The following is a 53,166-nucleotide window of genomic DNA, read 5'->3' on the forward strand; positions in this document are numbered from 1 at the left end:
GCAAAAATAAGGTGTAGATGTCTAGATTGCATTGTGCTGTCGAGGGTTTAGTAATTTCTCTCATTCTCCCATACCCATTACTAGACGACCCTTATTTATCAATGCACTATTTTGTTATTCTGTCAATGCGTAAGTCCTAAATTCATTAAATTATTGTGGAAACTATGAGCATTTTCTGAGCCAATATTCCCCTCAATCCCCCGGATAGCTAAATTCATTTTGCACAGCTTCCAGGTAGTGGGGTTAGACTCTTGGCCATAAATAGAAATATCCCCAACTTTACCCCCGTGAGACTCGACAAACTTCTCAGATTGAACAAACATTCCCCCGGAACCACAACAAGGATCATAAACTCGTCCTTTATAGGGTTCGAGCATTTCTACTAATAACTGCACCACACATCGCGGGGTGTAGAACTGTCCCCCATTCTTCTTTTCCGCACTAGCAAACTGTCCTAAGAAATACTCGTAAACTCTCCCTAAAATATCCTGAGAGCGACTTTCCGCATCGCCTAAACCAATGGAATGGTGCTAATTAAATCTATTAATTCCCCTAGTAATCGTTTATCTAGGGAGGGTTTACCATATTCTTTGGGTCTCAGCAGCATCTAAGTGACCCCGCAATTTATCCGCAGCTTGCCATAATTTCTCTTCAAAGCCCAAGTTAGTGCTACCAGCTTTAGATTTAGTTTGTTTCTTGGCCACTTAGTCCCTCACCCTTTACCTGCTGTTGTCCTGGTTCTGATTAATTAAATCATACCATCAACTTAGTCAGTGATTTTACGTTGATTTTAGTAATACTTATGATTGTAAATCAATCAAGTAACAAACTCAGGGGGGAGTGTCAACAAAAATCTTTGCTCAACTCGCCATAAAACTGGGACGCTCTCACCCCAAATTTTCGGTAGGATGATTCAAGATGCAAAAGAGGCTAGGTAAAAACTAGATATTAGTATTCTCCCTCTTTGTTAGAGATACCTTAATTCCGTCTCTACAGCACTCGACAATATTTCAACAAGTAAGCACACTCCATGCGTATTTCTCTAAATTGGCTGCGGGAACTGGTAGAAATTAAACTGAGTCCAGAAGAATTAGCACAAACCCTAACAATGGCTGGGTTTGAAGTCGAAGAGATCGAAGATCGCCAAACTTGGGCTAATGGCGTGGTTGTGGGTAAAGTGCTTGAGCGTCAACCCCACCCCAACGCTGATAAATTAAGTGTTTGTCAAGTGGATATCGGCGCATCTGAGACTTTAAATATTGTCTGTGGTGCGCCTAATGTCAAGGCGGGTATTTACGTACCAGTGGCTACTACTGGTACTTATTTACCAAATATCGATTTAAAAATTAAGCCGGCAAAGTTGCGCGGTGTCCCTTCTCAAGGTATGATTTGTTCTTTAAAAGAACTCGGTTTACCTAGTGATGTGGATGGAATCCATATTTTCCCCCAGGAAAATCTACCTTTGGGTAGTGATGTGCGTCCGTTATTAGGTCTAGATGATGTAATTTTAGACGTTACTGCTACTGCTAACCGTGCTGATGCTCTGTGTATGGTAGGGATAGCCAGGGAAGTGGCGGCTTTGACTGGCGGTAAGTTGAGTATACCTCAACCTGAGACTACATCAGTATCCAGGGGTACTAGTAATTTAAAATTAAAAGTTGCTGATACCCAGGCTTGCCCTGCTTATATTGGTACTGTAGTTGCACAACTGAAAATAGCCCCTTCTCCTGATTGGTTGCAACAGCGTTTACGGGCGGCTGGGGTAAGACCTATAAATAATGTTGTGGATATTACTAACTATGTTTTATGGGAATGGGGACAACCACTACACGCCTTTGACAAAGACCGTTTACAATCTGTTGGGGGCGGTGAGGGTCTGACTGTTGGTGTTCGCTTTGCTACTGCTGGGGAATCTTTGAAAACCCTGGATGGGGTAACGCGCAAATTGTCAAGCCAAAATTTGTTAATTACTGTTAACAATACACCGGTTGCGCTGGCGGGTGTGATGGGTGGAGAGGAAACAGAAGTTTATGACGGTACTCACAGTATTGTTTTAGAAGCTGCTTTGTTTGATTCTGTGGCTATTCGTCGTTCCGCTCGGAGTGTGGGGTTAAGAAGTGAGGCTTCGGGAAGATATGAACGGGGTGTTAATAGAGCTGAGTTAGAAATAGCCTGTAACCGTGCTTTATCTCTGATGAGTGAGTTAGCTGGTGGGGTGATTGTCCAACAAGAAATGGCTGACACTCGCCCAGACCCATCTACTTGGAGTCGTTCTATATCTCTACGTCTTGACCGGGTGAATGAGGTGCTCGGTCCTGTGGATTTGGGAGAGGATACCGGGGAAATTACCGCCGCTGATGTGGAACGCATTCTGTCTGCTTTGGGATGTAACCTAACTTCTACGAGTGAACAAACTTGGACGGTGACAGTACCGCCCTATCGTTACCGTGATTTAGAACGGGAAATTGATTTGATTGAGGAGTTAGCCCGTCTCTATGGCTATGACAATTTTTGTGATACTCTGCCAGAAAAGTCAGAGGCTGGTTATTTACCCGTAGATCAAGAATTAATTCGCAACTTAAGGGCTTTTCTCAGGGCGGAAGGATTAACTGAAGTGCTCCATTATTCTTTGGTCAAACCGGGGGATGATAGACAAATTGTTTTGAGTAATCCCTTGTTTGGGGAATATTCCGCACTGCGAACTGATTTGATATCGGGTTTGATTGATGCTTTTCAATACAATTTAGAGCAAGGAAATGGTTCTCTGAATGGTTTTGACATGGGGCGCATTTTCTGGCAAGAAGAAGAAGGTTTGCAAGAAACCGACGCGATCGCTGGTATTATGGGAGGGGACAGGTTTTTGGGTAAGTGGTCAAAAGGCGGTCGTGAACAAGCTATGACCTGGTTTGATGCCAAAGGTATTTTGGAAAGTGTTTTTAATGCACTCAATTTAAAGATAGAGTATCAACCAGATTGTCGCGATCAGCGTTTACACCCAGGACGCACCGCTTCTTTATGGGTGGGTGGTAACAGACTGGGTATATTTGGGCAACTTCATCCCCAATTACGACAGGACCGGGGTTTACCTGATTCTGTCTATGTGTTCCAGCTAGATGTTAATGTGTTGTTGGATGCCATTGATCAAGATGAAATTCTCATTCCCACTTTTGTGGCTTATTCTACCTATCCAGCGAGCGATCGCGATATTGCATTCTACGCACCTGTAAACGTCTCGGTGGCAGAAATTGAAAAATCTATTCACAAAGCCGCAAAGGGACTGCTGGAATCTGTAGAATTGTTTGATGAATATCGTGGTGAAAATGTCCCCCCAGGACAACGGAGTTTAGCTTTTCGTCTAGTATATCGAGGGAGCGATCGCACTCTTACTGATACTGAAGTTGAGCCTGTACATAATAAGGTTCGTGAAGCTTTAGTGGAGAAATTTGGCGTTAGTCTCAGAAGTTAATTAACAGTGATTGGAGGTTTTGACCATCAAAATCTCCAATCTTGAAATTCAAGAATTGCCCATCTTAACTGTCTCAGATATATAGTAGAATCTTGGGAAAGAAGTATATTTTCAAGATAAAAAAACAGTAATTATGCCGAAATACATCATGTGGGGAACTTACTGCGAAAACGTTTTGGAAAAACGGGATCCCTATCGTCAAGACCACTTAGATGGGTTAGCAAAACAAAAAGCATCAGGTTTACTGATTACTCTCGGTCCGACCAAGGATACTACTAAAGTGTTTGGAATTTACGAAGCTGAAGACGAAGCAACTGTGCGCCAATTAGTGGAAAATGACCCCTACTGGAAAAATGGCATCTGGACTGAATATTTTGTGAAAGAGTGGATTCAAGCCTTTTGAATAATTATAAGGTGCGTTGACGAACGCGTAACGCACCGAGAAATTTTCTGTTACGGCTAGTCTAATTCACTCCCTCTAACTCTCACAGCTTCGGATACCTATTGAACATTTACCTCAACTGGACTGGCTTCATTAGTGAGTTTATTAGCCTTTTAAAGCTTTTCTAAAATTGCGCCGATATGACTTATTGGCAATAAATAAAGCTGGCCATAACAATGATAAACTCAGGCGATTAGATAAAGTTTGACTGAAATTAGTTCGTTCAAAGCCATTCCATAACTTCCAAACACCACCCACATAAACCACTATTAAGCCAAAAATAATTAACTTGATCATTGTCATCGACTCCGTTATTGACACTTAAAATCTGTAATCTATGATACTTACTCTCCGCAAGTTCATATTTTACAGCTAGTTAACATTGAGCAAAATGAAGTACCTAATGCCACCATAAAACATAGAGACAAGAAAAACCAATTGAAAGTCAAAAGATCCCAAATTTTCCTTGTTCCTTGTTGTGTCATGGCTTCCTGATGAAGAGATCATAAATCTGCCTATTTCTCACTAGATGCTTCTTAGGTAAGTTACTTAAATACCAATATCCATAGGAGACTAAAGAAAGAACATACAATATACTCTCACGGGTGTGTAAGCAGCAAAAACTGCAAATAACTAAGGAGAATTTATGCGTGCAGTACTGATGGCAGGCGGTTCGGGTACTCGGCTTCGCCCGTTAACTTGTGATCTGCCTAAACCAATGGTGCCTATTCTGAATCGGCCCATTGCCGAACATATCATCAATCTACTAAAGCGACATCAAATCACAGAAGTTATTGCTACATTGCATTATCTACCAGATGTCTTGCGAGACTACTTTCAAGATGGCAGTGATTTTGGCGTGCAGATGACCTATGCTGTGGAAGAAGACCAACCCCTAGGAACCGCAGGCTGTGTCAAGAATATTGCCGAACTGCTGGATGAAACATTTTTAGTGATTAGCGGTGATAGTATCACAGATTTTGACTTAACAGCGGCGATCGCATTCCACAAGCAAAAACAATCAAAAGCCACCTTAGTTTTAACCCGAGTTCCCAACCCCGCAGAATTTGGAGTGGTAATTACGGACGAGGAAAGTAAAATTAGGCGCTTTTTAGAAAAACCTTCTAGCAGTGAGATTTTTTCTGATACGGTCAACACAGGTATTTACATTCTGGAACCAGAAGTATTAGATTATCTACCATCTCATACAGAATGCGACTTTTCCAAAGACTTATTTCCCTTAATGCTGGAAAAAGGTCAAGCCCTGTATGGTTACATTGCTAAAGGTTACTGGTGCGACGTGGGTCATTTAGATGCCTATCGTCAAGCTCAATATGACGCCTTAGATCGTAAAGTAAAACTTGACTTTGCTTATCCAGAAATTTTACCAAACTTGTGGGTAGGGCAAAATACCTTTATCCCCTCCACAGCCATAATTGAAACTCCCGCCCTAATTGGTGATAATTGCCGCATTGGGGCCAGAGTGCAAATTGAAGCAGGAACCATCATCGGAGATAATGTCACCATTGGCGCTGATGCCAATCTGAAACGACCGATTTTATGGAATGGGTCAATTATCGGAGATGAAGCACATCTGAGCGCTTGCGTGATTTCTCGCGGTACCCGTGTTGATCGGCGCGCTCATGTCTTAGAAGCGGCTGTAGTGGGTTCCCTGTCTACTATAGGGGAAGAAGCACAAATCAGCCCTAATGTCAGGGTTTGGCCCAGCAAAAAGATTGAATCAGGTGCAGTGCTCAATATTAACTTGATTTGGGGGAACACTGCTCAAAGAAACTTATTTGGGCAGCGTGGTGTACAAGGATTAGCTAATATTGACATCACCCCAGAATTTGCTGTGAAGTTGGGATCTGCTTACGGTTCTACCCTGAAACCCGGTTCTAAGGTGACAGTTTCCCGTGATCAACGCAACATTTCTCGCATGGTTACCCGGTCATTAATTGCTGGTTTGATGTCTGTAGGTATTGATATTCAAAATCTCGATGCTACAGCTATTCCCATAGCACGGACAGTTATACCCACAATGTCCGTCGCCGGTGGGGTTCATGTACGGGTACACCCAGATCGCCCTGATTATATCCTGATTGAATTTATGGATGCTAAGGGGATTAATATTACCAAAGCTCTGGAGAAGAAAGTTGAAGGAGCTTATTTTAAGGAAGATATGCGGCGATCGCAAATTCATGAAGTTGGGGATGTAGCCTATACCAGTCAAGTAATTGAACGCTATTGCACAGCCTTTGAGAAGCTGTTAAACGTTGATACCCTGCGCAACAGTCGAGCAAAAGTAGTAATTGACTATGTTTATGCTGTATCTGGGGCGGTTTTACCACTCATGTTAGATAAATTTGGCGCTGATGCAGTGGTACTGAATGCGAGTGTGAATAAATCGGCCATGTCAGTTACCGACCGCGAAACACTGCTGACTCAGCTGGGTCATGTAGTGGAGGCGCTCAAAGCCAACTTTGGTGTGCAAGTTTCAGCTAATGGGGAACAGTTGATTTTAGTTGATGAATCAGGCTTTCCCATCCGGGGGGAAATTTTAACAGCACTGATGGTAGACATGATATTAACATCTAACCCCAGAGGCACGGTAGTTGTACCTGTTCATGCTTCTAGTGCTGTGGAACAAGTCGCCCGTCGTCACGATGGCAGGGTAATTCGCACTAAGGCTAATCCTACAGCTTTGATGGAGGCTTGTCAAAAAAATTCTCATGTCGTCTTAGGCGGTAGTGGCGAAACTGGTTTTATTTTCCCCCATTTACATCCGGGTTTTGATTCCATGTTCTGCATCGCTAAGTTAATTGAGATGCTGACTATTCAAGAGCGATCGCTGGCTACTGCGCGTTCAGAATTACCCCGTGTAGTTCATAAAGCTTATACAGTCCGTTGTCCTTGGAGTGCTAAAGGAGCGCTGATGCGTTATTTAGTGGAAACACACCCAGCCCAAAACCTAGAGTTAATTGATGGGGTGAAAATTTGCCAACCCTACGATGATAGTTGGCTATTAGTTTTACCAGACGCCAGCGAGCCTTTAGTACATTTGTATGCCAACAGTAATGATCGCGATTGGGTAGATGAAACACTCAGAAACTACCGCACCCGTGTTCAGACCTTCGTGGAAAGACAACAAGAATACCAACCAGCAGAGGTGTAAATATTGATAGGATAGCGTGGCGATAGCCATACAATAGTGGTTATTTAGAAGTCATTCTTAGACCACTGGGAAGCTCGGAAGTTAAGTGTAGACTTGGTTGGTTTTGAGTAGGTTTAACAAAGCGGATTAGCCGGGGTAACCTATCGCTAACTCAGTTTGAGGATCAAAAAAGTGCAGTTTTTCTGGATTTAACGAGAACCATAATTCCTCACCAACCTTGACTAACCTATCCGGTGGAACTCGCACCTGTAGATAGTTATCTGTATACTCAATTTGAGATTCAGGTGGGGAAATTCTCACAGACACAAAAGAATCATTGCCCAGATTTTCTACCAAGTCTACTTTGACGGGTAAATTTTTGGTCGCTGGTACACTCAAAATTAAGTGTTCCGGGCGAATACCTAAAATGATGGTTTGCTGATCATATTTCCGCAGGGGTGTCGCCCAAACGTCTGGGAGAGTGAGGCGAAAATGGTTATGGGTAATTAATAACGGAGCATGGAACCTCACCGGAATAAAATTCATGGGCGGGGAACCAATGAATTCAGCCACAAAGCGGTTAGCAGGATGGTTATAAAGTTCTAATGGGGATGCGACTTGCTGAATTTGACCTTGATTCATAATGGCAATGCGATCGCCCATAGTCATAGCCTCGGTTTGGTCATGGGTGACGTAAATGGTGGTGGTTCCTAGTTGGCGTTGCAATTTGACAATTTGGGCGCGGGTTTGGGCCCGCAATTTAGCATCCAAGTTAGAAAGGGGTTCATCCATTAAAAACACTTGGGGGTCACGGGCGATGGCTCTTCCTAAAGCTACCCGTTGTCTTTGACCCCCCGATAGCTGTTTGGGTAAACGATTCAGCAAGGTTTCCATTTGTAATAATTGGGCAACATTTAGCACCTGCTGATCTACCTGCCTTTCTTGAGCAGAAATGTAACGTAGTCCTTTAGGTAACTTTCTGGTGATTCCTACAAGGATATTTGTCGCCCATGTTGGGAGTGAGGAGTTTTGACTTTCCCCATTGCCTAATGGGCGGCGACGGAGTCCAAAAGCAATGTTGTCATAGACAGTCATGTGGGGGTAGAGGGCGTAATTTTGAAACACCATGGCAATGTCTCTTTCTTTGGGTGGTAGGTGATTAATTAAGCGATCGCCCACCCAAATATTCCCTGCTGTCATCGCTTCTAACCCGGCAATTAACCGGAGTAGAGTGCTTTTACCACAACCTGAAGGACCCACCAGCACCATAAATTCACCATCGGCGATGGTCAAATTAATTCGCCGTAAGACATTGATAACTTCTGCCGGTTCTGGGGTAGCATTTTTTTTATTCCTATGACTAGGAAAGGTTTGGGATGCTACACTTTCCCCTTTCCGCTGGGGAAACGTTTTATAAATATTTTCTAAAACAACTTGCGCCACGAGTATCTGAAGTAACGGTAATTATATGGCTGACTCCGCACAGGGGAAGGTATGGCTTACCCCACGCTACGCTATCAGCACCCATGATATATGTTACCTGTGACTAGGAAAAGTAAAAAAACTGTAACCAACAAAGCAGACTACCCTAGATTTATGAGAGTATTTTTTGCCCATGAAGTGGTATGATTGTACTACTCATGCAGAATTTAATGCTCGTTGTAGTCAGGCGAAGGTAGGGAATGGTATCGCAAGTACTATTCAAAGCGATCGCTTGGCTTTTATGCTAGAAAAGACTCAAAGCTCAAAGTGTATGTCAGGAATTCATTTAGGCAAATTAAATATAGTTAGCTAATTAAAATCTTATTGCTTGATCAAAAACTTGTCCAATTAGGAGGATTCAATGAATAGCTGCGTTTTAATGGCGGAAATCATTCAAGAACCACAATTACGCTATACAGCCGATAACTTAGCCATCACAGAAATGCTGGTACAGTTCCCCAATTCTCAGCGTGCGGAAGACCAGTTAGTTACCCTAAAGGTAGTGGGCTGGGGGAATATGGCTACAGAAATTCAGCAAAACTACCACCAAGGCGATCGCGTGATTTTAGCAGGACGCTTAGGGATGCACACTGTTGAGCGTCAAGAAGGGTTTAAAGAAAAACGGGCTGAATTAACAGTACAACAGATTCAACCTCTAGGAAGTAATTTTACATCATCCACAACGCTAAATTCGTCCGTCACCTCAACACCCCTACAAACAGCATCCCCTGTTGTTACACCTTCACGCAACGAAGTTGAATTACCTCCAGTCAGCGCCCCGACTCCCGTTGGCGCTGCACCTCAGCGGAACAACTTCCCATCCACACAGCCAGTCCAAAATTTTGAACGCACTGCTTATACCCCTGTGAACGAGCAAGAACAAGATCCCGATGACATTCCTTTCTAAGTCGGGGATGGGAACTGGGTCACAAGAACCGTTGAGTAATGAGCAAGGGGAAACATGAAGTGCGATCGCTGATTATTGATAACTACGACTCCTATACATTTAATCTCTATCAGATGCTCGCTCAGGTGAATGGAGAACTTCCCCTGGTAATTCGCAATGATCAGATTGATTGGAAGGATGTAATCAAACTCACATTTGACAATGTTGTGATTTCCCCAGGTCCGGGTCGTCCAGAAAATGTCTCGGACTTTGGTATCTGCGGCCAAGTGATTCAAAATCTCCAAAATCTTGATGTACCCCTGCTGGGTGTTTGTCTTGGTCACCAGGGACTAGCTCATGTATACGGCGGTACTGTAACTCATGCACCGGAGGTTATGCATGGGCAATCTAGTAAAATATATCACAATTCTTCTGCTCTATTTGAGGGAATTCCCCAGGGCTTCTCTGTGGTACGCTACCATTCCTTAATGGTTGCCCAAGACTTACCCAACTGTTTAGAAAGAGTCGCTTGGACAGAAGCCGGATTGATCATGGGGCTGCGTCATCGGTATTTACCATTTTGGGGTGTGCAATTTCATCCCGAATCAATCTGCACTGAATACGGCTGGAAGATTTTAGAAAACTTCCGTAATTTTACTAAGAACTTATCCCCGAACCGAGAGAGAGAAACTAAGTATCAAGACAGTGCCAAAAAATTGACTCGACAAAATCCTATTCTTCCTTGCCAGTACCAAGTTTATAGTCAAAAACTGGATATCTATCCAGATCCAGAACAGGTGTTTGTACATCTGTATGGCCAGGCCACACAAGCGATCGGTAAAGATACTCACGCCTTTTGGCTTGATAGTAGCTTAGTTGAGCCTGGTCTTTCTCGCTTCTCTTTTATGGGAGGAAGTGGCGGTTTAAATAGCTTGTTGGTTGAATACCGCACGGAAACTAGAGAATTAACTATTACCCAATCTGGTCAAAAGACACAGATAAATGCCAGTATTTTTGACTATCTTCAAAGTCAAATTAATGAGCGTAGTTATCAGTCTGATGAGCTACCCTTTGACTTCAATTGTGGGTTTGTGGGCTACTTTGGTTATGAAATCAAGGCAGAATGTGGTTCTGAGTTAGTTCATTGTGGACCCCTTCCCGATGCTATGTTTCTGTTAGCTGATCAAATCATTGTGTTTGACCACCAAGAACAAACTACCTATCTGGTATGTCTGGCCAAACAGCATCAAACTACAGCAGCAAAGGAGTGGTTAGAGTCAACAGAAAAACAACTGCGCACACTCCCAGACCTTCCACCTATTGTACCGCCCCTTAGTCATACCCCCATCAATTTTCGTCTGAGTCGTTCTCACCAGACCTACATAAATGATATTTACCAATGTCTGCACAAAATTAAGGACGGGGAAAGCTATCAAATTTGTTTGACTAATAAACTTTACACAGATGCTGCTCCCGATCCATTATGCTTTTATCGTACCTTACGCCGAGTTAATCCGGCTCCTTACTCGGCATTTATGCGCTTTGGTGAAGTTGCTATTGCTTGTTCATCCCCAGAACGATTTTTACGTATTGACCGCGCTGGGTGGGTAGAAACTAAGCCGATTAAAGGAACTTTAGGCCGTGGTCAGACTCCAGAGGAAGATAAAATACTGCGGGAAAAACTGCTCAGTAGTGAAAAAGACCGCGCCGAAAACTTAATGATTGTGGATTTGTTACGCAATGATTTAGGTTTGGTATGTGAAGTGGGTAGTATCCAGGTGACAAAGTTGATGGATGTGGAAACTTACGCCACAGTACATCAACTTGTGAGTACGATTCGGGGTTATTTACGCGCGGATATGACTGCTACTGATTGTATTAGAATGGCGTTTCCCGGTGGTTCGATGACGGGTGCGCCGAAAATTAGAACTATGAAGATTATCGATGAGTTAGAATCTGAAGCTCGTGGAGTTTATTCCGGTGCTATTGGGTTTTTAGCTCTCAATGGTGCAGCAGATTTAAATATTGTCATTCGTACCGCAGTTTTAACTCCTAGTGGAACTTCTATTGGGATTGGCGGTGGTATTGTGGCTTTATCTGAACCGGAAGCTGAGTTTGAGGAGGCTTTTCTCAAAGGTAAGGCGTTAATTCAGGCTTTATCGTAATTAGGACTTACGCATTGATGTCCCCAGCGAGTGGGGACACCTCCATTCTAAACACATACCCTGTAAGAAGTCTAGAGGCACTTTCCAATAGCGATAGCGTGGCGTTAGCCAGGTTCAATAAACTTAACCTCCCAAATGGACTTAAGCATACTAACAAAACTCCTGAAACCCTTATATAGCAAGCGACTGAGGTTAATCTGCACTCGCTAGATTGACGATGTCAATACATCAGAATCACTATTTCAGCTTTTTTGATTGAACTTCGGTAATAGTTAACTAGTGCATTACAACAGCATTTAGGCGATCGCGCTACTGTAAGCCATTCCATATACTCCCATCCCTTTGTAAGGGGAGGGGTTGGGGGTGGGGTCAAACCTCATCAAACTATTTGCAAAGGGCGAAGCGCTACTGTAAGGCGATCGCCATTTCATAGTTGGTTTAGTAGCCTTCAGCCCGGATGTTAAAACCTTAGCTTCTTCTGAGAGGAGGGATACAACCATCAAACTGTGGGATGTAGCAACCCGGCGGTCAATTGCCACTTTCAGGGGACATTCAGATTGGGCACTTCCATGGGGTTCGTTCAATAGCATTCAGCCCAGATGGTAAAACCATGCTCTCTGGAAGTAAAGACGGTACTATCAAGATTTGGCAAAGGCGTAATTAATTCACAGCTGAGTAAGTCGGTGGGGAAATTTGTAAGAGCAAAAATTGTTAAATATAACACATTCTATACTATAGTTTCTTCTTTCTTTGTTACGGGGAAACTAGATCCTCAGTTTAGTTAGTGTCACAGTAAAAGCATCTGTTGTAAGCAGATTGTGCAATATACAGGAAACTTACCCAGCTATCATAAACATTGAACACAGTACCACGCAAATAATTTTGTATTCTGAAAAATCCATCTTTAGGCAGATGACAAAATTACGTCAATGTACATCTGGGATCCAGGTATAAATAAAATATTTATTTACATATGCTGTAAAAGCAAATGTGATATTATCAGTCTAATTTGATTCAATATATACTTTGTGAGCTTTCTCACAACAGCCTCCTACTTTTAAAACATCCTCTAACAGGGAGATCACAAACTATCTGGTAGTTGCTGTTCTATTGAGTACGGTTGCGGCAAAACTTAGCTATAGAGTCACCCTATGGAAGACACAATTTATGTCGTTTACCCTTAATATTGATAACGCTGCGACACCAAGAGCTAGCCAAATTACTAGAATTATTCAAAAGCGTCGCCCACTATCTCAAAAAATTGAAACTGTAGAGACTAATCTCAAGACTCTTTCTACTACCTTACGCCAACTTGAAAGGCAACGTGACCAGTTGCTCGGTAGAGTTGGTGATATTGGTACAGTTGGAAGCCTTAGAAAAATTGATTTTTCTGCGATTCAAAAAAGTATTGATATCGAGCTAACGACTCTCAACAGTCTTAAATCTCGATTTTCGCGTAATACTCTCAACATAGGAGTTGTAGGACGAGCCAGACAGGGTAAGAGCCGTCTTCTCCAAAGTTTGACAGGGCTATCAACGGCTGAAATACCAGACGGTGATGATCAACACTGTACAGGAGTTCGTAGTAATGTCCATCATAATTCAGAGATCAAAGAAACTTATGCCCAAGTTTGGTTTCACACTGAGCGTTCTTTCTTAGATGAAGTGATTGCTCCTTATTATGAACAACTTCACTTAGGTTCTAGACCACGTTCAATTCAAGATTTTGCTGATATTCCTTTACCAGAGCTTCCTAAAGAATTGGCGGAAAAAAGACAGGCTGCGGCTAAGTATGACCATCTTTGTAGGTATCATCAAAACATTGACAAATATCGTAATGCTTTATCAGAATCTTCTCCGCGTCGCATTTCACGGCATGAAATTAGGGAATATGTTGCTCAAGACACGCTAGAAAGAAAACGAATTTACTTTAATTACCTTGCAGTTAGGGAGGTTAAAATTGTTTGTTCTTTTCCCAATGTAGATGTTGGTCAAATCGCTTTAATTGATATGCCGGGGTTAGGAGACACTGGGATTGGTGATGAAGAGCGTATGATCAAAACATTAGGACAAGATATTGATTTAGTTCTGTTTGTCCGTATGCCTAAATCCACTGGAGATTTTTGGTCTAAAGAGGATGTTGAACTCTATGACATGGCTAATAGTGCTTTGATTGACCTTCCTATCAAAGAATGGTCTTTCATGGTACTTAACCACATTGGAGGAAGTGCTGACAATCGAAGAAATTGTGAAAGCCTAGCTGCTACAATTACGGAAAAGCACATTGATGTTCAAGATATTATAATTGCAGACTGTGCTAATTCTGAAGAAGCGCAAATTGAAATTTTAGATCGAGTTTTGCATTATCTAGGGCAAAAAATAGAGATATTAGATCGGCAATATGCTTCTGCTTGTCAGGACAGACTAATTCAGCTTCAGAAAACTGTTGTTATCGAACTGGACAAAGCTAAGGATGCTTGGAGGCAAGCATCAAAAGATGACTGGTTTCCTAAATTTCTCGAACTTTTTGGCAAGTTTTGGAACGATTTGACAAGAGAACTTGAACGTTTGAGTTCATCCATGATCTCCGAACGAGATAGTGATGATAAAAATTTTCAATCAGCTGTCGATGCTGCTATTGCTGCTTGTCGTTCTGAGCCAGGTATTCCCACATCTAACGAAATTGAACAAAAATGCTATGCTGCTGGGGCATATATGACTGCCTATGCTGAATCTTTGCATGAAGTCCGTACTCATCTTTCAAAACAATTCTTGTCTCTAGATATCGCGTTAAAGGAATCTCTGGAGGAAGCAAAATTTCGTGTAGTGGAAGTTTTAGTCAATCACGGTAGATTAGGGAAAATAGCAGAGGGACGCGGAAGCGACTTTTTAAAGCAATTAGCCGAAAAAATTCCCGAAAATTTAACTGGATTAAAGCTTGGTTTTCAAACACTTGCAACATTTGACCTCCAGTATCGCGGACTCGTTCAACATAGAATTAGAAGGCATTTAGATGTCTTAACTCCTAATAGAACTACCTACAGGCTGGACGGAGGTTTTTGGGATAAATGGATGGATGTAAAAACAGGACGAGTGAACTCAACTCCTCCCGCAGAAAAAATTGTATATAATCTGTGTAAGGCTCAAGCTGAAGCAGTTAACAATTGTGAGAAAGAACTTAAAAGCCTTTTAAAAGAGCCAAGCCAAGCAGGTTTCGCCATTGTTGAAGAATTTATTGACCGAGTATTGCGTGCTGAAAACGTTCGTACTGAATGGCAAATTTTTTTACAGGAAGTCGCTGCTGATGTTTGGATCGATGAGTTTGGTACAACATTGGAGCGCACTCAACTCAGACGAGATTGGATACAGAAAATAGGAGAGGTCGAAAACGCAAAACAGCTAGATGCCTTAAACTTTTTGCGATAGGCTATTGCGTTGTTTATATGAACAAGCAAGAAGCATCTGACTATCTGGGTGTAAGTGTCCGGGCGCTGGAGCGTTATGTGCAGCAGGGACGAATCAGCGTTAAATACGAGAAGGGTAAGACTTGCCCCACAGCTAACTTTGAACAAGCTGAACTGGAAGCTTTTCGAGAGGAGTTAAACCAGCCCACTGTTAAGCCAGCTTTTGAATCTCGCCAAACTGCGACAGACCAACAGGAGGAAACAGGTATTGCAGTCCAATTATCCTGTTTTGGGATTATCCGAAAATAGGTTTATTGTACTGACATACATATAGTGCTAAAGCCAAAGCCCTATGAAATCTATCTCCAGCCATGAGTATGAAATATTCCGGCGCTGTATGATTGCGGCACGCAAGGAAGCACAACTTACTCAGGAATCTCTCGCTAAATCTCTTCAAAAACCCCAATCTTTTGTTGCTAAATATGAGAATGGGGAGCGGCGCTTGGATGTCGTCGAGTTTATCATAGTTACTCGGGTAATTGGCGTGGATCCTTGTGCCATTCTGAGGAAGGTTGAACAACAAATATCTAAAGCATCTTGTGAAGAAAAATGATGAACACACAAGATGTAATCAAACTTGCTGCTGAGTATTTAGCTAATTTATCGGGGCATACATTTGATGTTTTAAACATATCTAAACCTATGACAGTTAATGCAGCAGTCAATTTAGCTAAAGTGATCTCGAAGCTTTCACCATTACTAGGAAATCTAATCGAATTTAACACTGTTGAGTTTTTAAATAAGCAGGATGATTTTGCTGAATTTGGAACATGGCAGAGACAAGATCCGGGATTCCCTGATGCTATCTTTGTGGGAAACATTCAACCAATACCAGGATTAGAGATTAAAGCATGGTTTCCATTGGCAACAGAGATAACAGCGCGATTCAAAGATAGCCAGAATCACTTTCAATTTGATCAAACTCACGTTGCGATATTGGCATGGCTACCTGAGAAGATTATTTACGGAAAACCTCGTATTTTAGATGTGTGTGTTGTATCTGGCTTGTCAGTAGCTCTCGCTAGAGACACTCATTACCATAATCCGCCAGACTATCTTGTTTTGGAGCCAGAGGATACAACCCAAAGGACGGCAAATTTACAGCAAACGAACACTAATGGCTATAAATTTCAAGGTTCTGACAGTGAATTTTTAGAGGCTCAGAAAATAGTTGACTCATGGGGATCTGAAGCCAAAATTTACAAGCCGACTAAGGAATATCAGCACCTTCTACGGGAATTACTAATACGATATAAATACAGGCTAGACACTAACTTTGCTAAAATAGACAGAATTATGCACCCCGGCATTGAGGAATTCAAGAAACGTGTTTACAGGGTTGAAGTTTGTGGTATGCCAGTTAAACAATGGAACAGGATTTTATCAAGCCACCAAGAAGTCACTATAAAAAAATCATTGCAGGAGTATCTAGGGATTAAAGAAGAGAGCATTGATGAACTTCTGGATTAAATCGCTCGACTCCATAATAGAAATAATCTGGATCAATTTCACACGAGTAGGCTTTGCGCCTGAGTTTGCGGGCTGCTAAAGACGCACTAAACAGTCCCCCGAAGGGTTCCCAGACTACATCATATTCATCACTTGATGATTCAATAATCATGGTCATCAAATCGAGAGGCTTTTGGTTAAGATGCAATGCCTTTCCAGATGTTGTTTTAACTCTTTCATCACCTCGTAGGGGTTGGCGTTCCCATACATTGGTAAAACCATGAGGACATCTAAACTTTGATCGCATTTTACTCCATTCTGCTCCTGTCAATGGTTGATTACCATCTAGAGAAAAATAAGGTTTTCCTTCAGAGCTACCATGCTCATTCGCATAATTTACTAGCCTTTCAAACATCTCTGGAGGCGGAAAGTACCATAAATGTCCTTGATCAAAATATTTCCTAGTGGCTGCATCTACCACACCACAAGCATCGTTTGCTCTTCGTAAAGGCAATCTAGACCGTTTCCATTCTTTCAGTAACCAGGCTTTTAAGGTAAGTTCGTTAATTCTAACTTCTCTGACATATTGAACACAAACTTCTGTAACCACCGGAAATCTGCGAATTTTTTCTGTGTTAACATTCCCTGCAATGTGACCTTTGCCTTTATTCCAAATATTGCAGTTAATATAGCGCCAACCATACTTTTCTAAAATTGGATGTACCACAGCCCAGCCAATTTCTGAGTTCCAAAACCAGAGTGTTGTGTATGGCATCGCTGCTTTTGACCACTCCTCAATATGAGGCTCATACCAATTGGGCAAATCAATATGATCGGATGTGTCTCCTTCAAAACCAAGAATACCATAAGCCCCATCTGAAACGATTACACTAGGCTGCTCCCAATCTTGATAATGTTCAAAGCTATTACCTAGAAATAAAGCAACGTACTCATCTCTCCATTGCGAAAAGTTAAGTTTGGTGTTTGGGCTAACGACCTTTCCGCGGCCAACTGTACTGGTGGCTTTACTTTTCAAGGTTACTGTAGAACTAGCTTCTGGATTAGATCGGCTCATTGATTCTTTCGGCTCTTCAAATCATGATATATGTAAATATATCCTATTTTAGGATAATACTCTAGTGAGAGACACTAAAATAAACGCCAACCCCACTTCATTCTCGATCGAGCAATTTCATATATATTTCTACTCAATACTTACGTTTATCTGAATAGGTTGATTAGATTTCTTGAACACAAATACTTTTGATGCCTGGGATTTTTCTTAGGGTAAGTCTAGATGAATCTTACCCTAAACATCGCCTTGGGGACTAATCAAAATTGCCAGTGTTAAGGGAAACTATTAGGATTCAAGCGACGGCGGTTTGCAGGTGCTGACTCAGGGTTCTGGGTAGTGCTACTGGTCAAAGTTCCACCATCTTCACGGGTGAGGAAAGGTTTTAAATTAATAGCGCTTCTAGATGCAGTCATGGGATTGTTACCACGACCTAGAACTGTGCGCGCTAAGTTGTCTAATCCATTTACTCTTCTACCATTGGTAATATAAGTATTCACGGGTACTGTCTGTCTTCCACTGTCAGCGGTAATCAAGTTTTGGAAAACGTCATTGAGTACTACAAATGGGTCTTTATCACGGGGTACAGTCAACACAATCCGACATAAAGGATTAGCCCGTGTAGTCACACAAACTATGTTTTCATTATTTTGTACAGATGTTTGCAGTTCTTCCAGACCATCTGGCCGATATAATTCTAAGCGACTGGCAATAGCTTCACAGCGTCTTTGGGGACTCCAACCACCACCTAAAGTCCTAGGTGCAGCCCAGGGGAAGAATTCTCCTGGTATACTTTGTGGTTGGTACATGACAGTGTACTGTCCATTATAAAATTGACAAGTAAACCGAGTGCCACTAGTTACCGTTGGTGTGTTTATGGGTGGAGTGGTTGGCGTTGATGTACCCCCTGAGGGTATGGTGGGTACAACCACCTCACCGGAACTAGAATCATTAAATTGAGCTAGTGCCGTAGAATTACTCATTAGTAATGATAAGCCAAGACTGCCCAAACATCCAAACTTGAAAAGTTGTGCAAACATAAATGATTTCCCACTCTCAACGTAGTTAGGTGTTGATAACTTCAGTGACGAATAATTGGGGATTTTTGATTCATCAAAGATGCTGCTTTTTTTGTAGAAGTAGCGACCTCAAGATTACATGGAAATAGCTGGTTCTGGGTTATAGTTTCTACCCTGACAAAACTCATCTATCCAATTCGCCAGACTACGACTATGGGTACTAGGTGATGGGGTGAGTTGAGGGCGAACATTTTTCGGTTTTGGCGATATTTCCCCCTGATTCCGGGAAACTGGGCGTTTGAGGTAGTCAAGTAGGAATAAAACCCCAGTTAAATAGTTTTTTTGTAGTAAAAGAGTCCAAAACTTCATAGGTAGATGATCAAACCGAGGATCTCGGACTTTTGCACAAGGTCGAGTTTTGGCTTTGTGAATTACCTCCATTGTCATTGCTAGAGGCGATCGCCTTTCCCCTACTGTCAGAGGTAATCGCACTGGTTGATATTGACGTAGTAAATTGGCAGGTAGTTTAGTAGAATATGCTATTTTAGCAACCGGTGCAGAAGTAACCTTAGTCGCCATTGCAACCGTGGGAATAATTTCATGATTTTTTGTATACGGTGCAACAGATTCAGGCAAGCGCGGCAGATTAACATTCGCAGTGGCAGGACTAGCAATCTTAATAGTAGGTGCAACTAAAGCCACATCTTTGGTTTCAGTATAATTTTCTGGCAAAGATTCCCTTTCCGACTCACGAAAAGAATCCTCAGAGTTAATTACATCTAATTCTTGGTCAGGATTAAAGTTAAGACCTAAAGCTGTAACTATCTGATCGGGATTACTATTTAAATCCACCATAAAAGAAAGATAATCCTGAAATTGCGGCTCTAAAACCGACAAAGTGGCCAAAATAAACCCAGATGAAGGACGACGCAGACCATTGTAAGTACCCCAAACCCTGATTTTTGCCAGCCAAGAACGATTTTGCTGGTAGTAAGTCAGCCACTTAATTTTCACAGACTGACGCAGCTGCTGAATATTCATGGATTTTCCCCTTGGTCAGAAATTGAGTAGTATTTTATATTTTGGATTTACTTAATATTAGCGATGAAAGCGACGGTATAGCATTTTTTTGACACTTTCACCACCTAACAAATGTTGTTTTACCAGTAGAGGTACTTCATCGGGTTTAACGCCGCTATACCAAACCATATCGGGTAAAACTAGCACCATTGGCCCGTTACCACACTGTCCTAGGCAGCCACTGGCTATTATCGTTACATTGGCAACTGGTAAACTTGTAAAAGCGGCTAATACCTTTGCTGCACCTTGCTTTTTACAAGTACGATTTTGGCACACTCGCACACATCTAGCCGCAGACTTTGGGTCTGTCTTTGGGAAGTTGGATGGTTGACTTATATTTGACATTGCTCTATCAAGTGGTAGATATACAGCAAAAATATTGACTGATAAGCTCCCTCTCCTTACCTAGGAGAGGGAGGGGCTAAGGTTTCATCAGGTGAGATATTCCTAGGGCCATAACCAACTACTAATCACTAATGACTAATCCTTTTGAGGCTAGCCATTGGCGATTGAATATGCGTGACTGATACCGGGAACCACTATCACATAATATGGTAGCAATAGTATGTCCTGGTCCCATCTGCTTTGCTAAAGCTACAGCCGCCCCAACATTAATCCCCGTGGAACCGCCCATTAATAGCCCATCTTTTCGCAGCAGTTGATATACCACCCGTAAAGCCTCTGTGTCATCTATCTGGATGGCATCGTCAATGGGTGCGCCTTCCATATTGGCGGTTATGCGGCTATTACCGATGCCTTCTGTAATAGAACTACCTTCAATCTTGATCTCACCGGTTTTGATGTAGCTATACAGTCCGCTACCTAGGGGGTCGGCAACTACACATTTAACAGATGGATTCTGTGCTTTTAGGTACATTGATACACCAGCAAAAGTACCACCAGTACCAGTTGCAGCTGTCCAAGCGTCAATTTTCCCCTTTGTCTGTGCCCAAATTTCTGGGCCTGTGGTTTCGTAGTGGGCGCGCCGGTTAGCTAAGTTATCAAACTGATTAGCCCAAATAGCATTATCTAACTCCGCAGCGATTCTCCCAGATAGTTTAACGTAGTTATTGGGGTCTTTGTAGGGAACTGCCGGAACTGTGCGCACTTGGGCCCCCAGGGTCGTGAGTGCATCTATTTTCTCTTGGGATTGGGTATTGGGAATAATAATTAGGCATTTATAGCCTTTAGCGTTACAAATATGCGCTAGTCCAATACCAGTATTACCGGCGGTTCCTTCAACCACAGTACCACCGGGCTTGAGTAGGCCTTTTTTTTCCGCATCTTCAATAATATAAAGTGCAGCGCGGTCTTTGACGGAACCCCCAGGATTCAGAAATTCTGCCTTACCAAGGATTTCGCAACCCGTTTCTTCACTAAAGCTGTTTAGGCGAATTAGTGGTGTGTTACCAACGGTGCCAACAAATCCATTTTTGATATCCATTTTGATTTTACCTGAGTTCTTGTCTATAAAAATTTTGCCTGATGGCAGTGTTCAGATGTACAGATTCTGCCATGAATATCTCTTGCTTTGGGTCGGTCTCAAGACCAGCTATTGAGCGATCGCCTTTGTTGTTTTATTAAAGGATTTGCACCCTTGGCAACTGTGACAAGAAGACGGTTTAATCTAGATTGATAGGCAAAAACGCCAAGGTATCGTCTGGTCTTGGCGCTGGGTTTAATATTGTAAGTGGACTAAGGAGCAGTTTTACTTGTTAGGCTGAGGGGTCATTCTCAGATAAGGCTTAATTTCTTGGTAGCCTTTGGGGAATTTCTCTTTGAGAACTTCTGGATCTTTGAGTGAGGGGACTATGACACAATCATCCCCATCTTTCCAGTCAGCAGGTGTAGCTACGCTGTAATTATCGGTCAGTTGTAGAGAGTCAATTACCCGTAAAAGTTCATCAAAGTTGCGGCCAGTGCTGGGGGGATAGGTAAAGCTCAGGCGCAGTTTTTTATTAGGGTCGATGATGAAGACAGAACGCACGGTGATGTTAGCAGCTGCGTTGGGGTGAATCATATCATAAAGGTCAGAAACCTTTTTGTCTGCATCGGCGAGAATTGGGTAATTGAGTCCGGTTCCTTGAGTTTCTTCGATATCTCCTACCCAGCCATTATGGGAGTCAACATCATCAACGCTCAGGGCGATGGGTTTGACGTTACGTTTGTCAAATTCCGGTTTGAGTTTGGCCACTGTGCCTAGTTCAGTGGTACAAACGGGGGTGAAATCAGCCGGGTGAGAAAACAGCACTACCCAGCTGTCACCTGCCCATTCATAAAAGTTGATATCGCCGTGTGTGGATGCTTGTGTAAAGTTAGGTACTGTATCACCAAGACGGAGAGTCATGTAAGATTCCCTGTAATTTAGAAAGGCATATGTATTCTACTTTGCCATCATGACACAATACACGGTTTTCCTAGAGGCTTTTAGCACTTTTTAACAAAATTTCATTTTCCCGTCAAGACTGGAAAATCAACTTATGAAAATTTAACAGTTTTAAACTGCTAGGTGCTGCCGGACTTGAGATACTAATTCATCTGTCCAGTGGTTAGCCAATTCATCATTAACAGCTTCTACCATGACTCTGATTACCGGTTCTGTACCAGAAGCCCGGACTAATATTCTCCCCGCATCACCCATTGCAGCTTCGGCTTGGGCGATCGCTTGTTGCAAGGGTTGGCAATCTTGCCAATTTAATCGCCGCTCGCGATCTGTAACTCGCACATTCCGCAATAATTGGGGGTAAGTTTGAAAACTTTCATCTACCATTTGACTGAGGGGAACACCCGCGGCTCTCACCAACCCGGCTAGATGTAATGCTGTTAACAACCCATCACCGGTAATGGCATAATGGCGGCAGAGAATATGACCAGATTGTTCACCACCTAACATCCCCCCTGTGCGCATCATTTCTGCTTGCACATATTGATCACCTACGGCGGTGCGAATTAACTTCCCACCCTGTTTTTGCCAAGCTCTCTCAAAGCCTAAGTTAGCCATGACTGTGGAAACAATCAGGTTATCTGGTAGTTGTTGCTGTTGTTGTAGGTGTCTACCCCATAGGTAAAGGATGTAATCGCCATCTACTGGCCTACCAGTATGATCTACAGCTAAAATGCGATCGGCATCGCCATCAAAGGCAAAGCCCAAGTCTGCGTTATGTTCTTTGACCGCGGCTTGCAGAATTCCTAGGTGAGTCGATCCACAGTTAACATTAATGCGATCGCCATCAGCTTGATTATGTAGGCTGATCACCTCCGCCCCCATGGCGGTAAATACTTTGGGTGCTAACCCCACCGCTGCTCCCCAGGCTAGGTCTAAAACAATTTTCAGTCCTTGCAGATTTACCTTTTCCGGCAAGGATTGCTTTAAGATGTCCCCATACTGGTCTACTAGTTCCCGGCGAGAATAATGCCGTCCACAATTAGTAACTTTACCTGCAACTCCATCACCCCTCACTCCCGCCTCTATTTCCGCCTGCAAGGCTGGAGATAATTTAGTACCATTACCATTAAAAATCTTAATCCCATTGTCTTCTGGTGGGTTATGACTAGCAGAAATCATCACTCCACCTATGGCCTCACTCATACTGGTGAGGTAAGCCACGGTAGGAGTGGGACATAACCCCAAATACCAAACCTCCACCCCGGACGCTGTTAACCCCGCACTCAACGCCATTGCCAGCATATCACTAGAGTTTCTGGAATCTTGCCCCAGGATAACTGGCCCTGTGTGACCACCATGTTTTTGCAAAATCACACCGGTCCAGAAACCCACTTCCAAAGCTAAGGGAGCATTTAGTAATTCTCCTACTTGCCCACGAATACCGTCTGTACCAAATAAGCGGGTATTGGCTACTGAACTTAGGTTTAACCTCCAATTCTGAGATTCAGATGGATAACTACCTTGAACGTTACTTTGGTTTGTGTTGATAGATGTCACCATAAGTTCAATATCCCACGTAATTACAGGTTGACTCAGCAGTTATACTTGAGTTAAGTTTCTCTGTGTAAGTAATATATGCGCTTTTTTTGGCGAAAATCATTTGAATCACACATTATTATGTGACAATACTGTATTATCCTTTCTCAATTGTCAATATTTAATATTTACCGAGTTTTATCTTATTTAATGGTTTTCAATTCAATTATTCCTTTCTACACTTGTTAGCTGCTATTTACCAATTTGAACACAGGCGGAATAACTAGGATTGATACCAGGATGGTAAAAATCAGATGTTTTAGTTTTGACTTCACCCTGGTGGTAGTGGTCTATAGACCCTTGGAGCAACCCACAAATTCAAGATACTTAAAAAAAATTAATATAAATTCTCATCAAATAGTTCTAATCTAACATCTTAATGGCTTTTTTAGTCATTCATAAATCCTAAATTCGGCAATTAACCTTTTAACTTGAGAGATTTAGTATGAGCAGCAATTTAGCAAGCAAATTACGTATAGGTACTAAAAAAGCCCATACAATGGCAGAAAATGTGGGTTTTGTCAAGTGCTTTTTAAAGGGAGTTGTAGAGAAAAACTCCTACCGAAAACTAGTTGCTAACTTTTACTTCATCTACTCGGCCATGGAAGAAGAGATGGAAAAACACCGTCAACATCCCATTATCGGCAAAATTAACTTTCCCCAGCTCAACCGTAAGCAAACTTTAGAGCAAGACCTAAGTTACTATTTTGGTCCTAACTGGCGGGGGGAAATACAACTATCGCCAGCAGGTGAGGCTTATGTGCAACGCATCCGCGAAATTTCCCAAACAGAACCAGAATTATTAATCGCTCATTCCTATACCCGCTATTTAGGTGACCTATCAGGGGGTCAAATCCTCAAAAACATTGCAGTCACAGCCATGAACTTGTCGGAAGGTCAAGGTACTGCTTTCTATGAGTTTGCAGAGATTACCGACGAGAAGGGATTCAAAACCCAATACCGTCAAACTCTCGATGAATTACCTATTGATGATGCTACAGGCGATCGCATTGTCGATGAAGCTAACGCCGCCTTTGGAATGAATATGAAGATGTTCCAGGAATTGGAAGGTAATTTGATCAAGTCCATCGGTGTGATGTTGTTTAATAGTCTCACCCGTCGTCGTCAACGTGGTAACACCGAACTGGCTACTGAGTCGTAATTTTTTTGAGTTGGGGTGACTATATATGGGGGTAATAGCCCTGTGATTGTTTTGTGTATATGAAGACAACCAGAGGGAAATTACCCCCAAAATCTTATCTTTACCATCTATCTTTTTCTGTTACGAGTTAGTAAGTGAAGCACGTAAACTATCAGTCCTATAAATCCTAACTCCTGTCTTAAAAACTGCCTAAGTTGTTTATGATTACGAACCCTGCCAAAATCTTGTAAATAGTTCTCCAAATATTGGATCTGGCTTATTTCCCCTTGTAAGAATGACAATTGATCGTTTGAATTCCTCAAATCTACACGGGTATTATCTACCTGTTGCAGTAGATTTCTAACTTCTTCTAAACCTCCTATACCGTCTATTTCACTCTTAATAGACTCAAGTTGTGTTAAAATACCTTTGGCATCGTCAATATTTTCATTATATCTATCAATAGCAGCATATATTGCCAGATTTTCTTGCTGAATTTTTTCAGATTCTGCTCTGACATTATTTACTTCCTGCAAAATTAATCTTGCTTCTTCAACAATACTGGTAACACCTATTTCCTCCAGTTCTCTTTTTGCTTCCCTTAATTCATGTAGAATATTGCTAAAACTTTGTAAATATTCTAAGTTGTGGAATACTTGGGCTTCAAGTTGTCTAATATTGGTTTCAAGAGTTTGTAAATCATGTAATTTCTGGGATAGTTGAGGTTCAATGTTTTGATAATATCTATCAATTTGTGAGATGGCCTCATTAATACTTGTAGCATTATCCGCATATATTGCCAGATTGTCTTCCTTAATTTGTTGAGATTGCTCTAAATAATTTTGTGTTGTTAGTAAAATCCTCTGGGATTCTGCTCTGACATTATTTACATCCTCCAAAATTAATATTGCTTGTTCCACAAGACTGGTAACACCAATTTCCTCCAGTTCTCTTTTTGCTTCCTTTAATTCCTTGAGAATATTGCCAAAACTTTGTAAATCTTCTAAGTTATGGGATACTTGAGCGTCAATATTTTGATAATATCTATCAATTTGTGAGATGGCCTCATTAATCCTTGTAGCATTCTCCCCAGATATTGCCAGATTTTCTTGCATAATTTGTTGAGATTGCTCTAAATAATTTTGTGTTGTTAGTAAGATTTTCTGGGATTCTGCTCTGACATTATTTACATCCTCCAAAATTAATATTGCTTGTTCCACAAGACTGGTAACGCCAATTTCCTCCAGTTCTCTTTTTGCTTCCCTTAATTCATCGAGAAGATTGCTACAACTTTCTGCAGCTTGTAATTTCTGGGATAGTTGAAATTCAAGTTGTTGAATATTTGTTTCAATAATTTTTCCAGCTTGTAATTTCTGGGATAGTTGATCTCCAATTTCTCTAGCGTTGCTTTGAGATTCTATAAGTTGATCACGACTAGTGCGAACTTGTTGATCAACTTCTTGGGCTTGTTCAAGAGTTCTGTTTGCTCTCTCTACAGAGTTATTAATTACCTCGGTGAGTTGTTGAAGTTGTTGGGCTTGTTCAAGAATTGCGTTGGCTCTGTCTAGAGAATTATCAATTACCTCGGTGAGTTGTAGAAGTTGTTGAGCAACTTCTACATCTGTCCGTTTTTTATGATTAGTCATTGGTTTCTCCTTGATAAATTTGGTTGATAGCAGCCTGACACAGGACAGATACAATGGAAGCATGTTGATGGGCAATTATATCTCGGAATGGATAATCTTGAGGAATATCTTCACCAATCCTCATTCTCACTCTAGCCGCTTCATATATCAGTCCTTGTTGCTCAAGTTCATTTGCAATATTCACTATGACTAAAGAGCGATATTCTTCCAGTTCTCTGTCTTGTAATTGGGATATTTCTTCTACTGCATCCCAGTATCTACCTAAAGCCCTGAATAATAGGCATTTGAGGGGAACGATATCAATGGGACTCCAAAAACTATTAGTTTCTAGTAGTTTTAATTCTGTTAATTCTTGCAGAATAATTTTATCCTTTTGAGATGCTCTTAAAATTTCTATAGCTTTCTGCTCAATTTCTAATACTGTTTGATTGTCAACTCTGGCTGCTCTCAAAGCTGCATAGGTATCCCAGTAAATTCTCAAAGGCTGACTGCGTAAACGTTCATAAATGAGGTTACGTATTGTCTCGAAATCTTGGGATACCTGTTCTCCATTACCAAACTCTGTAATCCATGCTAATGGTTGATCAGCATTAGAAAAATTGAAAAACTGACATTGATTAAAATGGGTTCTACCAATCCGCTCAATTTTATCAGTAGTGGTAAGGATTAGTAATCTATAACGAGGTCTAGTAAAAATTGTATATAAATTACTTGCTTCTTCCATTGATAGTTTTCCTTGTCCCTGGAATACGGAAAAAGCCACACAAGCGTCAAACTCCCTCCCTTTAGCTTCGGTAACATTCAGGTAATCTATTCCCGGTAAATTCTGATATTTTGGAGCAATATCTTGATGGATTAACTTGACACGGCTAGAAATTCTTTGCAGAAGATAGCGATCATCTCGATTTAATACCCTGTGATTGAGTCGAGAGAGAACTTGTGATAATTCTTCTGGTGAGTTGCATTCTAAAATCCTTACGGGTTCACCCTCTTCAAAACAGTTTTTAGGATCACTGGGATGAGGTAAATGTTCTCCGCGGTTTTGTAAGTTAGCTGCTTGTGCAAAAGAGTGAAAAATATTGGCAAATTCTAAAATACGCTGGGTATTGCGATAATTATATGTCAGGTTATGTCTTCTATTCAGTTGTAATTGTCCCCAATCAAAACCAGTGGGTTTAATCCTTTGATTCATATCTCCTAACAGCCAGAGGACATGAGAATGGTTATGTTCATGCCATCTTAACAAGATTCTTTTGATAGCTTCAATTTCAGCCATTAAATAATCTTGAGCTTCATCAAATATCAACAGCGTTTTAATCCCTTCTGGTGGAGGAATAGTTTTTGTAATTTCTTCTAACCCATCTAGCCAAGTTTTTTTATCTCCTAGTCTTTGTTTCCATTCGTTTATATTAACTCTTCTTAGTTGTTGGATTACCGCTGTATTTTCTATGTAAGTTCTATTATTGTTTAGGTCGCCTAAATTATGTTCCTTGAGTACAAACGCCCTAAATAACACCAAATCGCGATATTTGATGTTGTCAGAGTGAAAAGCAGTTAACTCTTCTTCATCCGTAGCAATCTGAGCATATGTGTTTGGTTCCGCCTGCTGCAACCACTGTTTAAAAGTACCTAGGAAAAAATTTGGCCTTTGCTCCTGTGAATTTAAATCTTGATCCTGTAAAATTGATTTTATCTCAGTAAATTTTTCCAGATCAGAGCGTAAAGCTTCGGGAACAATTAAGGCAACATTCCAACCTGCTGTTTTGAATAATTCACAAGCTATTAAAGCAGCACATACCGTTTTACCTGTACCTGGTGCGCTCTGTAATAAAAAACTATTAATTTCAATATGATTTGGTGGTGCGGAGGTTATTAATTGCTTATAAATTGCTTGTTGCTCACGAGTAAGAAGAGGTGAATACAAGTAACCACCATAAACAAACTCATACCAAGAAGTAACTCGTTTATGATCAAATTGGTAAGTGGGGAGATGCTCTAAACGTGTTTCTTCAATTCCCAGTAACTCAGCTGGTGTGATTGCACCTTCTGTATTTACATCGCGGCGGATTTTTTTATAAATATTTTGATAAATATCACGTCTTAACCCCGCTGCGATTACTAAAATAATTTCATGATTATTTTCAATATATCTCCTCCAAATAACTCTAATATCACCTCTTTTAGTGCGCCATAAATCACCTGTTCTGTATCTGTATCCCCGTAATTTTTTTGTATCTCCCAGGTTTCCCTGACTCAGGTCTGTCAAGACTCTTGCTATATCCTCAAAATAATTATGTAACTTGAGGATATGCCGAATAACAGCCCTGGTGATTTTGATAGTATAATTACACATGAAATACTCGAAGTAATGTCAACTATGTAAAAATTTAGTCTAAGTTCCAGTTTATCATGAGTATATAATTTTTGTCGCGCAGGGAGTAAAGGTAGTATATAATGTCCGGTAAAATACCAGTAACAGTGATTACAGGTTTTTTAGGCAGTGGTAAGACTAGCCTAATTCGCCACCTACTACAAAACAACCAAGGTCGCCGTATTGCGGTGTTAGTCAATGAGTTTGGGGAACTGGGTATTGATGGTGAGTTGTTAAAATCCTGTGAGATTTGCCCTGAAGATGGGGAAGAAGGGAGTAATATCTTTGAGTTAACTAACGGCTGCTTATGCTGTACTGTGCAAGAAGAGTTTTATCCCACGATGCAGCAGTTAATTAAGCGACGAGATAGCATTGACTGTATTTTGATTGAAACTTCTGGTTTAGCTTTACCGAAACCTTTAGTTAAAGCCTTTCGCTGGCAAGAAATTCGCGCCGCTGCTACAGTGGATGCAGTAATTACCGTGGTAGACTGTGCGGCGGTAGCATCAGGTACATTTGCTAGCGACCCGGAGGCTATAGCTGCTCAACGCCAAGCAGATGATAGCCTAGAACATGAAACACCCTTACAAGAACTGTTTGAGGACCAATTGGCCTGTGCAGATTTGGTGGTGTTGAATAAAACTGATTTAGTGGATCTGGAGACAAAGCTGGAAGTTGAGGAACTAATTAAGCAAGAGTTACCCAGAGTGGTGAAGATTGTGGAAAGCGATCGCGGTCAAGTGGATGCTTCCATCTTACTGGGATTTCAAGCCGCAGTTGAAGATAATTTAGATACTCGTCCCAGTCATCACGACACGGAGGAAGACCACGAACACGACGAAGAAATTACTTCAACTCACGTAGTATTAGACCGGAGCTTTGACCCAGAAAAGCTACAACAACAACTGCAACAACTAGCACATCAACAGGAAATCTATCGGATTAAAGGCTTTGTCGCCGTACCGAATAAATCTATGCGCTTAGTAATGCAAGGTGTAGGAACGCGGTTTGACAAATTTTATGATCGCCCCTGGAAAGTCCAAGAACCTAAACAAACCAGTTTAGTTTTCATTGGTCGTGATTTGAAACCTGCGGAAATAGCATCTCAATTAGTAGCTTTATAATCACCCCAAATTGTATGAACATCTCTCAACTATTTGACATTGCCAATATTTTCGTTTTACCCTTTTGGGCGTTAATGATTTTCTTACCTAACTGGAAATTTACACGGTGGGTAATGGGATCATATCTACCTTTTGTAGTTTTAGCTAGTGCATATTTGTATCTGTTTGTCAATAGTATTACCCCAGAAAATGCTGCCGCTTTATCTAATCCCCAGTTAGCAGATATTGCGCGATTTTTTACTGATGAAACAGCAGCTGCAACAGGATGGATTCATTTCCTGGTCATGGATTTATTTGTAGGTCGTTGGATATATTTAGAGGGTCAGAAAACAGGTATCTGGACAATTCATTCTCTGGCTTTATGTTTGTTTGCTGGACCTCTAGGTTTATTATCTCATATAGTCACCTACTGGATCACTAGGGCATTTTTACCCAATTCACAGACTAAGGATATGGGAGAACCAGCGGTTTCTTCCAGTAATTAGAGTTAGTGAGCAGAGGTGCAAAGTTGAGGATGTCGATAATTGGGATCAACCCAACAAAGCGGTAGGCTTTCACCAGAGGGAAATACAAGATTCTGTTTTTGATAGGTTTCAGGTTCTTGTTCTTCTTGACCTAATTGGTCTTGGGCGCGGATGATCCGACTATTAGGATCAATTAATTCCTGAAAATCAAGGACTTTAATAATATCACCTGAATCTTTGAGTTGTAAAAACATATTCATCACCTCAATAAATTTGAAGGTACAATGGAAAATACCCCTCATCCTTTTGTTGGGGAAGATATACTGCCTCACCTCAACCGAGCAGAACTTAAATCTGGCGTTGATATTTCTCTAAAATATCTACCAAGTTGACTTGACATTGTAGTGGGAGGAGATCATTTAAAGGTAATTCTTTCCTCCCACCGCCAATTTTGACTGGGATAGATGTTAATACTGCTATAACAGTGTCTTCATTGACAGTCTGGGAAGTAATTAAGGGATACATCTGTTCAGCAACTACAGTATGTAGTTTGGCATCAGATAAATAAAGATGCCATTTGGCAATATCTATATATACCGCTTCGCCAATTTCAGCAGCTAGGGCTTCGAGTATTTCAGCGGTGTTGGTTGTAGCCATAAAAATCACCTTATATCAACAAAGAGCGTTAAATGTCAGGGTTTCTCGCATGATCGCACAATTATGTATTGGGATCTACCACCACAGGTTACAATCCCCTAGCCGCAATAATCAATCTTCAGGTAGATTTGGGTGGAGTTTCGCTATAGTTGGCGATCGCACTAATATAAATCAGATGCACCAACAATACTAATATCCAACCTGCGGTTAACCAGGGTAGCCATTCCCAGGTGGCCGATTTTAAGTTGTGGACAAACCATAAACCGGAATTAACAGCCGTAGTCAATGCTACATGGACAGCAAAATTCATCCGGTCATCTAACTTGCGGAAATCTGGATCTTTGCGGTCGGGTTTGCGAGGCCAACGAGGAGGCATAAGGATTTATTTGAGACTTGAGCCATGTACTTACTCAACTTTAGCAGACACATTCACCATCTGTGCTTACCCCTCATGATTCAGGTGTGTTAGTTCGGCAGAATTAAATAAAAAATGGCCTTGCATTATTTTCATAGTAGTGTTAAGATTATTTTGTTGTAAGGGTGTGTAGCTCAGCGGACTAGAGCACGTGGCTACGGACCACGGTGTCGGGGGTTCGAATCCCTCCTCGCCCGTTAAGAAAGGCAGAAATGATTTTTACTTTTAAAAATCACTTTTGCCTTTTCCTATACTTGGAATTATCTATCTAAGGCGTAACTATCTTCACCACGCCCCAAAGCAAAGCGGAGAGAATTATTCAGGTTATGACTGGACTGGGTGAGAAATATAATCATGGCTAGAAAAGTCAAAGCAGCACCATAACCAAACATCTGGCGGTAACCTACTTGTTCAGCAATGACACCCAGAACCGGACCCGCGACCCCAATACCAACATCTAATCCTACTAAAGAGACGCCAAATATCCGCCCGCGTTCGTGGGGTTGGGCGCGGTCTGTCATCATCGCCGCCATCATGGGAATTACAGTTCCCGAAGCAGCACCTTGGACAAATGCTGAGAGTAAGAAAATAGGGGCGCTGTTAGCTCGCCATATACCAACCATGGCTAAGGTGAAGGCAATTAAGCTCAGGGTGATAAATAAACCCCGTCCATATTTATCAGAAGCGCGGCCAATAAATAGCCTGACATTAAAACTGGCGATCGCCGCCACTGTGTAAAATAGTCCTGGGTTCAAATCTACATTAGTGGATTTGATAAATAAAGGCACAAAAGTATGTAAAGTTCCTAAAACCATACCAATCAACAGCATGACTATTGCCGGAACACGCACACGAGGAGCCCATAATAATCGCCAGAATAGATTATTTTCAGGGTTATTGTCCAGCTGGTGAGCAACAGATGGATTCCCCAGGGGGACAATACATAACATTCCCGCAAAACCCAAAGCCGCGGACAACAGAAATAAGGGAGTATAACCAGCAGCAGCTTGTAAATATCCCCCCATAGCTGGCCCAATAGCCACACCAAGGGGATTGACTAGACTCATGTAGCCAATCACCTCACCGCGATTGTGAGGAGGGGCTAAATCTCCCACCAATGCTACATAAGCAGTACCAAAAGCGGCAATACTGATACCGTGAAAGGCGCGTAACACCATTAATGGGATAATTGACTTTGCTAACACATAACCCAGAGGTGCAATAGCCACTGCTGACATCCCAATGAGCAACACAATCTTACGACCCCGACGGTCTGCTAAACTGCTACACCAAGGGCGAAATAGTAGCATCCCGATGGCAAAACTGCCCATAACAATGCCAATCTCTTGACTGGTAGCGCCAATATCTTCGATATATAGGGGCAGAGTGGGTAATAATGAGGCAATGCTAGACCAGAATAATAAACCTGCGGTAAACAAAATCAGCAGGTTACGTCTAAGTTGGCTGTCTAAGGTCTGAATAGCTTTCAAAATAAATGTCAGTTTAGTTCCAGAGTGTTTCTCATATTGTTACGTTACTTAACATTTTTGGCTACTACTTCCCGCACCCGATAGATGGGACGACCTTGGGATTCATGGTAAGTACGCATCAATAACTCAGCCAACAGACCAAAGCAAAACAACTGCATCCCAGTGACTAACAGCAGCACCGCCAAAATTAACAAAGGGCGACTACCAATTGACTCCCCTAAAGCCAATTTAATAAAACTCAAGTAAATACCCAGCAGCATACCTGTAACTATAGATCCCAATCCCAGCAACCCGAAAACGTGCATGGGACGGGTGAGAAACTTCTTCATGAAGTAAATAGTTAACAAATCCATCATGACGCGAAAGGTGCGCCAAATGCCATACTTACTGCGGCCAAAACGCCGCGCATGATGACGTACGGGAATTTCAGTAATTCGCGCCCCCTCAATGTAAGCCAAAGCCGGTAAAAATCGGTGCAGTTCCCCGTAGAGATTCATATCAGCTACAAGCTCCGACCGATAAGCCTTGAGGGAACAACCATAATCATGTAACTTGACTTCCGTCACCTTACCAATTAGCCAATTAGCAACTTTAGAAGGAATTAAGCGGGAAACTAAAGCATCTTGGCGTTGATGTCGCCAACCACTCACTAAATCATAACCTTCTGCCAACTTAGCTAATAATAAAGGGATATCCGCCGGATCATTTTGCAAATCAGCATCCAATGTGACAATCACTTTACCGATCGCATAATTAAACCCAGCGGCCATTGCCGCAGTTTGTCCGTAATTTCGCCGTAATAGCACTGCTTTTAAATCACTACGTATTAACGCTTGTGACTTGAGAAATTCCGCCGATCCGTCTGTAGAACCATCATCCACGCAAATGATTTCATAACTGAAATTACTAGCGCTGACACTAGTAGCGATCGCTTCGAGCAAAAGTGGTAAACTTTCCACCTCATCCCGCACTGGTACTACCACCGAAACATCGGGGACAACTACCCCACTTGAACCATTTTCCTGATTTAAACCCTGGGAAATTAAGCCACTCCTCATATTAACGTCCTTAGTTTCTGTGTGGTTGATAACTCTGAATCACCCGACCTGCGCCCCGCAGCTGGTGATAATATGACTGACTTACCCTATCCCCCTGTTCCGAGAGAATATCAATGCCAATACCATTGCGTCCCTGGTCTTTTCCCGAACTATGAATGTAAGAATTATCGCCTAAATATAGCCCTACATGAGTGGCTTTTTTTACAGTTCCAAAAAAAACTAAATCCCCTGGTTGTAATTCATTTATATGAATTTTCTGGGTAAAAGCCTCCTGTTGATAAGCATCTCTGGGTAACCAAATCCCTACCGACAAAAACGCCGCCTGCATTAACCCGGAACAGTCGTAATTCGGACTGACTGTACCACCCCACAGATAATAATTAGACTGTTCCATGGCTTTTTGGGTAAAATTAATCACATTAGGGAGTAATTTTGTGATCTCAGACTGGGAAAATGATTTGGCCTGATAAAGTGTGGTAGCAGGTTGTAATATATCCAAGTCGGCACAAGATACCCACCCTGGATAGTCATCTTCACATAAATACACCTCCAATGCTGAGAACTGATGATTTAATGTGACCCGCAAATGTCGCCCTGTAGCTGCTTGAGTGCTCAGGCTTGTACATTCAGGAGAATCATATAAATTCAAATTAGCAATACACTGGTATTCTTGAGCCGATGTCTTGAGGATTGGGGATTCTGAATTAGAGAGCATTCTGCAATGATTTTCTTTAGAAAAGACGAACAACTCGAAAATCTTGGTAATGATATTTTAGAGGCAACTTGGGCAACATTTCCCAGTTTAGCCCGTAACCAAGTGGCTATAACTTGGATTGTTTATGATCCTCCAGTACCTGTAAATACTGGTGGTGCTTTGACTCCTGATGCTTTTTGGAGCCATATACCCCGTGGTTTTACTTATAGGGGGGTGGAGCGAATTTATCCCGCTAGCGTGGTCAAATTGTTTTATTTAGTCGCTGTCCACGAATGGCTGGAAAAAGGTATGACCCCACCCTGTCAGGAGTTGGAACGCGCCTTAACTGATATGATTGTGGACTCTAGCAATGATGCTACTAGCTTAATTGTAGATGTCCTGAGTGGCACTACTTCCGGTCCAGAGTTACCAAGCGCACCCTTTGAAACTTGGAAATATCAACGTCATATTATTAACCGCTATTACCAGTCTTTGGGTTGGGAAGAGTTGGAGACAATTAATATTTGTCAAAAAACTTGGGGTGATGGTCCCTATGGCAGGGAACGAGCATTTTATGGGGAGATGCTCGATAATCGCAATATGGTGACCACTAATGCGGTGGCCAAGCTAATTCATAGTATTGTGGGCGGGGTGGCAGTGTCTAGTAAGCGATCGCAAGCCATGATGAATTTGCTCAAACGTAGTCTTAACCCCAATCATTTACCCACCGATGTAGAAGAGGATCAGGTAACAGGTTTTTTGGGGGGTGGACTTCCCCAAAATACTCAAATCTGGTCAAAAGCCGGTTGGACCAGTCAAGTTCGTCATGACGCAGCTTATATTGAGTTATCAGAACAGCTTCCCTACATCTTAGTTGTATTTACTGAAGGTAAAGCTAACGCCAAACGCCGGGATATCTTACCTTTTATTTCTGGGCTATTTGCCAAGGGGATGAGTAATTTATAATTTGTAATTCGTAAGAACACAGATACAAGGGAATATTACTAATATTCGGTTGTATTAATCTGTTTTTCTGAGGATTTATCAACCCTCAGCCCCACCCTCTCCTGAACTAGGGGAGGGCTTAATAATCTTGTTAATTATTGAACCTGGGATAGATTTAGAGATAATTGATTCAAGATTATATTAAAATATATGACACAGAATTTTTAAGTAAGTATGATCCTAAATGAATGGTTATGATGGCAAAATATCGAATCATGACTTACTATTGAGTTATTTATATTTAGTTAGCCATGACATTGCCTGAGCCGCCAAATAATTTTGGAGATAATCATTCGCCAAAGTCATATCAGCCAAGGTTGCCAGAAAGAAGATGGCAGGGATTATTGTTAGTTTCTATACTAATTATTGCAGGTGGTAGCGCTATATTTTGGCGTGTTTTGACTCCTACACATCAAGCAGTACCTACTAATATTAAAACTCCCGGCGTCAGGGTCAAGGTGTTAACAGTACGCTCTGGTATAGTCGATGAAAGTTCAAATTTTGTTGCTAGCTTAAAGTCTGGGCGTTCGGTAGAGATCAAGTCGAAAATTCCCGGACAAGTTACCCAAATATTTCTCAAACCAGGGGATCAAGTTACAGCCAGAACGGCAATTATCCAAGTAGATTCTAGACCAGCAACAATTGAGCTTAATGCTACTTATCAAACTGCTGTGTTACAACGGGAAAATGCCCGTGCTAAACTTGAGTCTCTGGAAGCAGCACGCCAATCTCAAGTTGCTGATTTACAATTGCACGAAGAGGATTATCAAAAGTATGCTTACCTAGCAACCCAGGGAGCTATCTCTCGACGTGCGCGAAATCAGTATGCTAATCGGGTGGCTACAACTAAGGCTGATCTTGGGGCGATTAATGCTCAGATTCAAAGAGAGCAACTGACTATCTCACAAGCTGAAAAAACCTTGCAACAAACCCAGTCCGAGATTCGCAGTCAACAACTCCACCCCCAGAGTTATACAATTACAGCACCTTTTAGCGGTACAGTTGGTAATATTTCTGTGAGAGTAGGTGATTTAGTCAATACTTCTACACCACTAGTTACTGTTTCTCAAAATCAACCCTTAGAACTGCATATTTTTGTCCCGGTGGAACAAAGCACCCAATTACGTCAGGGAATGGCCGTGGAAGTGTTGAATCCACAAGCTGAGGTGATAAGTAGTAGTAAAATATCTGCAATTACTCCTGATGCTAAAAATGAGCGGCGAGAAGTTTTGGTTAAAGCACTGTTTAATAATTCGGAAGGTCAGTTACGACCTGATCAATTAGTACAGGCGAGAGTGATTTGGAATCAGCGTTCTGGGGTATTAATCCCTACCAAATCAGTGTTTCGCGTAGGTGGGGAAACTTTTGTCTATGTGATGACAACAGAGGAATCACCACAAGGGATATCTCAACTTATAGCTCGCCAAAGACGGGTGCAATTAGGTAATATTAGAGATGATCATTACCAAGTTTTGGCAGGATTACAATCAGAAGATAAAATTGTTACTTCAGGCGTTTTGAATCTAAAAGATGGTATGCCAATAGTGCCTGAATAGTTTTATAATTATAGATTGATTCTTGTTTAAAAAATATCGGCTGGATCTGCTGACTTTAATTTACCCATGGCGATCGCACCGGAGATTAAACACATGCTCACTGTTAATAACAGTACAAAAATGAGTCTCTCAGGGGTGAGAAATAATGGTAATTTAGTAATATTACGGGTAAAATTATACATAAAAAACGATACTAAACCACCGGGAATAAAACCGCAGATAGCTAATATTAATGTTTCCTGAAGAACAACAAACATTAAATATATATTGCGATAACCCATAGCCTTAAGTGTGGCATATTCCGGCAAGTGATCCATAACATCACTATAAATAATTTGATAAACAATAATCACACCCACTAAAAAGCCAATGGTGACACCCAGGGAAAAAATAAAACCAATCGCCCCATTTTCTCGCCAATATTGCTTTTCAAAATCAATAAATTCTTGATGGGTGAAAACTCGGACATCATCACTCAGGTAGGACTCTAAGGCTTTGGCGACTAAATCAGCATTGCTACCAGGTTTGAGGTTGATTAAACCTAAGTTAACTTGACCAGGTTTTTGTCCCGAAAAAATCCGTAAATAGTTCTGGTCACTAGTGATGACACTACCATTGGCCACAAAAGAAGCGCCCACCTCATACAAACCCTGAATTTGCACCCTACGCCCTTGTAATTCTGTGATGACGGGTTGACCTTGAGATATTTGGGCGATCGCTTGTTGATATTTTCCGCTAGAATTGCGGTCAAATAATAGAGTATGAGGATATTTAATCGTAGCCAATTGTTGATTGACTTCCGGTAAATTAAAAGCCGGGTTTTCCGGATTAAAACCAATCACTAAAATTGACTCATCTAACTTAGTTTGGGGACTCTTCCAAACACCTAAACGAACATAGACAGGATTAACCGACTCAACCTCCGACAAATTAGCAGCTTGAAACAAACGGCGACGAGGAAAACTACTCAGAAGCCCTAAGTTTTGCCCTTGGCGACTAACCAAGACTAAATCCGCTTGTAAAACTTCATGAAATCTGGTATTACTATCATATAAAGCCGACTGAAAGCCCAACTGCATCAACATCAAAAAATCAGCGAAAGTAATACCACAAATAGCGACTAAAAACCGCCCCTTTTGCTTCATTAATTGTCGCCAAGCCAAAGGGATTCTCCGTTTAAACATAAATATTTAAGATTTAAGGAAAAAAAAGGATAAAAAAACTAGAGCAACACCCAGTATGTTTATGACTTTTACCTAATTAACTTACTCACATCTTGACTGGTAAGTATTTCTACATTCACTTGGAGATTAGTCAAATTAGCTACCTGCTGACTAGATGCTGCATCTAAACGAATTTTAGCCTCAATTACCCTAGCATCCGTAGCTGTGGTGGGGTCACTGTCTAACACATCTTTCTTCGCCACTTGAAAGCCAATACCATCCACTACTCCCCTTAATTCACCCTCAAAAGCATTACTAGGACTAGTAATAGTCGCAATTTGACCAGAGCGAATGTTACCGATATCACTTTCATATATCTCAGCGATCGCATACATTTGATTAGTTCGACCAAGTTCCACAATTCCCCCCTCACCGATGGTTTCACCCGGATGAGCTTGAACCTGGAGAATTTGACCCGCTTGTGGGGCGCGAATATATGCTGAATCTAGTTCTACTTGCATTTTTTCCACAGTGGCGATCGCCCGATCTACTTCTCCTTGTGCTATAGCCACATCTGTAGGACGTATCTCTGCTGTTTGGGCTAAAATAGCCTTAGCTTCCTGAATTTGGGCGGTGAGGGTGCGTTGTGTTCTGGCTAAATTAGCTTGCGCACCATTCAATTCTTCCCGGGCGGATTTTAAGGTTAATCTGCGAGTATCAAGAGTGGAAATAGCGATCGCACCTTCTTGATAAAGATTTTCATAACGGCGCAATTCTATCTGTGCATTTTGTAACTGAGCTTCTAAGCGAGCGATGGTAGCTTGCTGGGTTGGGATTTCACCATCTAACTGTGCTTGCAGATTGCTCACAGTTGCTTTTCTGGCGGAAATTTCACTTGGTTGTGCGCCAGCTTTTACCTGAGCTAACCGTGATTTCATCACTCGCACTTGTTGCTGTGCTTCCTTAACATTAGCTTCTAAGCGATCGCGATTGTCCAAAATAGCAATCACATCTCCATCGCGTACTTCCTGACCTTCAGCAACCAAAAGTTGCGCCACACGACTAGCACCACTAACATCAGTAGGAGCCGAAATTCTCATGACTTCACCAGCTGGTTGCAATCTTCCGAGCGCATTCACTTTTGAAATCACTGGTTGACTAACTTTGGTAGTCACCCCTGGGGTTTGAGTATTGAGCGGACGAGTTATAGACAGGATACCCACCCCCATAGCTGTGAGCGAGGTCATACCCAGAGCCAATAACCAGCGAAAATTGGGGGGGAGTAGAGAGGAATTTTCAGAATTTCGCAACATTCTCTATTTCCTTATATAGCACCGACGGGGTGTTCATACTTGAAGAAACCAGGATTCAGAATCCCACAGGGGTCGTATTTCCTTTTGATTTCATTGACGGTCAACCAGTAATCACCAAATTGCGATCGCCATTTTGGTAAATCAAATTCCGCCCAAGTCGCCATATATCTTTTACCCCCCATTTGGAAGCCCAAATCAGTCAGTAAATTTAACTGCTGTAACACAACTTCCACCTGAGTTTGGGGAATACTCGGATACATTCCCAAACCGATAATTAACTCATCATCCGGTAAAGGAAACATGGGTAATTTATGATGGCGAGAATTGAGACAAAAAGAACCTATAGGTAAAGTGCGGAAATCCAAGAAATTAGGTATACGCTCCAGAGCAATCTTAATAAATTCCTGAGCACTAGAACCAGGTAAAAGTAAATCTATCCAAGTATTAGCAGTATTGACAGGATGAGGAACTTGACCTAATGGTTGAATGAACTGCTCAAAAGTCAAGTCTTCAGTGTGGATATGGCGATAAAAATTTAAATCAGCCAGTAATTCTGCATCATTTACCTGATTGACAGCATCAAATTCTACAGTAATTTGCATCCTGTAAAACCATTGAATTAATGGTTTGATCTGATTTTCTTTTCTGCTCATTCCTTGCAAGCAGGGTGAAAACAAAGATACTAAACCATCTATCCGACCTTCTGTGACTAACCCACGTGCATCATCTAAAAGTTTATCTAAATCGTCATAGCAAAGAAAATAACTGCGAGTGTAAGGGCGATATTTCCTCAGACGATTTTTAACTTTAGTAATAATACCAAATTGACCATAGCCACACAAAACATGATAGAAAAGTTCGCTGTTGTCTTCCGGTGTACACCAAAGAATATCCCCAGTCCCCGTCACAACTTCCAAAGCCAAACAGTTATCAGCTTGAGAACCATAACGAAAAGAACTCAAACCTAAACCAGCAGCGCAGAGAGTTCCCCCCAAAGTCACTTCAAAGTTATTGGTCAGGACTGGGGGAATTACACCATCAGGTATAGCAGTATCAATAACTTGCTTCCAAGTCACACCAGGGTCAGCTTGGAACCAGAGTTCATCGGGGCGGAAATCATCAATTTGATTGAGATTCCTCATATCTAGGAGGATTCCCCCTTGATTCAAAGATTGACCACTTAAAGAAAGTCCCGCACCCCGTGAGGAAATTGTTAAACCCTGTTGAGCAGCATATTTAATTGCTTGAGCAACATCACTAGAATCTTGCGGACGGATGACAATTTGGGGCTGTTTTTTAATAATGTTACCAAAATCTTGAGAAACTGCTTCTAAGTCTGATTCTTTGTTACTAACTTCTCCGGCAATAATCTTTTTTAAGTCTGTAAGTATACCACTCATAACTTTAGTTTAAATTATAGTTGTTTCTTAAGAATCTTGTGTTTTATGTCCCAGCAACTGTTTAATTAATCACAAATTCTTTATAATTAATGGGAATTGATACTAGTGAAAAAAACGAATTTTCAGCATTTTACAACCGATTGCGCACAAACTAGGAATTAATCCTATGAGATCAAAAAACCGAGACATTACCTGAGATAAAGTAATTTTATTGTCTGTGTTCATCACCGGTAAATTATTTGTACTTCTTTCATACTTGAATACACAAACACAGTCACCCTCTGCTTGTTTACTCAAAATTGCCGCCTTGATTCCCGGAAAAGCTCTTCTGGTAGCTTCTTGTTCCATTTCGCAGAAGACACGACAAGGACTATCAAAACCGTACTCTTTCGCCAAGGATAAAACTGGGCAAACTCTTTGTATTTCTAATGCTGCATCTGTACCATTTTGGGAAATATCTACCACATCCATCACAAAACCCATTAATCCCAGCAAGGGTGCAGCTTGGGTGAAACCTTTCGCTAAGGTGTTATGCTCGATAAAAGTACCCATCAGCGCCTTTTGTTGTTCAGGATATTTTGCCATCATTTGTTCAAAAGCGGCTGCATCTCCTTTTTCTGCAACCAGATTTTTGTATCTTTGTAATCTCTTGCGAAACAAATTCATGGCTTTAGATTCATCTAGATTGATGATATCTTCCATGCGGAGATTACCTGTAACTAGTTCCTTTTCCATGGTCATTTCTGATTGAATAAATTATTTATATACTGGAATACAGGCAAAGTAGAATTATCCACACTAGTACATATTTACAAGCATTCAGACATGATAATGCCATATCTATTTCTATGTCACTGCTCAAAGATGTATCTTTTCTGGTTTTGTTAAAAGTAAAGTCTTTCTTCATTACCTGTAGTCGCTATATGTTGGTTTGATATTAAATTTTGATGTTAAATTGTGTTCCATCATCTTGGGAGCCATCAAAACCGATTTACAACCACTCCCGAGGATTTTTCAAGACTTCTTTTAACATAGCTTCTTTGCTACCGGGAATAGGTTGATCATCATATTCCCAACTAGCAGAGGGAGGCATACAGTTAAAAACACTTTGTTGGTTAACCATACCACTAGCTAAACCAAAACGCACCCCGCGATCGCATGATAAGATAAACTCTACATAGCGCCCACGTACCAGATGTTGCCAATACTTATTTAGCTTTGTAAAAGACATATCTTTACGCCTTTCCAAAATTGGCATATAAGCAGGGATAAAAGCATCAGCGCAATCAGTCACAAAATCAAGTAGTTTTTGCGGATCTTGATTATTTAAATGGTCAAAGAAAATTCCCCCAATACCGCGGTGTTCACCGCGATGTTGTATGTGGAAATATTCATCACATGACCGTTTAAACCGCGGATAATAAGAAGAATCATACTGATCACAAACCTGTTTATGCACCTGATGAAAATGAACTGCATCTTCCTCAAACAGATATGCTGGTGTTAAATCAGCACCACCACCGAGCCACCAATAAACCGGTTGGTCACCATGACAAATCTCGAAATAGCGGTAGTTAGCATGAGCAGTGGGAGCCATGGGGTTATGGGGATGGATGACAAAACTAGAACCTGTAGCGAAATAGCGGTTAGCCTGACTGCGGGTGATTTTATCAGCTACATCTGTACCCAGAGCGCCCGATTGCTGAAAAGACATTCCCGGAGGTAACTCACCTTCTATGGCTACATAATTCACCCCTACCTTTTCCAACACATTACCATTGTGCAGAACCCGGTCAATATAGATAGCATCTTGACTACTTTCACCCACCTTCCAGACTCCCTCCTGGTCACGATTCCAGGACTGTTCACACAGATGCTTACCATCCAACGCTTCCAGAGCCTGACAAGTATTATCAAACATCCGCCTGAAAAACTTATCAATAACTCCACGCATTCCTAGTTCCTCAGTGATTTTTTCCAGTACATGGTTCATACTTATCTCCCCAGTATTAGTCAAATACTTATATCAACCTGCGTGTATTTATCTACCAGAAATCATTATTGCTACAAAACTCAACCCCATATAAACTCAGCACCCAAAATAAAACCTTCTGATCTGGGGTTCCCTATCTTTTAGTTTTTATCCTGACTCAATCCATCAAAGTCAGTCTGAAAGCTTTGCAAAAACCGCCGAAAAGTAATATCTAAAGCATCAGCAGCTACATGAACTTCCTCTGATATTTTTGGTATTGGTTGAGAATTTAAACTTGAAACCACTACTGTATCTTCTTGTGCTAATTTGTGGTCAAGCTTTCTAAAAAATCCATCAAGCCAAGGAAATGGTAAAACATTGCGATATAACACCCGTTTAACACGAGTCGTATGATCATCAATAGGTAGGTGAGCCACTAAAACGCCAAACTTGACATCAAACCTACTACCGCGACCCACACTAATTTCTGCCAGAGTAACATTAGGTAGATATAAGGTCAATTTTGTTTTCAGTTCTGGTCGTCCACCCAATAAAAAGTTTAAGAAACTTTTGGAGTTACCTAAAGATTCATAGTTAACCTTAGCCACAGCACCCCAATCATATTTATCAACTTGATAGTTAATAGTTGTATTTATGGGTATTCTCTGCCCAAAAGATTTTTTATGGACGGCGATTACATGGGTAAAATCAAGATTAGCTTCCATGAGCCGAGCATAGTTGGCATTATCTATACTATCGTCATATACAGGGCGCATAGTCGATACCATGTACTCTGGAAAAGTCGGTAAAGGAGGGCGTTCTGTTGCTGGTAAATCACCATAAAATAGCCAGACAAAACCATATTTTTCCTGGGTTGGATAGTGAGGAACACGAGCTTTTTTAGGTACAGGGGTATCAGGTGGATTAGAGGGAATTTCAATACATTCGCCATCAGCTTGAAATTTCCAGCCATGATAGGGACACCGGATACAATCCTTTTCAATCCAACCCAGAGAAAAAGCAGCCCCGCGATGGGGACATTGGTCATTTAAAGCTACTATTTCTCCTTGAGAGTTGCGATAAAGAACAAATCTCTGATTGAACATCAAAACTTGCTTTGGCCTATTGGTAATTGCAGAACTAAATTCACAAGCATACCAAAAGTTTTTCAACATCAGCGCCTTTACTTCCTTTTTCTTTGTGTAATTGGCGTAACGGGTAATTACTTTTTCATAATTATTAGCCTCACAAGTGAAAATAAATCAAATCTATTTTGTCAATGACCGTTCTCGTTGATTTTGATGATAATTCAAACCCCATCCCATAGCTAAATATTTTTGTCGTATCTGGCGATAAGCCAGGTTCATAGCATCAGCAGCAACATGAACTTCAGTTGTTAAATTATCTGGGATTAATTGGGGAATTTGTGACTCTGTGACTATTTTATCTTCTAAACCAACTTGATGATGAAACTTGATAAATAATCTATCTGCCCAAGCATAGGTAAAGAAATTACGCAGTTGAATTCGTTTACTAATGGTTCTCTGGTCATTAACGGGAACATGAATAGCATAGTTGATAATTTTACCACGACCAAAGTCACTTTCAATTTTAGTTATATTGGGTAGGTAAAAGCTAATTTTGGCATTTAATTGTGTCTTTTTTGGACCGAAAAAAGATTTAAAGATGCCATTTTTGGGCTGGGTATAATTCCTGTAGATAATTTTGGTACTTATGCCCCAATCTTCATCTTTAATGACATATTCATCTACTGTGGTATCCTCTGCCAAGCCCGCACCAAAGGAGTTACCATGAACTGCATAAAGATGGGCGGGGTCAAGTGCATTTTCTATGACACGGGTATAGTGAGTTTGCATCTCATATTCTAAGTAAATTGGATGCATTTTGGGGTCTTGATATTCTGGGAACGGAGGAATGGGTGGACGTGATTCTGCTGGTAAATCTCCGTAGAATATCCAGACAAAACCATATTTTTCTTGTACTGGGTAGCTCTTGACATTAGCTCTGGGTGGAATTGGTGTTCCCATTTCATTAGCAGGGATTTCTACACATTTCCCATCGGCTTGAAATTTCCATCCATGATAGGGACAACGGATACAGTTGTCTTCTCGCCAACCTAGAGATAATGCTGCACCTCTATGGGAACACTGGTCTTTTAATACAACTACTTCGCCTTGAGAATTGCGATAGAGAACAAATCTCTGATTTAACATCAAAACTTGTTTAGGCTTGTTAGTAACGGCTGAGGTAAATTCACAAGCGTACCAGAAATTTTTTAGCATTTCTCAGCTTTGAAATAAATAATTGATTGGAGTTTTGTGATCCTAAATTTTTGGCTAAAAATCGGTTTTTATGAAGCTATTGCTGATTTTTGTGGCTTTTAGTCTGTAGTTTGGCGATGAAACATTTTTTGACAGATTTTTTCTGCTGTCTTTTGCTTACAGGTATTTATTGCAGCTAATTTAAGCAAATTGAGATCAATTTGCTTGCTATTGCGCCTGTGATATTCATTTGCTGGTGCTGACACTTTCTGGATGCTATAGCCTTTGTTATGTGTCATCTTTCGGATAGATTTACTTCTCTTTCCTGGGGTACAGGTGATACTATACCAATTAACTGATGCATTAGTCAACTAGTTAATATTTTTCCCTGATGAACCATTACACGAATAAACTGGTTAATAAGTTTATTACTTGGAGTATAGTGTGGCACAAGGAGAAGCTTCGATTCGGGTTTACCTTCCCCCTGAAATTAAAGACAGGTTTAAAACAATTTGCTTTTTTAAAGGATTGAATATGTCTGATGTTTCCGCTGAACTTATTGAAGATTGGTTAGCTAAAAATGAGATGGAACTACCAAATTCCGCGAAAATTTCACCATCGCCCACAGGTCAAAATGGTAATAGGTCAGCATGATTCCAAAAAGTTGATTAAATAAGCTGCAACTGTAATTGTAGTTCTGCTCTGGGTGTGTAGTTACACCGGGGTAGTTAGTTGTTAAAGCTTGGTATGCTATTATGCCAACCTGGAATAACTGCTGATGGATTTGGTGATAATTGGGTAACAACTATGGTTGAAACCCTGATTTAGCCATATTTTCATGGATTATATTGCATAAATTTGACCGCAATACCAGCGCCGACCAGAACCGTCTGGTTTTAGACATGGGGGTAAGGCGCTGGCGAGTTTATTCGCAGTCACGTTGACACTGACAAAAAAAAGTATCAAGACTGGGTATGGGTGCAAAATTCCTCCCTATTCCCTAGTTATATCCATCCCCGGCTATAGGAAAAGTGTAATCTGAGAACAAAGGTAGATCCGGATTGTCGCGGCGGGTTTCTTCATCCAGAACATGGACGACTTTGTTATAAATGTCTTCTGCTTGTTGTGGGGAATCGCCAATACTGGTTAATCCCAATTTACCAAACTGGGAAAGACAACCCATAAGATGAAAAACCGTCCCTGTTTCGGTACCGCTATCAAAGTGCAGCCGGTGATGGGCGATAATGTCCATCAAATCGTTGGGTAGTAATCCCCGATATGGGTCTTTTTGCAGGTTGTCGGTGGCTATATAGTATTTAGGCCGCCCTTGTTGACTGTAAAATAACCCTGTGGCTAGGTCGTAACGTCCGTTGGTTAATAATTTCAGGGTCATAAAGGGGTGAGTTGTACCACCCTTACGTAAGTTAATTTCAATGGCTTGAATGTCCCATTGGCCATTTCCTTGGTCAACGGTGATGAAATCTACGCCAAATCTTTCTAATGCGCCTTTTTCGGCGAGTTTTTTACCGATTTTTAAACCAAATTCCTGCAATTGTAACCGATAGCTAGAATCAGCGGGAAATTTACAACCTAGATAAATCTGTCCGTCTGGACCGCCTAGAATTTGGTCATGGGTGGAGAGAATTTCTACTTCTCCACTAGGTGTGATGCGTCCTTGGACACTGGGCGATCGCTTATTTTCTCCTTCTATAAATGCTTCTGCGATCGCCCCTAGTTCCGTAATCCGTGCGCGAAAATTCCCCCAACTTTCTTTTGCGGACTGAAAGCGCATAGTGGAGAAGCGATCGCCGATTGTGGCTATTGTTTGGCTGCGAGGAACTTTCCCTGGTGCTACATCCATGATGGGGCGCAAATCTAATAGGGCGTTTCCTTCCCCAGAAATTCCTTCATTGAGTTTGATTACTATTCTTTGTAGTGTTGGTTGGCGTTCCCATAAATCACTAGCAACTTCTGCCAAATTTTGGTGATTCCATACCTTTTCGCTACCGTCTGGTAATGGTACTCCACTTTCTGCAAATATTTGGCGACTACCGCTTTTTGTCCCCCAGGTCTGTAGGTTTGGGGCGACTGCATATAATGGTACATTTAATTGTAAAGATAATTCCGCCTCTAAAAATGTGGAGTTGTAGCAGGTCATAAAGGATTTTTCTAGCCTTAATGCTTGGCGAATCCGCTCTAGCAACCGGGGACGTTCTAGAATTTTGGCGGTTAGAGGTCTGAGGGAAGCATCATAAGTGGAAAGTAGTAACAGGCGATTGCGGGCATGGGAAAATGGGATTCCTGGTAATAATTGTAAATAGTAATCAATAATACTAGGATGCAAAGGCATGGAAGTGACATAAATTAGTCTAGTGCGGGGATTTCGCAACCGCATCAAACAAAATAGTAATCTTTCTTCATAATGCTCACAGCCTTCTACTTTATGCAGTTCATGCTGGTCGATGCTCAGGGAGGGAATAATTAAAATATCCGCCTCACTATTGTCAAATAGTTCAATAGTCGGCCAGCGATCGCATAAACTTAACTGAAGATGCCGAAACTTATCAATTTTGTCGGAATCTGAAATATTCAGCGTCACCATAATCCCTAGTCCGTCTTGATTCCCAAAACTGCTTTACCTCTCTGGTATATACTAAAAAGCATCACATACCCCGAATGTGCAACACTTCTTTGAGTACCGAGTTAAGCACTAAAAACACCTAATTAACTCAACTTAAAAAAACTTAATAAGGAGATTCAATAGTTATCAAACAGGTGTTGGATGTATTGATGTTTAACTATATTGACCTACTTAATTATAAGTAAACGCGAATAAATCAAATGTATAGAGATGTTACGCAGGATGTTTGAGTTGAGTTAATGGGTCAATTACCTTCTAAAATATACAAATTAACTAAAAACGTTTATTACTGTACTTGTTGTTCATATCCGGAGGGGAATCATGGGACGTCCAATCATTTTGGGAATTGTCGGTGACAGCGCCGCAGGTAAAACAACACTGACCAGAGGAATTGCTCAGGTACTAGGACCTGAAAATGTCACCGTCATCTGTACCGATGATTATCACCGTTATGATCGTCAACAACGTGCAGAAATTGGCATCACGGCGCTGCATCCTGACTGTAATCACCTCGATATTATGCAGCAGCACTTATCCCTTTTACGCACCGGACAGCCCATTCTCAAACCGGTTTACAGCCACAAAACAGGTACATTTGAGCCGCCACAATACATCCGACCTACGAAGTTTGTGATTATTGAAGGGTTGCTCGGTTATTCTACTAGGGTAGCTCGTGAAGCCTACGACGTGAAAGTATATTTAGCGCCCCCGGAACCCCTACGCGCCCAATGGAAAGTTAAACGCGATACCCAAAAGCGGGGGTATACTCCCGAAGAAGTTTTGGCAGAACTAGAAAAGCGTGAACCAGATTCAGAAAATTTTATTCGTCCCCAACGACAATGGTCTGATATAGTGGTGAGTTTTTATTCCCCTAGTGATGATGTTGATGATGGCAATGGACATTTAAATGTGCGGTTAGTGTTACGACCGACAATCCCCCATCCTAATTTTACCTCAATTCTCAACTTAACTGATGGTAATTCTGATTCGGCAATCCGTTTAGGGTTAGACCGGGATATGAGTAAACCTGTGGATGTGCTGGAAGTTGATGGTCACGCGACTTTAGAACAGGTAAGTAAATTAGAGCATATTTTATGTTCCGATATGCCTTACTTACTCAACGTGTGCGATCGCGAAGTTAATCCCGAACTAGGAAAAGTTGCGGGAACTACTGGGGAAACTTTGCAAAGTTATCCTCTGGCGCTCACACAGTTGATTATTACCTACCATATGCTCAAAGCTACCCAGATGTATCAATAAATTGGCACTTAACTGTACTCAATACAATAGGGGTTTTTGTGAGGCTTGTTGCCCATAATATAGCAATTACCAAGCTAATTCAGCCAAAGCCACAGCCCCCCAAAGGGGTGCATCATCACCCAAAGCGGCCGGAACAATTGTCAAATCAATTTCTGGTAAAGCTGTTTTTCGCGCCGCTTTGCGGACTACATCCCACCAATTATCCCCTGATTTAATTACACTTCCACCTAAAATAAACAAGTGGGGGTTAATCAAATTCGCCACGTTACCAATACCCACACCCAAAGCCCAAGCACCTTTGAATAGAATCTCCTGGGCTAATTCATCACCTTGGGATGCAGCAGCACTTACTACCTTTCCCGTAATTAAATTTAAATTATTACCTACCAACCTCCGTAATATTTCGCCTCTGTGGGGTTGATTTTGCCAAGTTTCCCGCAGATTATGCGCCATATAAGGGCCAGAAGCTAACCGTTCCACACATCCGCGCTTTCCACACAAACACACAGGACCAGCAGGATCTATAACCATGTGTCCAATTTCACCCGCCATTCCCCCCATACCCCGCCAAGGCTGGCCGTTGATTATCCAACCACCACCTACACCAGTGCTAATGGTGATATAAAACAAGCTGTTGTTTCCTATACCAGCACCAAAGCGATATTCTCCTAAAGCGGCGACGTTAGCATCATTATCTACACTCACCGGAACAGTAAATTTATCTTGTAGTAAATCTTGAAGGGGAATATTTTCCCAACCAGCAACATGATGAGATAGTCGCACAGTTCCAGTGGTGGCGTCTACGGGTCCGCCAAAACTAACACCAATTGCATCAGGTTTTTGTGATTGTAGTAAAGAGTCAATCAGCGAGTACATGATTTCTAGGTCCGTGGTAGCATTACCATCATCTGGAGATAAACAACTTTCATGGCGTAACCATTCCCTAGAACCAATATTTACCAGTGCTGCGGCCAACTTCGTACCGCCAAAATCTAGGGCCAAGATTAATGTCATAATGTCTCAACAAGAAAAAATATTTTTGTGGAATTTACAGCTTGAAAACTCGTTCTCATTACTGGCAATTATTACCTTATCTGAAACCCCATTGGCAAAATATTACTAAGGGATTTGTGGGGATTATCGGTTATGTACTGGCGACTTTAACCTTAATTAATCTTGCGGGTAGATTGGCTGAACCCTTTGGTAAGGGTGATATAGTAGCGATCGCTCAATTAGCCGGAATGCTGCTTTTAGTCTTTTTGGTGCGGGGATTTTTTCAGTCTGTGCAAGATATGTACATGGCGAAGGTGGCTTTAAGGGTAGCTTTTGACCTCCGCAAGCGGGTTTACTCCCATCTGCAAAAACTGGATTTGAGCTATTTTGAAACGGCAAAAGCGGGTGATTTATCTTACCGCCTCACTGAAGATGTTGACCGGGTGGGGGAAGTTGTGAATAAGGTCTTTCACGACTTTATACCTTGTATTTTGCAGCTGGTGGCTATACCTGTCTACATGATTTACCTGAATTGGCAACTAACATTAGCTACAGTGATTGTAGCGCCACTGATGGGAGTTTTAATTGGCTGGTTTGGTGAACGTTTACGCAAGTACTCTGTTAAAAGTCAAAATCGTGTTTCTGGGTTATCGGCAATTCTCACGGAGGTATTTAGCGGTATCCGTTTAGTCCAAGCTTTTGCGGCAGAAAATTATGAAATTGCTCGGTTTGGAAATGAAGCAGAACGCAGTTTTCAAGCTAAATACTCCGCCGACCGCCTCAAAGCAGTTCAAATACCTATAGTGGGGTTTCTAGAGGCTGTCAGTGCCATATTTTTATTAATAGTGGGGGCATGGCAAATTGCCCAAAATAACTTGACGGTGGGAGAGTTTTTTAGTTATTTAACTGCGGCGGCGTTGTTAATTGACCCTATTGGTCATACTACTCATAACTACAACGAATTTAAGCAAGGTGAAGCATCCGTTGACCGGGTTTTTGAGTTGATGGCTATTCAACCGACGATATTAGAAAAGTCTGAGGCGATCGCTTTACCGCCGGTGAAAGGGCAAGTAGAATATTGTCACGTGTCTTTTACCTATAAACCAGGGGAACCTGTATTAAAAGATATCAATTTGTTGGCATTACCGGGTGAGTCCATCGCTTTAGTGGGTGCTTCCGGTGCTGGTAAAACTACCTTTGTTAATCTCCTACCTCGGTTTTATGACCCCCAAGCAGGTAAGATTTTGGTTGATGGTGTAGATATTCGCGATGTTAAGCTTTATAGTCTGCGGCGACAAATTGGTATTGTTCCCCAAGAAACTGTGATGTTTTCCGGAACTATTGCCCAAAATATTGCTTTCGGTCAAGATAATTTTGACATGGAAGCAGTCACCGCAGCTGCTAAAATTGCCAACGCTCACCAGTTTATTAGTCAGTTACCAGAGGGTTACTATACTTGGGTGGGTGAGCGGGGGGTAAATTTATCCGGTGGACAACGCCAAAGAATCGCGATCGCCAGGGCGGTATTTCTCAACCCGCAAATTTTGATTTTAGATGAGGCTACATCTGCTTTAGATTCTGAGTCGGAAGCATTAGTACAAGAAGCATTAGAAAGACTGATGGCGAATCGCACGGTGTTTATTATAGCTCACCGCTTAAGCACTGTCCGCCGATGCGATCGCATTTTAGTGATGGAAAAAGGGGAAATAGTTGAATCAGGAACCCACACAGAATTATTAGCACTTAACCAACGCTACGCCCGATTTTATCTCAGACAGCAACAAGGTCATCTACCCACAGAGAGTTCAAAAGAATGTTGAAAAAAATTCTGGTTTTTATGGTTCTTTGTGGTGCGGTAGTAGGATGTCAATTCTTCCCTGGGAATACCAATCATACCACCACTAGGGTCTTGAGAATTATAGACGGCGACACTATTGAGGTGAAAAGGGATGAACAAACAGTTACTGTACGTTTAGCTTGTATCGACGCACCGGAGCGAAAACAGAAGCCCTGGGGGAGTAGATCAACTGCAACATTAAAACAATTACTGCCTATTGGACAAGATGTCAGCCTCAAACCCCTATATACTGATGAATATAATCGCTTAGTATCTGAGGTGTTTGTGGGCGATCGCAATCTTAGCCTAAGTATGGTCGAAGAGGGGCAAGCTGTAGTTTATCACTATTTCCTGCGCAATTGTCCAGAGTTGAGAAATAGTTTATTGCAGGCCGAGAAATCTGCAAAGAGTCAGAAATTAGGTTTTTGGAATCAACGCCGCCCTCAAATGCCTTGGGATTTTCGGCGTTTCAACAAATAGTTTAAACAAATAATACAATACGGCGGATTTGATCTAATTGAGGTAGACCAGGGCGGTCAGGATGCGTACCTCACTATAGTTTGACAATTAATATCTGTATTTTATACTGTCAAATATTCACCCAAACAAAAAACGCCCCCCATTTCTGAGAGGCGGTTTCGATTCAGCTAAACTTTATGATTAACCGTTGATTGCAGGAGCAGTCAAAGCAACAGGAGCAACTTCACCAGCAGCCAAGTCTAAGGGGAAGTTGTGAGCGTTACGCTCGTGCATTACTTCCATACCCAGGTTAGCGCGGTTGATGACATCAGCCCAGGTAGCGATGACGCGACCTTGAGAATCAATTACTGATTGGTTGAAGTTGAAACCGTTCAAGTTGAAAGCCATGGTGCTTACACCCAAAGCGGTGAACCAGATACCGATTACAGGCCAAGCAGCTAGGAAGAAGTGTAGTGAACGGCTGTTGTTGAAGGAAGCGTATTGGAAGATTAAGCGACCGAAGTAACCGTGAGCAGCTACGATGTTGTAGGTTTCTTCTTCTTG

48 protein-coding genes, 1 tRNA gene and 2 pseudogenes are annotated in these 53,166 nt (G+C 41.5%); 21 read left to right on the forward strand and 30 right to left on the reverse strand.

Going from position 1 to position 53,166, the window contains the following annotated elements; all coding sequences use genetic code 11:
• Positions 1-149: 149 nt before the first annotated feature.
• Both NWP21_RS14530 and NWP21_RS14535 read right to left on the reverse strand, forming a co-directional pair.
• A pseudogene (locus tag NWP21_RS14530) lies at positions 150-497 on the reverse strand (N-6 DNA methylase); the annotation flags it as partial.
• Between the two features lie 81 nt (positions 498-578).
• Positions 579-704, reverse strand: a complete 126-nt coding sequence (locus tag NWP21_RS14535) for a hypothetical protein (protein WP_280793227.1) — start codon at positions 702-704, stop codon at positions 579-581.
• Between the two features lie 326 nt (positions 705-1,030).
• Here NWP21_RS14535 and pheT point away from each other — a divergent pair, with 326 nt between their 5' ends.
• Both pheT and NWP21_RS14545 read left to right on the forward strand, forming a co-directional pair.
• A complete protein-coding gene (gene pheT, locus NWP21_RS14540) occupies positions 1,031-3,466 on the forward strand; it encodes a phenylalanine--tRNA ligase subunit beta (protein ID WP_280793228.1) in 2,436 nt (811 codons plus the stop codon).
• 133 nt (positions 3,467-3,599) lie between these two features.
• Positions 3,600-3,869: a YciI family protein gene (locus tag NWP21_RS14545; protein WP_271733010.1), complete on the forward strand. Its 270-nt coding sequence runs from the start codon at positions 3,600-3,602 to the stop codon at positions 3,867-3,869.
• A 144-nt stretch (positions 3,870-4,013) separates the two neighbouring features.
• On the opposite strand, the gene NWP21_RS14550 is transcribed toward NWP21_RS14545, so the two are convergent.
• Positions 4,014-4,205: a hypothetical protein gene (locus tag NWP21_RS14550; RefSeq protein WP_271733008.1), complete on the reverse strand. Its 192-nt coding sequence runs from the start codon at positions 4,203-4,205 to the stop codon at positions 4,014-4,016.
• Between the two features lie 349 nt (positions 4,206-4,554).
• Between NWP21_RS14550 and NWP21_RS14555 the strand changes: the two genes are divergently transcribed.
• A complete protein-coding gene (locus tag NWP21_RS14555; protein ID WP_271733006.1) occupies positions 4,555-7,083 on the forward strand; it encodes a mannose-1-phosphate guanyltransferase in 2,529 nt (842 codons plus the stop codon).
• A 126-nt stretch (positions 7,084-7,209) separates the two neighbouring features.
• Here the strand turns inward: NWP21_RS14555 and NWP21_RS14560 are convergent, their stop codons facing one another.
• On the reverse strand, positions 7,210-8,505 hold the full coding sequence (locus tag NWP21_RS14560; protein ID WP_280793229.1) for an ATP-binding cassette domain-containing protein: 1,296 nt from the start codon (positions 8,503-8,505) through the stop codon (positions 7,210-7,212).
• Positions 8,506-8,677: 172 nt separating this feature from the next.
• Between NWP21_RS14560 and NWP21_RS14565 the strand changes: the two genes are divergently transcribed.
• Genes NWP21_RS14565 through pabB form a run of 3 tightly spaced genes read left to right on the forward strand, consistent with a single transcriptional unit; the run spans position 8,678 to position 11,595 of the window.
• Positions 8,678-8,857 (forward strand): hypothetical protein, encoded by a 180-nt coding sequence (locus NWP21_RS14565; protein ID WP_271733003.1) that lies wholly within the window; start codon positions 8,678-8,680, stop codon positions 8,855-8,857.
• 48 nt (positions 8,858-8,905) lie between these two features.
• Positions 8,906-9,451 carry a single-stranded DNA-binding protein gene (locus NWP21_RS14570; RefSeq protein ID WP_280793230.1) on the forward strand — a complete coding sequence of 182 codons (546 nt, stop codon included), beginning with the start codon at positions 8,906-8,908 and terminating at the stop codon, positions 9,449-9,451.
• A gap of 38 nt (positions 9,452-9,489) precedes the next feature.
• Positions 9,490-11,595 (forward strand): aminodeoxychorismate synthase component I, encoded by a 2,106-nt coding sequence (gene pabB / locus NWP21_RS14575; protein WP_280793231.1) that lies wholly within the window; start codon positions 9,490-9,492, stop codon positions 11,593-11,595.
• Between the two features lie 296 nt (positions 11,596-11,891).
• Here pabB and NWP21_RS14580 read toward each other — a convergent pair whose 3' ends face one another.
• Positions 11,892-12,185, reverse strand: coding sequence for a hypothetical protein (locus NWP21_RS14580; protein ID WP_280793261.1), 294 nt, complete (start codon positions 12,183-12,185; stop codon positions 11,892-11,894).
• On the opposite strand from NWP21_RS14580, the gene NWP21_RS14585 reads away from it, so the two are divergent.
• The 5 genes from NWP21_RS14585 to NWP21_RS14605 all read left to right on the forward strand — a co-directional run bounded on the left by NWP21_RS14585 (position 12,128) and on the right by NWP21_RS14605 (position 16,529).
• Complete coding sequence (locus NWP21_RS14585; RefSeq protein WP_280793232.1) at positions 12,128-12,259, forward strand: WD40 repeat domain-containing protein; 132 nt, start codon at positions 12,128-12,130, stop codon at positions 12,257-12,259. The genes NWP21_RS14580 and NWP21_RS14585 overlap by 58 nt on opposite strands.
• Before the next feature lie 503 nt (positions 12,260-12,762).
• The gene (locus tag NWP21_RS14590) at positions 12,763-15,021 is read left to right on the forward strand and encodes a hypothetical protein (protein WP_280793233.1); all 2,259 of its coding nucleotides are present in this window, start codon (positions 12,763-12,765) and stop codon (positions 15,019-15,021) included.
• Between the two features lie 17 nt (positions 15,022-15,038).
• On the forward strand, positions 15,039-15,308 hold the full coding sequence (locus tag NWP21_RS14595) for a hypothetical protein (RefSeq protein ID WP_280793234.1): 270 nt from the start codon (positions 15,039-15,041) through the stop codon (positions 15,306-15,308).
• Between the two features lie 43 nt (positions 15,309-15,351).
• On the forward strand, positions 15,352-15,612 hold the full coding sequence (locus tag NWP21_RS14600) for a helix-turn-helix transcriptional regulator (protein WP_280793235.1): 261 nt from the start codon (positions 15,352-15,354) through the stop codon (positions 15,610-15,612).
• Positions 15,609-16,529: a hypothetical protein gene (locus NWP21_RS14605; protein WP_280793236.1), complete on the forward strand. Its 921-nt coding sequence runs from the start codon at positions 15,609-15,611 to the stop codon at positions 16,527-16,529. Before NWP21_RS14600 ends, NWP21_RS14605 begins: the two co-directional genes overlap by 4 nt.
• Here NWP21_RS14605 and NWP21_RS14610 read toward each other — a convergent pair.
• The 7 genes from NWP21_RS14610 to glmM form a co-directional block, all read right to left on the reverse strand.
• Positions 16,495-17,583, reverse strand: a complete 1,089-nt coding sequence (locus tag NWP21_RS14610; RefSeq protein WP_280793237.1) for a DNA methyltransferase — start codon at positions 17,581-17,583, stop codon at positions 16,495-16,497. The genes NWP21_RS14605 and NWP21_RS14610 overlap by 35 nt on opposite strands.
• 272 nt (positions 17,584-17,855) lie before the next feature.
• Positions 17,856-18,620, reverse strand: a complete 765-nt coding sequence (locus NWP21_RS14615) for a COP23 domain-containing protein (protein WP_280793238.1) — start codon at positions 18,618-18,620, stop codon at positions 17,856-17,858.
• Between the two features lie 114 nt (positions 18,621-18,734).
• Complete coding sequence (locus NWP21_RS14620) at positions 18,735-19,640, reverse strand: DUF5331 domain-containing protein (protein ID WP_280793239.1); 906 nt, start codon at positions 19,638-19,640, stop codon at positions 18,735-18,737.
• Between the two features lie 57 nt (positions 19,641-19,697).
• A complete protein-coding gene (locus NWP21_RS14625) occupies positions 19,698-20,024 on the reverse strand; it encodes a (2Fe-2S) ferredoxin domain-containing protein (RefSeq protein ID WP_271732990.1) in 327 nt (108 codons plus the stop codon).
• Between the two features lie 121 nt (positions 20,025-20,145).
• Positions 20,146-21,123 carry a cysteine synthase A gene (locus NWP21_RS14630; protein WP_280793240.1) on the reverse strand — a complete coding sequence of 326 codons (978 nt, stop codon included), beginning with the start codon at positions 21,121-21,123 and terminating at the stop codon, positions 20,146-20,148.
• 264 nt (positions 21,124-21,387) lie between these two features.
• Positions 21,388-22,026, reverse strand: a complete 639-nt coding sequence (locus tag NWP21_RS14635; RefSeq protein ID WP_280793241.1) for a peroxiredoxin — start codon at positions 22,024-22,026, stop codon at positions 21,388-21,390.
• A gap of 150 nt (positions 22,027-22,176) precedes the next feature.
• Positions 22,177-23,625: a phosphoglucosamine mutase gene (gene glmM, locus NWP21_RS14640; protein ID WP_280793243.1), complete on the reverse strand. Its 1,449-nt coding sequence runs from the start codon at positions 23,623-23,625 to the stop codon at positions 22,177-22,179.
• A 481-nt stretch (positions 23,626-24,106) separates the two neighbouring features.
• Here glmM and NWP21_RS14645 point away from each other — a divergent pair, with 481 nt between their 5' ends.
• Positions 24,107-24,823 (forward strand): heme oxygenase (biliverdin-producing), encoded by a 717-nt coding sequence (locus NWP21_RS14645; RefSeq protein WP_280793244.1) that lies wholly within the window; start codon positions 24,107-24,109, stop codon positions 24,821-24,823.
• Positions 24,824-24,930: 107 nt separating this feature from the next.
• Here NWP21_RS14645 and NWP21_RS14650 read toward each other — a convergent pair whose 3' ends face one another.
• Positions 24,931-26,448 (reverse strand): hypothetical protein, encoded by a 1,518-nt coding sequence (locus tag NWP21_RS14650; protein ID WP_280793245.1) that lies wholly within the window; start codon positions 26,446-26,448, stop codon positions 24,931-24,933.
• On the reverse strand, positions 26,441-28,801 hold the full coding sequence (locus tag NWP21_RS14655; protein ID WP_280793246.1) for a hypothetical protein: 2,361 nt from the start codon (positions 28,799-28,801) through the stop codon (positions 26,441-26,443). Before NWP21_RS14655 ends, NWP21_RS14650 begins: the two co-directional genes overlap by 8 nt.
• Before the next feature lie 101 nt (positions 28,802-28,902).
• Here NWP21_RS14655 and cobW point away from each other — a divergent pair, with 101 nt between their 5' ends.
• Together cobW and NWP21_RS14665 are read left to right on the forward strand one after the other, a co-directional pair.
• A complete protein-coding gene (gene cobW / locus NWP21_RS14660; protein ID WP_280793247.1) occupies positions 28,903-29,943 on the forward strand; it encodes a cobalamin biosynthesis protein CobW in 1,041 nt (346 codons plus the stop codon).
• Positions 29,944-29,957: 14 nt separating this feature from the next.
• Positions 29,958-30,428 carry an ABA4-like family protein gene (locus tag NWP21_RS14665; RefSeq protein WP_280793248.1) on the forward strand — a complete coding sequence of 157 codons (471 nt, stop codon included), beginning with the start codon at positions 29,958-29,960 and terminating at the stop codon, positions 30,426-30,428.
• 2 nt (positions 30,429-30,430) lie between these two features.
• Here the strand turns inward: NWP21_RS14665 and NWP21_RS14670 are convergent, their stop codons facing one another.
• The 3 genes from NWP21_RS14670 to NWP21_RS14680 all read right to left on the reverse strand — a co-directional run bounded on the left by NWP21_RS14670 (position 30,431) and on the right by NWP21_RS14680 (position 31,440).
• Positions 30,431-30,661, reverse strand: coding sequence for an acetyltransferase (locus NWP21_RS14670; protein ID WP_271733022.1), 231 nt, complete (start codon positions 30,659-30,661; stop codon positions 30,431-30,433).
• A 94-nt stretch (positions 30,662-30,755) separates the two neighbouring features.
• Positions 30,756-31,064 carry a DUF3181 family protein gene (locus NWP21_RS14675; protein ID WP_271733023.1) on the reverse strand — a complete coding sequence of 103 codons (309 nt, stop codon included), beginning with the start codon at positions 31,062-31,064 and terminating at the stop codon, positions 30,756-30,758.
• Positions 31,065-31,182: 118 nt separating this feature from the next.
• A complete protein-coding gene (locus NWP21_RS14680) occupies positions 31,183-31,440 on the reverse strand; it encodes a 2TM domain-containing protein (RefSeq protein ID WP_271733024.1) in 258 nt (85 codons plus the stop codon).
• Between the two features lie 162 nt (positions 31,441-31,602).
• Between NWP21_RS14680 and NWP21_RS14685 the strand changes: the two genes are divergently transcribed.
• Positions 31,603-31,676, forward strand: a tRNA-Arg gene (locus NWP21_RS14685).
• Positions 31,677-31,739: 63 nt separating this feature from the next.
• Here the strand turns inward: NWP21_RS14685 and NWP21_RS14690 are convergent.
• Genes NWP21_RS14690 through NWP21_RS14700 form a run of 3 tightly spaced genes read right to left on the reverse strand, consistent with a single transcriptional unit; the run spans position 31,740 to position 34,742 of the window.
• Positions 31,740-32,969: an MFS transporter gene (locus NWP21_RS14690; RefSeq protein WP_271733026.1), complete on the reverse strand. Its 1,230-nt coding sequence runs from the start codon at positions 32,967-32,969 to the stop codon at positions 31,740-31,742.
• A gap of 44 nt (positions 32,970-33,013) precedes the next feature.
• Positions 33,014-34,027 carry a glycosyltransferase family 2 protein gene (locus NWP21_RS14695; RefSeq protein WP_280793249.1) on the reverse strand — a complete coding sequence of 338 codons (1,014 nt, stop codon included), beginning with the start codon at positions 34,025-34,027 and terminating at the stop codon, positions 33,014-33,016.
• A 10-nt stretch (positions 34,028-34,037) separates the two neighbouring features.
• Complete coding sequence (locus NWP21_RS14700; RefSeq protein ID WP_280793250.1) at positions 34,038-34,742, reverse strand: C40 family peptidase; 705 nt, start codon at positions 34,740-34,742, stop codon at positions 34,038-34,040.
• Positions 34,743-34,748: 6 nt separating this feature from the next.
• On the opposite strand from NWP21_RS14700, the gene NWP21_RS14705 reads away from it, so the two are divergent.
• Together NWP21_RS14705 and NWP21_RS14710 are read left to right on the forward strand one after the other, a co-directional pair.
• Positions 34,749-35,687, forward strand: a complete 939-nt coding sequence (locus NWP21_RS14705) for a serine hydrolase (RefSeq protein WP_280793251.1) — start codon at positions 34,749-34,751, stop codon at positions 35,685-35,687.
• Positions 35,688-35,977: 290 nt separating this feature from the next.
• Entirely contained in the window at positions 35,978-37,282 is a 1,305-nt protein-coding gene (locus tag NWP21_RS14710; protein WP_280793252.1) for an efflux RND transporter periplasmic adaptor subunit, read from the forward strand.
• Positions 37,283-37,308: 26 nt separating this feature from the next.
• Here NWP21_RS14710 and devC read toward each other — a convergent pair whose 3' ends face one another.
• The 7 genes from devC to NWP21_RS14745 form a co-directional block, all read right to left on the reverse strand.
• Complete coding sequence (devC, locus tag NWP21_RS14715; RefSeq protein ID WP_271733037.1) at positions 37,309-38,466, reverse strand: ABC transporter permease DevC; 1,158 nt, start codon at positions 38,464-38,466, stop codon at positions 37,309-37,311.
• Between the two features lie 68 nt (positions 38,467-38,534).
• Entirely contained in the window at positions 38,535-39,758 is a 1,224-nt protein-coding gene (locus NWP21_RS14720; protein WP_280793253.1) for an ABC exporter membrane fusion protein, read from the reverse strand.
• A gap of 11 nt (positions 39,759-39,769) precedes the next feature.
• Positions 39,770-41,158: an FAD-binding protein gene (locus NWP21_RS14725; protein WP_280793254.1), complete on the reverse strand. Its 1,389-nt coding sequence runs from the start codon at positions 41,156-41,158 to the stop codon at positions 39,770-39,772.
• 102 nt (positions 41,159-41,260) lie between these two features.
• Entirely contained in the window at positions 41,261-41,893 is a 633-nt protein-coding gene (locus NWP21_RS14730; protein ID WP_271733042.1) for a hypothetical protein, read from the reverse strand.
• 256 nt (positions 41,894-42,149) lie between these two features.
• Entirely contained in the window at positions 42,150-43,151 is a 1,002-nt protein-coding gene (gene hemF / locus NWP21_RS14735) for an oxygen-dependent coproporphyrinogen oxidase (protein WP_280793255.1), read from the reverse strand.
• 140 nt (positions 43,152-43,291) lie between these two features.
• A complete protein-coding gene (locus NWP21_RS14740; RefSeq protein WP_271733045.1) occupies positions 43,292-44,305 on the reverse strand; it encodes an aromatic ring-hydroxylating dioxygenase subunit alpha in 1,014 nt (337 codons plus the stop codon).
• A gap of 93 nt (positions 44,306-44,398) precedes the next feature.
• Complete coding sequence (locus NWP21_RS14745; RefSeq protein ID WP_271733047.1) at positions 44,399-45,433, reverse strand: aromatic ring-hydroxylating dioxygenase subunit alpha; 1,035 nt, start codon at positions 45,431-45,433, stop codon at positions 44,399-44,401.
• A 423-nt stretch (positions 45,434-45,856) separates the two neighbouring features.
• Here NWP21_RS14745 and NWP21_RS14750 point away from each other — a divergent pair, with 423 nt between their 5' ends.
• Positions 45,857-46,066 (forward strand): plasmid partition protein ParG, encoded by a 210-nt coding sequence (locus NWP21_RS14750; protein WP_271762733.1) that lies wholly within the window; start codon positions 45,857-45,859, stop codon positions 46,064-46,066.
• Between the two features lie 346 nt (positions 46,067-46,412).
• On the opposite strand, the gene NWP21_RS14755 is transcribed toward NWP21_RS14750, so the two are convergent.
• Positions 46,413-48,014, reverse strand: coding sequence for a peptide ligase PGM1-related protein (locus NWP21_RS14755; protein ID WP_280793256.1), 1,602 nt, complete (start codon positions 48,012-48,014; stop codon positions 46,413-46,415).
• A gap of 360 nt (positions 48,015-48,374) precedes the next feature.
• Between NWP21_RS14755 and NWP21_RS14760 the strand changes: the two genes are divergently transcribed.
• Positions 48,375-49,313 (forward strand): phosphoribulokinase, encoded by a 939-nt coding sequence (locus tag NWP21_RS14760; RefSeq protein WP_280793257.1) that lies wholly within the window; start codon positions 48,375-48,377, stop codon positions 49,311-49,313.
• A 66-nt stretch (positions 49,314-49,379) separates the two neighbouring features.
• On the opposite strand, the gene NWP21_RS14765 is transcribed toward NWP21_RS14760, so the two are convergent.
• The gene (locus NWP21_RS14765) at positions 49,380-50,327 is read right to left on the reverse strand and encodes an ROK family protein (protein WP_280793258.1); all 948 of its coding nucleotides are present in this window, start codon (positions 50,325-50,327) and stop codon (positions 49,380-49,382) included.
• Between the two features lie 41 nt (positions 50,328-50,368).
• Here NWP21_RS14765 and NWP21_RS14770 point away from each other — a divergent pair, with 41 nt between their 5' ends.
• A complete protein-coding gene (locus NWP21_RS14770) occupies positions 50,369-52,126 on the forward strand; it encodes an ABC transporter ATP-binding protein (RefSeq protein WP_280793259.1) in 1,758 nt (585 codons plus the stop codon).
• The gene (locus NWP21_RS14775) at positions 52,120-52,623 is read left to right on the forward strand and encodes a thermonuclease family protein (RefSeq protein WP_271733061.1); all 504 of its coding nucleotides are present in this window, start codon (positions 52,120-52,122) and stop codon (positions 52,621-52,623) included. Before NWP21_RS14770 ends, NWP21_RS14775 begins: the two co-directional genes overlap by 7 nt.
• 180 nt (positions 52,624-52,803) lie before the next feature.
• Here the strand turns inward: NWP21_RS14775 and NWP21_RS14780 are convergent.
• A pseudogene (locus NWP21_RS14780) lies at positions 52,804-53,166 on the reverse strand (photosystem II q(b) protein); the annotation flags it as partial.

The sequence above is a fragment of the Anabaenopsis sp. FSS-46 genome (assembly GCF_029891665.1).
In the GTDB taxonomy this organism is placed as follows: domain Bacteria; phylum Cyanobacteriota; class Cyanobacteriia; order Cyanobacteriales; family Nostocaceae; genus Anabaenopsis; species Anabaenopsis arnoldii.

Coding starts and splice junctions, on each gene's coding strand:
- pheT (WP_280793228.1), top strand. CDS start 1,031: ATGCGTATTTCTCTAAATTGGCTGCGGGAACTGGTAGAAATTAAACTG.
- NWP21_RS14545 (WP_271733010.1), top strand. CDS start 3,600: ATGCCGAAATACATCATGTGGGGAACTTACTGCGAAAACGTTTTGGAA.
- NWP21_RS14550 (WP_271733008.1), bottom strand. CDS start 4,205: ATGATCAAGTTAATTATTTTTGGCTTAATAGTGGTTTATGTGGGTGGT.
- NWP21_RS14555 (WP_271733006.1), top strand. CDS start 4,555: ATGCGTGCAGTACTGATGGCAGGCGGTTCGGGTACTCGGCTTCGCCCG.
- NWP21_RS14565 (WP_271733003.1), top strand. CDS start 8,678: ATGAAGTGGTATGATTGTACTACTCATGCAGAATTTAATGCTCGTTGT.
- NWP21_RS14570 (WP_280793230.1), top strand. CDS start 8,906: ATGAATAGCTGCGTTTTAATGGCGGAAATCATTCAAGAACCACAATTA.
- pabB (WP_280793231.1), top strand. CDS start 9,490: ATGAGCAAGGGGAAACATGAAGTGCGATCGCTGATTATTGATAACTAC.
- NWP21_RS14580 (WP_280793261.1), bottom strand. CDS start 12,185: ATGCTATTGAACGAACCCCATGGAAGTGCCCAATCTGAATGTCCCCTG.
- NWP21_RS14590 (WP_280793233.1), top strand. CDS start 12,763: ATGTCGTTTACCCTTAATATTGATAACGCTGCGACACCAAGAGCTAGC.
- NWP21_RS14595 (WP_280793234.1), top strand. CDS start 15,039: ATGAACAAGCAAGAAGCATCTGACTATCTGGGTGTAAGTGTCCGGGCG.
- NWP21_RS14600 (WP_280793235.1), top strand. CDS start 15,352: ATGAAATCTATCTCCAGCCATGAGTATGAAATATTCCGGCGCTGTATG.
- NWP21_RS14605 (WP_280793236.1), top strand. CDS start 15,609: ATGATGAACACACAAGATGTAATCAAACTTGCTGCTGAGTATTTAGCT.
- NWP21_RS14610 (WP_280793237.1), bottom strand. CDS start 17,583: ATGAGCCGATCTAATCCAGAAGCTAGTTCTACAGTAACCTTGAAAAGT.
- NWP21_RS14615 (WP_280793238.1), bottom strand. CDS start 18,620: ATGTTTGCACAACTTTTCAAGTTTGGATGTTTGGGCAGTCTTGGCTTA.
- NWP21_RS14620 (WP_280793239.1), bottom strand. CDS start 19,640: ATGAATATTCAGCAGCTGCGTCAGTCTGTGAAAATTAAGTGGCTGACT.
- NWP21_RS14625 (WP_271732990.1), bottom strand. CDS start 20,024: ATGTCAAATATAAGTCAACCATCCAACTTCCCAAAGACAGACCCAAAG.
- NWP21_RS14630 (WP_280793240.1), bottom strand. CDS start 21,123: ATGGATATCAAAAATGGATTTGTTGGCACCGTTGGTAACACACCACTA.
- NWP21_RS14635 (WP_280793241.1), bottom strand. CDS start 22,026: ATGACTCTCCGTCTTGGTGATACAGTACCTAACTTTACACAAGCATCC.
- glmM (WP_280793243.1), bottom strand. CDS start 23,625: ATGGTGACATCTATCAACACAAACCAAAGTAACGTTCAAGGTAGTTAT.
- NWP21_RS14645 (WP_280793244.1), top strand. CDS start 24,107: ATGAGCAGCAATTTAGCAAGCAAATTACGTATAGGTACTAAAAAAGCC.
- NWP21_RS14650 (WP_280793245.1), bottom strand. CDS start 26,448: ATGACTAATCATAAAAAACGGACAGATGTAGAAGTTGCTCAACAACTT.
- NWP21_RS14655 (WP_280793246.1), bottom strand. CDS start 28,801: ATGTGTAATTATACTATCAAAATCACCAGGGCTGTTATTCGGCATATC.
- cobW (WP_280793247.1), top strand. CDS start 28,903: ATGTCCGGTAAAATACCAGTAACAGTGATTACAGGTTTTTTAGGCAGT.
- NWP21_RS14665 (WP_280793248.1), top strand. CDS start 29,958: ATGAACATCTCTCAACTATTTGACATTGCCAATATTTTCGTTTTACCC.
- NWP21_RS14670 (WP_271733022.1), bottom strand. CDS start 30,661: ATGTTTTTACAACTCAAAGATTCAGGTGATATTATTAAAGTCCTTGAT.
- NWP21_RS14675 (WP_271733023.1), bottom strand. CDS start 31,064: ATGGCTACAACCAACACCGCTGAAATACTCGAAGCCCTAGCTGCTGAA.
- NWP21_RS14680 (WP_271733024.1), bottom strand. CDS start 31,440: ATGCCTCCTCGTTGGCCTCGCAAACCCGACCGCAAAGATCCAGATTTC.
- NWP21_RS14695 (WP_280793249.1), bottom strand. CDS start 34,027: ATGAGGAGTGGCTTAATTTCCCAGGGTTTAAATCAGGAAAATGGTTCA.
- NWP21_RS14700 (WP_280793250.1), bottom strand. CDS start 34,742: ATGCTCTCTAATTCAGAATCCCCAATCCTCAAGACATCGGCTCAAGAA.
- NWP21_RS14705 (WP_280793251.1), top strand. CDS start 34,749: ATGATTTTCTTTAGAAAAGACGAACAACTCGAAAATCTTGGTAATGAT.
- NWP21_RS14710 (WP_280793252.1), top strand. CDS start 35,978: ATGACATTGCCTGAGCCGCCAAATAATTTTGGAGATAATCATTCGCCA.
- devC (WP_271733037.1), bottom strand. CDS start 38,466: ATGTTTAAACGGAGAATCCCTTTGGCTTGGCGACAATTAATGAAGCAA.
- NWP21_RS14720 (WP_280793253.1), bottom strand. CDS start 39,758: ATGTTGCGAAATTCTGAAAATTCCTCTCTACTCCCCCCCAATTTTCGC.
- NWP21_RS14725 (WP_280793254.1), bottom strand. CDS start 41,158: ATGAGTGGTATACTTACAGACTTAAAAAAGATTATTGCCGGAGAAGTT.
- NWP21_RS14730 (WP_271733042.1), bottom strand. CDS start 41,893: ATGGAAAAGGAACTAGTTACAGGTAATCTCCGCATGGAAGATATCATC.
- hemF (WP_280793255.1), bottom strand. CDS start 43,151: ATGAACCATGTACTGGAAAAAATCACTGAGGAACTAGGAATGCGTGGA.
- NWP21_RS14740 (WP_271733045.1), bottom strand. CDS start 44,305: ATGTTGAAAAACTTTTGGTATGCTTGTGAATTTAGTTCTGCAATTACC.
- NWP21_RS14745 (WP_271733047.1), bottom strand. CDS start 45,433: ATGCTAAAAAATTTCTGGTACGCTTGTGAATTTACCTCAGCCGTTACT.
- NWP21_RS14755 (WP_280793256.1), bottom strand. CDS start 48,014: ATGGTGACGCTGAATATTTCAGATTCCGACAAAATTGATAAGTTTCGG.
- NWP21_RS14760 (WP_280793257.1), top strand. CDS start 48,375: ATGGGACGTCCAATCATTTTGGGAATTGTCGGTGACAGCGCCGCAGGT.
- NWP21_RS14765 (WP_280793258.1), bottom strand. CDS start 50,327: ATGACATTAATCTTGGCCCTAGATTTTGGCGGTACGAAGTTGGCCGCA.
- NWP21_RS14775 (WP_271733061.1), top strand. CDS start 52,120: ATGTTGAAAAAAATTCTGGTTTTTATGGTTCTTTGTGGTGCGGTAGTA.